This is a genomic window from Chromobacterium sp. ATCC 53434 (genome assembly GCF_002848345.1).
Classification (GTDB): domain Bacteria; phylum Pseudomonadota; class Gammaproteobacteria; order Burkholderiales; family Chromobacteriaceae; genus Chromobacterium.
Window position 1 is genome coordinate 277617 of record NZ_CP025429.1, and the last position, 57298, is coordinate 334914.

At 66.3% G+C, this 57298-nt stretch carries 46 protein-coding genes and 1 tRNA gene (2 of these 47 only partly in view); 17 read left to right on the top strand and 30 right to left on the bottom strand.

Annotated elements, in window-relative coordinates; genetic code table 11:
- On the bottom strand, nucleotides 1–425 hold the beginning of the coding sequence (locus CXB49_RS01310; RefSeq protein ID WP_101706733.1) for an APC family permease. 1210 nt of this gene lie to the left of the window's left edge; the window shows 425 of its 1635 coding nt (coding positions 1–425); it begins with the start codon at nucleotides 423–425; its stop codon lies off the left edge, out of view.
- Between the two features lie 397 nt (nucleotides 426–822).
- Here CXB49_RS01310 and CXB49_RS23850 point away from each other — a divergent pair, with 397 nt between their 5' ends.
- A complete protein-coding gene (locus CXB49_RS23850) occupies nucleotides 823–2463 on the top strand; it encodes a methyl-accepting chemotaxis protein (protein WP_101706734.1) in 1641 nt (546 codons plus the stop codon).
- Here CXB49_RS23850 and CXB49_RS01320 read toward each other — a convergent pair.
- Nucleotides 2460–2954, bottom strand: a complete 495-nt coding sequence (locus tag CXB49_RS01320; protein ID WP_101706735.1) for an RDD family protein — start codon at nucleotides 2952–2954, stop codon at nucleotides 2460–2462. The genes CXB49_RS23850 and CXB49_RS01320 overlap by 4 nt on opposite strands.
- A 3-nt stretch (nucleotides 2955–2957) precedes the next feature.
- The gene (locus CXB49_RS01325) at nucleotides 2958–3503 is read right to left on the bottom strand and encodes a gamma carbonic anhydrase family protein (protein ID WP_101706736.1); all 546 of its coding nucleotides are present in this window, start codon (nucleotides 3501–3503) and stop codon (nucleotides 2958–2960) included.
- Between the two features lie 102 nt (nucleotides 3504–3605).
- On the opposite strand from CXB49_RS01325, the gene CXB49_RS01330 reads away from it, so the two are divergent.
- From CXB49_RS01330 to CXB49_RS01345, 4 genes are all read left to right on the top strand, one after another.
- Nucleotides 3606–5645: a M3 family metallopeptidase gene (locus CXB49_RS01330; RefSeq protein ID WP_101706737.1), complete on the top strand. Its 2040-nt coding sequence runs from the start codon at nucleotides 3606–3608 to the stop codon at nucleotides 5643–5645.
- 227 nt (nucleotides 5646–5872) lie between these two features.
- Nucleotides 5873–6646: an exodeoxyribonuclease III gene (xth, locus tag CXB49_RS01335; RefSeq protein WP_101706738.1), complete on the top strand. Its 774-nt coding sequence runs from the start codon at nucleotides 5873–5875 to the stop codon at nucleotides 6644–6646.
- Nucleotides 6647–6794: 148 nt separating this feature from the next.
- Nucleotides 6795–7502 (top strand): rhodoquinone biosynthesis methyltransferase RquA, encoded by a 708-nt coding sequence (gene rquA, locus CXB49_RS01340; RefSeq protein WP_101706739.1) that lies wholly within the window; start codon nucleotides 6795–6797, stop codon nucleotides 7500–7502.
- Nucleotides 7503–8078: 576 nt separating this feature from the next.
- Nucleotides 8079–8879, top strand: a complete 801-nt coding sequence (locus CXB49_RS01345) for a hypothetical protein (RefSeq protein ID WP_101706740.1) — start codon at nucleotides 8079–8081, stop codon at nucleotides 8877–8879.
- A gap of 138 nt (nucleotides 8880–9017) precedes the next feature.
- Here CXB49_RS01345 and CXB49_RS01350 read toward each other — a convergent pair whose 3' ends face one another.
- The 8 genes from CXB49_RS01350 to CXB49_RS01385 all read right to left on the bottom strand — a co-directional run bounded on the left by CXB49_RS01350 (nucleotide 9018) and on the right by CXB49_RS01385 (nucleotide 17649).
- Entirely contained in the window at nucleotides 9018–9800 is a 783-nt protein-coding gene (locus CXB49_RS01350; RefSeq protein ID WP_101706741.1) for a ferredoxin--NADP reductase, read from the bottom strand.
- Between the two features lie 813 nt (nucleotides 9801–10613).
- Nucleotides 10614–11648 (bottom strand): glycosyltransferase family 1 protein, encoded by a 1035-nt coding sequence (locus CXB49_RS01355; RefSeq protein WP_101706742.1) that lies wholly within the window; start codon nucleotides 11646–11648, stop codon nucleotides 10614–10616.
- Complete coding sequence (locus CXB49_RS01360) at nucleotides 11636–12469, bottom strand: UDP-2,3-diacylglucosamine diphosphatase (RefSeq protein ID WP_101706743.1); 834 nt, start codon at nucleotides 12467–12469, stop codon at nucleotides 11636–11638. Before CXB49_RS01360 ends, CXB49_RS01355 begins: the two co-directional genes overlap by 13 nt.
- 241 nt (nucleotides 12470–12710) lie before the next feature.
- Complete coding sequence (locus CXB49_RS01365) at nucleotides 12711–13067, bottom strand: 5-carboxymethyl-2-hydroxymuconate Delta-isomerase (RefSeq protein ID WP_101706744.1); 357 nt, start codon at nucleotides 13065–13067, stop codon at nucleotides 12711–12713.
- A gap of 10 nt (nucleotides 13068–13077) precedes the next feature.
- The gene (locus tag CXB49_RS01370; RefSeq protein ID WP_101706745.1) at nucleotides 13078–13485 is read right to left on the bottom strand and encodes a hypothetical protein; all 408 of its coding nucleotides are present in this window, start codon (nucleotides 13483–13485) and stop codon (nucleotides 13078–13080) included.
- Between the two features lie 54 nt (nucleotides 13486–13539).
- A complete protein-coding gene (locus tag CXB49_RS01375; RefSeq protein ID WP_101706746.1) occupies nucleotides 13540–14664 on the bottom strand; it encodes a methanobactin export MATE transporter MbnM in 1125 nt (374 codons plus the stop codon).
- A complete protein-coding gene (locus tag CXB49_RS01380; RefSeq protein WP_101706747.1) occupies nucleotides 14661–15683 on the bottom strand; it encodes an MbnP family copper-binding protein in 1023 nt (340 codons plus the stop codon). The genes CXB49_RS01375 and CXB49_RS01380 overlap by 4 nt, the downstream gene beginning before the upstream one ends.
- 19 nt (nucleotides 15684–15702) lie before the next feature.
- Nucleotides 15703–17649, bottom strand: a complete 1947-nt coding sequence (locus CXB49_RS01385) for a TonB-dependent copper receptor (protein WP_101706748.1) — start codon at nucleotides 17647–17649, stop codon at nucleotides 15703–15705.
- Between the two features lie 116 nt (nucleotides 17650–17765).
- On the opposite strand from CXB49_RS01385, the gene CXB49_RS01390 reads away from it, so the two are divergent.
- The 5 genes from CXB49_RS01390 (at nucleotide 17766) to CXB49_RS01410 (ending at nucleotide 25710) form a co-directional block, all read left to right on the top strand.
- On the top strand, nucleotides 17766–19028 hold the full coding sequence (locus tag CXB49_RS01390) for an ATP-binding protein (RefSeq protein ID WP_233492907.1): 1263 nt from the start codon (nucleotides 17766–17768) through the stop codon (nucleotides 19026–19028).
- A complete protein-coding gene (locus tag CXB49_RS01395; RefSeq protein ID WP_101706749.1) occupies nucleotides 19025–19549 on the top strand; it encodes a response regulator transcription factor in 525 nt (174 codons plus the stop codon). The genes CXB49_RS01390 and CXB49_RS01395 overlap by 4 nt, the downstream gene beginning before the upstream one ends.
- Nucleotides 19550–19670: 121 nt before the next feature.
- A complete protein-coding gene (locus tag CXB49_RS01400; protein ID WP_101706750.1) occupies nucleotides 19671–21302 on the top strand; it encodes a 3-(methylthio)propionyl-CoA ligase in 1632 nt (543 codons plus the stop codon).
- Between the two features lie 439 nt (nucleotides 21303–21741).
- Nucleotides 21742–23619: a methyl-accepting chemotaxis protein gene (locus CXB49_RS01405; protein ID WP_101706751.1), complete on the top strand. Its 1878-nt coding sequence runs from the start codon at nucleotides 21742–21744 to the stop codon at nucleotides 23617–23619.
- Nucleotides 23620–23874: 255 nt separating this feature from the next.
- Complete coding sequence (locus CXB49_RS01410) at nucleotides 23875–25710, top strand: lipopolysaccharide assembly protein LapB (protein ID WP_158300576.1); 1836 nt, start codon at nucleotides 23875–23877, stop codon at nucleotides 25708–25710.
- A 242-nt stretch (nucleotides 25711–25952) separates the two neighbouring features.
- Here CXB49_RS01410 and CXB49_RS01415 read toward each other — a convergent pair whose 3' ends face one another.
- Genes CXB49_RS01415 through CXB49_RS01445 form a run of 7 tightly spaced genes read right to left on the bottom strand, consistent with a single transcriptional unit; the run spans nucleotide 25953 to nucleotide 30960 of the window.
- Nucleotides 25953–27335, bottom strand: a complete 1383-nt coding sequence (locus CXB49_RS01415; protein WP_101706753.1) for an FAD-binding oxidoreductase — start codon at nucleotides 27333–27335, stop codon at nucleotides 25953–25955.
- Nucleotide 27336: 1 nt separating this feature from the next.
- Nucleotides 27337–27849, bottom strand: coding sequence for a cupin domain-containing protein (locus CXB49_RS01420; protein WP_101706754.1), 513 nt, complete (start codon nucleotides 27847–27849; stop codon nucleotides 27337–27339).
- Nucleotides 27846–28166, bottom strand: coding sequence for a hypothetical protein (locus CXB49_RS01425; protein ID WP_101706755.1), 321 nt, complete (start codon nucleotides 28164–28166; stop codon nucleotides 27846–27848). Before CXB49_RS01425 ends, CXB49_RS01420 begins: the two co-directional genes overlap by 4 nt.
- 10 nt (nucleotides 28167–28176) lie before the next feature.
- Entirely contained in the window at nucleotides 28177–28800 is a 624-nt protein-coding gene (locus CXB49_RS01430; RefSeq protein WP_101706756.1) for a glutathione S-transferase family protein, read from the bottom strand.
- Nucleotides 28797–30290, bottom strand: a complete 1494-nt coding sequence (locus tag CXB49_RS01435; RefSeq protein ID WP_101706757.1) for a cation/acetate symporter ActP — start codon at nucleotides 30288–30290, stop codon at nucleotides 28797–28799. The genes CXB49_RS01430 and CXB49_RS01435 overlap by 4 nt, the downstream gene beginning before the upstream one ends.
- The gene (locus tag CXB49_RS01440) at nucleotides 30287–30481 is read right to left on the bottom strand and encodes a hypothetical protein (protein WP_101706758.1); all 195 of its coding nucleotides are present in this window, start codon (nucleotides 30479–30481) and stop codon (nucleotides 30287–30289) included. The genes CXB49_RS01435 and CXB49_RS01440 overlap by 4 nt, the downstream gene beginning before the upstream one ends.
- A gap of 38 nt (nucleotides 30482–30519) precedes the next feature.
- Nucleotides 30520–30960 carry a GNAT family N-acetyltransferase gene (locus CXB49_RS01445; RefSeq protein ID WP_101706759.1) on the bottom strand — a complete coding sequence of 147 codons (441 nt, stop codon included), beginning with the start codon at nucleotides 30958–30960 and terminating at the stop codon, nucleotides 30520–30522.
- A gap of 219 nt (nucleotides 30961–31179) precedes the next feature.
- Between CXB49_RS01445 and CXB49_RS01450 the strand changes: the two genes are divergently transcribed.
- Nucleotides 31180–33153, top strand: coding sequence for a phosphocholine-specific phospholipase C (locus CXB49_RS01450; RefSeq protein ID WP_101706760.1), 1974 nt, complete (start codon nucleotides 31180–31182; stop codon nucleotides 33151–33153).
- Between the two features lie 33 nt (nucleotides 33154–33186).
- On the opposite strand, the gene CXB49_RS01455 is transcribed toward CXB49_RS01450, so the two are convergent.
- Together CXB49_RS01455 and dnaE are read right to left on the bottom strand one after the other, a co-directional pair.
- A complete protein-coding gene (locus CXB49_RS01455) occupies nucleotides 33187–33690 on the bottom strand; it encodes a 2TM domain-containing protein (protein WP_101706761.1) in 504 nt (167 codons plus the stop codon).
- Between the two features lie 249 nt (nucleotides 33691–33939).
- Entirely contained in the window at nucleotides 33940–37374 is a 3435-nt protein-coding gene (gene dnaE / locus CXB49_RS01460; RefSeq protein WP_101706762.1) for a DNA polymerase III subunit alpha, read from the bottom strand.
- 116 nt (nucleotides 37375–37490) lie between these two features.
- Here dnaE and CXB49_RS01465 point away from each other — a divergent pair, with 116 nt between their 5' ends.
- Nucleotides 37491–38093, top strand: a complete 603-nt coding sequence (locus CXB49_RS01465) for a flavin reductase family protein (RefSeq protein WP_101706763.1) — start codon at nucleotides 37491–37493, stop codon at nucleotides 38091–38093.
- Between the two features lie 325 nt (nucleotides 38094–38418).
- Here CXB49_RS01465 and CXB49_RS01470 read toward each other — a convergent pair whose 3' ends face one another.
- The 7 genes from CXB49_RS01470 to CXB49_RS01500 form a co-directional block, all read right to left on the bottom strand.
- Nucleotides 38419–39321 (bottom strand): VirK/YbjX family protein, encoded by a 903-nt coding sequence (locus tag CXB49_RS01470; RefSeq protein WP_158300577.1) that lies wholly within the window; start codon nucleotides 39319–39321, stop codon nucleotides 38419–38421.
- Between the two features lie 171 nt (nucleotides 39322–39492).
- Nucleotides 39493–41151 (bottom strand): glycosyltransferase family 39 protein, encoded by a 1659-nt coding sequence (locus CXB49_RS01475; protein WP_101706765.1) that lies wholly within the window; start codon nucleotides 41149–41151, stop codon nucleotides 39493–39495.
- Nucleotides 41152–41154: 3 nt separating this feature from the next.
- Entirely contained in the window at nucleotides 41155–41406 is a 252-nt protein-coding gene (locus tag CXB49_RS01480) for a PhaM family polyhydroxyalkanoate granule multifunctional regulatory protein (RefSeq protein ID WP_101706766.1), read from the bottom strand.
- A 73-nt stretch (nucleotides 41407–41479) separates the two neighbouring features.
- A complete protein-coding gene (locus CXB49_RS01485) occupies nucleotides 41480–43762 on the bottom strand; it encodes an NADP-dependent malic enzyme (RefSeq protein ID WP_101706767.1) in 2283 nt (760 codons plus the stop codon).
- 155 nt (nucleotides 43763–43917) lie between these two features.
- Nucleotides 43918–45246 carry a TRAP transporter large permease gene (locus CXB49_RS01490; RefSeq protein WP_101706768.1) on the bottom strand — a complete coding sequence of 443 codons (1329 nt, stop codon included), beginning with the start codon at nucleotides 45244–45246 and terminating at the stop codon, nucleotides 43918–43920.
- The gene (locus CXB49_RS01495; protein ID WP_101706769.1) at nucleotides 45243–45833 is read right to left on the bottom strand and encodes a TRAP transporter small permease; all 591 of its coding nucleotides are present in this window, start codon (nucleotides 45831–45833) and stop codon (nucleotides 45243–45245) included. The genes CXB49_RS01490 and CXB49_RS01495 overlap by 4 nt, the downstream gene beginning before the upstream one ends.
- A 61-nt stretch (nucleotides 45834–45894) precedes the next feature.
- Complete coding sequence (locus tag CXB49_RS01500) at nucleotides 45895–46899, bottom strand: TRAP transporter substrate-binding protein (protein ID WP_101706770.1); 1005 nt, start codon at nucleotides 46897–46899, stop codon at nucleotides 45895–45897.
- A 193-nt stretch (nucleotides 46900–47092) separates the two neighbouring features.
- Between CXB49_RS01500 and CXB49_RS01505 the strand changes: the two genes are divergently transcribed.
- Both CXB49_RS01505 and CXB49_RS01510 read left to right on the top strand, forming a co-directional pair.
- Nucleotides 47093–49387 (top strand): PAS domain S-box protein, encoded by a 2295-nt coding sequence (locus CXB49_RS01505; RefSeq protein WP_101706771.1) that lies wholly within the window; start codon nucleotides 47093–47095, stop codon nucleotides 49385–49387.
- Nucleotides 49388–49436: 49 nt separating this feature from the next.
- Nucleotides 49437–49512: transfer RNA gene (locus CXB49_RS01510), tRNA-Ala, on the top strand.
- 80 nt (nucleotides 49513–49592) lie between these two features.
- Here the strand turns inward: CXB49_RS01510 and CXB49_RS01515 are convergent.
- Together CXB49_RS01515 and CXB49_RS01520 are read right to left on the bottom strand one after the other, a co-directional pair.
- Nucleotides 49593–51299, bottom strand: coding sequence for an amidase (locus CXB49_RS01515; protein WP_101706772.1), 1707 nt, complete (start codon nucleotides 51297–51299; stop codon nucleotides 49593–49595).
- Between the two features lie 172 nt (nucleotides 51300–51471).
- On the bottom strand, nucleotides 51472–52491 hold the full coding sequence (locus CXB49_RS01520) for a LysR family transcriptional regulator (protein WP_199406760.1): 1020 nt from the start codon (nucleotides 52489–52491) through the stop codon (nucleotides 51472–51474).
- Between the two features lie 165 nt (nucleotides 52492–52656).
- Here CXB49_RS01520 and aguA point away from each other — a divergent pair, with 165 nt between their 5' ends.
- Nucleotides 52657–53793 carry an agmatine deiminase gene (gene aguA, locus CXB49_RS01525; RefSeq protein WP_233492908.1) on the top strand — a complete coding sequence of 379 codons (1137 nt, stop codon included), beginning with the start codon at nucleotides 52657–52659 and terminating at the stop codon, nucleotides 53791–53793.
- Between the two features lie 229 nt (nucleotides 53794–54022).
- Here the strand turns inward: aguA and gntB are convergent, their stop codons facing one another.
- Entirely contained in the window at nucleotides 54023–55057 is a 1035-nt protein-coding gene (gene gntB / locus CXB49_RS01530; protein ID WP_101710562.1) for a guanitoxin biosynthesis L-arginine gamma (S) hydroxylase, read from the bottom strand.
- 272 nt (nucleotides 55058–55329) lie between these two features.
- On the opposite strand from gntB, the gene CXB49_RS01535 reads away from it, so the two are divergent.
- The gene (locus CXB49_RS01535) at nucleotides 55330–56376 is read left to right on the top strand and encodes an IS630 family transposase (RefSeq protein WP_101706528.1); all 1047 of its coding nucleotides are present in this window, start codon (nucleotides 55330–55332) and stop codon (nucleotides 56374–56376) included.
- 68 nt (nucleotides 56377–56444) lie between these two features.
- A protein-coding gene (locus CXB49_RS01540; RefSeq protein ID WP_255409585.1) for an amino acid adenylation domain-containing protein crosses the window boundary here: on the top strand, nucleotides 56445–57298 show its 5' portion. The gene runs 3049 nt beyond the window's last position; 854 of the gene's 3903 nt are visible here — the first part of the coding sequence; its start codon is at nucleotides 56445–56447; its stop codon lies off the right edge, out of view.

Genomic DNA, 57298 nt, shown 5'->3' on the forward strand with positions numbered 1-57298 from the left:
ATCACCAGCACGGCGGCGAAGGACAGGCCGACGGTGCTCAATTCGCCGTTGTGATACAGGTTTTGCGCCCACGGGTAGGGCCAGGTGCTCATGTACTGCACCGAGGCCTCGGCCTCGATCGGAATCACCGACACGATGGCGATCCAGTTGGCCCAGGCGGCGATGAAGCCGAGCAGCGAGCCGTGCGAGTAGCGGGCGTAGCGCACCATGCCGCCCGATTCCGGGAACATGGCGCCCAGCTCGGCGTAGCTCAGCGCGATCGAGAGAATGATCACCATGCCGACGATCCAGGCGACGATGGCGGCCGGGCCGGCGATCTGCGCGGCGTGGGCGGCGCCGAACAGCCAGCCGGAACCGATGATGGAACCAAGACCGGTCAGCATCAGCGCGATAGGGCCGATGTGGCGGGAATGTTGTTGTTGCAAGGGCGAATCTCCTGTCATTTGAACGATGATGGGCAACGGCGCTCCCGGGGAGGCGCGCACGCGCCGAATGGTCCGGGGGAGGTTGCCCACATAGCCGGGTGGGCCCGGTCTTATGTAAATCGCGCCTGCTGGGCAGGCGGACCGCGTCGGCGTGGACGGCGAGGCGGTCTAGGGGATGTCGAAGCGGCCGGTTTCGGCCCGGCGCGTCGGCGAAAATCTGATGTTGCCCCCGGATGGGGATGCAACGTCGAATTTTGTCAGACACGCCGACCCGAATTTCGGCTGCGCGGATTGTAACGTAGTGTGAACAAATTTTGTTACTTACTTATATGTCTTGAAATTTTCGTGTCATAAATAGCGGCTACGATGAGGGCCCCGAAGTCTCACGCAGCACGCCATGTCCCTGATCAAACGCTTGTGGCTGACCATCGCCTTCACTCTCGCCAGCCTGGCGCTGGCGATGGCGCTGACCGGCCAGCAGCTGTATTCCTTCACCCGCCACGTCGACAACTACAACCGCCTGCAGCAACTGGCGGCCAATCTGCAACAACTGAAGGCCGTCTCGCTGTCATTCTCCCGCGCCGATCCCCTGCTGCCGGAAACCGCCGAACGGCTGAAGCAGGCCGGACGGCAGGTGGCCGGCCTCAGGCGCGATATCCACGACGCGCTGCCGGCGGCCGACGCCGGCGCGTTCGACGGCGCGCTGCGAGCCCGCTGGCAGGCTTACGCCGCGAATCTGGGCAGCGCGATCCGCATCGCCGAGACCGCGCCGCAGGACGCGCTGTCGATTCCGGAGCAGGCTTATCAGAACGATCTGGCGCCGCTGGTCGCGCAGATCGACGCCCAATTGAAGACCCGCGACGGCGAACTGGCGGCGGAAAAAGCCGGGCTGGCCGCGGCGCTGTCGCGACTGGCGCCGCTGATCCTGGGGCCGCTGGCCTTGGCCAGCGCGCTGGTGGTGCTGATCCAGCTGACGCTGGCGCGCCGCCTGAGCCGCCAGCTGGCGGCGATGGCCCGGGCCGCCGACGCGCTGGGCGAGGGCAATCTGGCCGTGCGCCTGCCCGACAGTGGCGGCGACGAGCTGGCGCACGCGGCGTCGCGGATCAACCGTTTCCTGGATCACCTGGCGGGGCTGTTGGACGAGGTGCGCCGCCACGCAGGGGCCAATCAGGACGACAGCCGTCGGCTGCAGCTGCTGACGCGGCAGAGCGCCGACGCCAGCCGGCTGCAGACGCAGAAGAGCCAGCTCAGCAACGAGGCGGCGGCCGAGATCGCCGGCCACGCGGAACGGGTGGGGCTGCACATCGAGGCGGCGCTGGACTGCTCGCGCGGCGCGGCGGTGGCGACCGCCCAGGCGCGCCGCCAGGGCGAGCACAACGCGGCGACGATGGGCCTGCTGGCCGAGCGCATCGGCACCGCCAATCAGGAAATGCAGACCTTGGGCCAGGCGCTGTCGGCGATCGGCCAGATCAGCACGCTGATCCGCGACGTGGCCGAGCAGACCAATCTGCTGGCGCTGAACGCGGCGATAGAGGCGGCGCGGGCCGGCGAGGCCGGGCGCGGCTTCGCGGTGGTGGCCGACGAGGTGAGGAAGCTGTCCGAGCGCACCGCCTCGGCCACCAGCGGCATCTTCGACAGCCTGCGGCAGATGGAGCAAGCCAAGGGCGCGCTGGGCGACGCCATCGTCGCCGCCGGCAAGGCGGGGCGGGACGGGCAGGACGCCCAGCTGGCGCTGGACGGGGCGCTGTCGGCGGTGGACGGCGCGCTGTCGGGCCTGGGCGCGCTGATGGCGGACATCGGTGCCGCGCGCGAGCGGCAGACCCGCGCCGGCGGCAATATCCGCCAGCACGGCCACGAGCTGGCCAGCCTGGCCCAGCACATCGAGCAGCAGATGCGCGAGGCCGAGCCGTTGATGGAACAGCTGGCGGAGTCCGCCGGCGGACTGAACCAGGCGCTGGCCTGGTTCCGGCTGGACGCGCCGGCGGCCGGCGCGCCGCGGCGGGCGGAAATCCCGCGCGGACGGCTGGCGACGGCCTAGCGGCGGCCGGGGAAGGCGGCCGGCTGCGGCTTGCGGCGCACCACCACGGTGCGCGCCAGCTTGTCGTGCCAGCCCTGCTTGCGGGGGTCTATGCCCACCCATAGCAGGCCCAGGCAGAACGGGATGATGGAGACGAAATAGCCGAGGTAGCGCAGCGCCGCCTGGCCCGGCGTCAGCGGCGCGCCGGTGTCGGCGTCGACCACCCGCGCGCCCAGCATCATCTTGCCCGGCGTCGCGCTCTTGTAGATCCAGAACAGTATCACCGCCGCCGCCGGCAGCAGGTAGTTGATCAGGAATTCGCCCAGCGAGCCGACGCCGCCGAGCTCGGCCAGACCGGGCATGCCGTCGGCGCTCGCCGCCTCGCGGCCGACCAGCAGCCACAGCAGCGGCGCCGACACGATCAGCAGCAGCACGGTGTCGACCAGGCTGGCCAGCACCCGCGCCCAGAAGCCGACGTATTCCAGTTCCTCGTCATGATCGGGTTGCTCCATCGCTCAATCCTCCAGATTGACCTTGTGCTTGTCGGCCACGCGCAGATAGTGCTCGGCCGAGTACTTGAAGTAGGCCAGCTCCTTGTCGGTCAGCGGCCGCGCCTGCTTCACCGGATTGCCGAGGTAGAGATAGCCGGATTCCAGCCGCTTGCCCGGCGGCACCAGGCTGCCGGCGCCGACCAGCACCCGGTCCTCTATCACCGCGCGGTCCAGCACGATGCTGCCTATGCCTATCAGCACCTCGTCGCCTATCGTACAGCCGTGCAGCGTCACGTGATGGCCTATGGTGACGTGGCGGCCTATGATCAGCGGCGCGCCTTCCGGATCGGCGGCGCTCTTGTGGCTGACGTGCAGCATCGCGAAGTCCTGCACATTGCTGTTCTCGCCGACATGGATGCGGTTGACGTCGCCGCGCAGCACCGCGAACGGCCACACCGAGGCGCCGGCCTCCAGCGTCACCTCGCCGACGACGACGGCGGCCGGGTCGACGTAGCAGCCGTCGGCGATGTCCGGATGATGACCGTCGTACTGGCGGATATTGCTTTTCATCGTTTCGTCCTTATCTCTGCAATGATGCATTGTGCCGGCCGCGCGCGCCGGCGCGCAAATTCCCTTATCATAATCGACCCGCCCCGACAGGATGTTGAAGCCATGAGCCAGAACCCCTTACTTGATTTCTCCGACCTGCCGCGCTTCGACGCCATCCAGCCGGAGCACATCACGCCCGCCCTCGACGCGCTGCTGGCCGACGCCCGCGCCGCGATAGCCGCCGTCGTCGCCGCCGGCGGGGACAGCTGGGACGCCGTGGTGGAGCCGTTGACCGACGCCACCGAGAAACTGGGCCGCGCCTGGGGCGTGGTCGGCCATCTGAACGGCGTGGTGGGCAATACCGAGGGCCTGCGCGAGGCGTACAACGCCGAAATCCCGCGCATCTCCGCCTTCTTCACCGAACTGGGGCAGAACCTGGACCTGTTCGCCCGCTTCAAGGCGGTGGCGGCCAATCCGGCGTTCGCCGCCGCCAGCGCCGCGCAGAAGAAGGTGATAGAGAACGACCTGCGCGACTTCCGCCTGGCCGGCGCCGAGCTGCCGGACGCCGAGAAGGCGCGTTTCGCCGAGCTGTCCAGCCGCCTGGCCGAGCTGTCCAACCAGTTCTCGCAGCACGTGATGGACGCCACCGACGGCTTCAGCCTGTACATCGACGACGCGGCCGAGCTGGCCGGCATTCCCGAGGACACGCTGGCCATGTACGCCGCGATGGCCGAAGCCGACGGCCAGCCGGGCAAATACAAGCTGGGCCTGCAGTTCCCGCTGCTGTTCCCGGTGCTGCAGTACGCCGACGACCGCGCCTTGCGCGAAAAACTGTACGAGGCCAACGCCAAGCGCGCGTCGGAATTCGGCCCGGCCGAGCAGGACAACGGCCCGCTGATCCGCGAAAAGCTGAAGCTGGCCGCCGAAGAGGCGCAGCTGCTGGGTTTCGCCGACTACGCCGAACTGTCGCTGTACACCAAGATGGCGGAAAGTCCGGCGCAGGTGATCGACTTCCTGCGCGATCTGGCCCGCCGCGCCAAGCCTTACGCCGAGCAGGACCGCGCCGAGCTGGAAGCCTTCGCCCGCGACGAGCTGGGCCTGGACACGCTGCAGGCCTGGGACATCAGCTACGCCAGCGAGAAGCTGCGCGTCGCACGCTACGCCTTCTCCGAACACGAAGTGAAGCAGTACTTCCCCGAGCCCAAGGCGCTGCAAGGCCTGTTCGGCGTGGTCGGCACGCTGTACGGCGTGCGCTTCGCCGAGCGCCAGGTCGCCACCTGGCACCCTGACGTGCGCTATTTCGAAATCTTCCAGGGCGACGCGCTGCTGGGCGGTTTCTACCTCGACCTCTACGCCCGCGACGGCAAGCGCCCGGGCGCGTGGATGGACGATGTGCGCGGCCGCCGCCGCAAGGGCGGGGACGTGCAGACGCCGGTGGCCTACCTGGTGTGCAACTTCAGCCGCCCGGTCGGCGACAAGCCGGCCTACTTCACCCACGACGAGGTGATCACGCTGTTCCACGAGTGCGGCCACGGCCTGCACCATCTGTTGACCCGCGTCGAGGTGGCCGGCGTGGCCGGCATCAGCGGCGTCGAGTGGGACGCGGTCGAGCTGCCCAGCCAGTTCATGGAAAACTTCTGCTGGGAGTGGGACGTGCTGCAGGGAATGACCGCGCACAGCGAAAGCGGCCAGCCGCTGCCGCGCGAGCTGTACGACAAGATGATCGCCGCCAAGAACTTCCAGTCCGGCATGCAGATGGTGCGCCAGCTGGAGTTTTCCTTGTTCGACATGCAGCTGTACACCGCCGGCAATCCCGACAGCGTGGACTGGCTGGCCTTGCTCGACGAGGTGCGCCGCGAGGTGGCGGTCAACGTCCCGCCGGCCTACAACCGCTTCCCCAACAGCTTCAGCCATATTTTCGGCGGCGGCTACGCGGCCGGCTACTACAGCTACAAGTGGGCCGAGGTGCTGTCGGCCGACGCCTACGCCGCGTTCGAGGAGGCCGGCGGCGCCAACCCGCAGGTGGGCCGCCAGTTCTGGGACGAGATCCTGGCCGTCGGCGGCAGCCGTCCGGCGCTGGAATCGTTCCGCGCCTTCCGCGGCCGCGACCCGCAGATCGACGCGCTGCTGCGCCATTCCGGCATGGTGGCCGAATCGGCGTAAAAAAACTTTCCGGCTCCGGAACTCCCCCGAAGACGCCCGGCTCTAAACAAGTGCTCAGGGTTGTCTTCCGGAGCAGCAAGCGAGCCAGACGCGTATCAGGGGTAGTGATATAGTGTCTATTCCACGCCTCCGCCAACAGCGGGGGCGTTTTTTTATCCGGCCCCCTGCACAGCGGCGCGCGCGGCTGTTATGGTGTCGGCCTTTAGCCCGTCATGGAGAGAGCGCCGATGCGTTTCGCCACCTGGAACGTCAATTCGCTGAAAGTCCGCCTGCCGCAGGTGCTGCAATGGCTGGCCGACACCGGCGTCGAAGTGCTGTGCCTGCAGGAACTGAAGATGGACCAGGACGCCTTCCCGCTGGCCGAGATCGAGGCCGCCGGCTATCGCGCCGCCTGGTTCGGCCAGAAGACCTATAACGGCGTCGCCATCCTGGTCAAGGCGCCGCTGGAAATGACGGACGTCGTCGCCGGCATTCCCGGCTACGGCGACGAGCAGCGCCGGGTGATCACCGCCACCGTGAACGGCGTGCGGGTGATCTGCGCCTACTTCGTCAACGGCGAGGCGGTCGATTCGCCCAAATACCCGTACAAACTGGAATGGCTGTCCAAGCTGGAGGGCCATGTCGCCGCCGAGCTGGCCAAGCACCCGAACCTGCTGCTGCTGGGCGACTACAATATCGCGCCGGAAGACCGCGACGTCTACGATCCGGAGGGCTGGCACGAGCAAGTGCTGTGCAGCACGCCGGAGCGCGAGGCCTTCCGCCGGCTGATCGCGCTGGGCCTGTCCGACAGCTTCCGCCTGTTCAATCAGGAAGAGAAGCAGTACAGCTGGTGGGACTACCGCCAGATGATGTTCCGCCGCAACAAGGGCGTGCGCATCGACCACATCCTGGTCAGCGACGCGCTGAAGGCCCGCGCCGAGGCCTGCGAGATCGACAAGGCGCCGCGCAAGTGGGAGCGCCCGTCCGACCATACCCCGGTGGTGCTGACGCTGGCCGATTGACCGGTCCGTTTGCCCGCCCGACGGCCCGGCCTTGCGCCGGGCCGCTTCGTTTCCGGGCGGTCCGGGCAAGGTTTGGCCTGGCTCAAGCCGATGGAAGGAAGGGCTTGCTAAGCTCTTTCCATCCAATAACACCGAGCGGCAGCCCGCCATGACCACATTGCACACACGCACCCCCGCCGATCCCTATTACCGCGACGTCCCCGACTATATGGTCGAGGTCTACGACTGGGCCTACGTCAATCCGCGCAAGGCGCGGCTGCTGGACCGCAAGCTGGTGGTCAGCACGCTGCTGTTCGGCAACGACCGCCGGCTGATGCGAGCCTATCTGCAGCAGATCCGGCCCGGCGACAAGGTATGGCAGGTGGCCCATGTCTACGGCGACCTGGTGAGCCGCGCGGCGGCGCGGGTCGGCGCCGCCGGCCGCTTCACACTGACCGACGTCACGCCGATACAGGTCGAACTGGCCGCCGGCAAGCTCGCCGGCCTGCCGCAGGCCCGGCTGGAGCGCGCCGACGCCGCGACCTTCCGGCCGGCGCAGCCGCAGGATCTGGTATGCAGCTTCTTCCTGCTGCACGAGGTGCCGGAGGACAAGAAGTCCGCCATCGTCGCCAATATGCTGGCCCAGGTGGTGCCCGGCGGCCGGGCGCTGTTCGTCGACTACCACCGTCCCCGCCCGTGGCAGCCGATAGGCTGGCTGCTGAAGTGGGTGAACCGGAAGCTGGAGCCGTTCGCCGAGGCCTTGTGGAACACGGAGATTGCCGACTACGCCGCCGAAGCCGCCGGCCGTTTCGAATGGCGCAAGCGCACCGTGTTCGGCGGGGTCTACCAGATCGTCGTCGCGCAACGGCGCGATTGAGTTTCGATGAGGGATGGCGGGGCGGAGAGCCGCCAGGCAAGCCGCTGAGCCAAGGCGCGCCGACGCGGACAGTACAGATCGTACGGCAAGGAGGCGCAACGCGGGATGGGTTCTTTGCAATGGGTCGGAGAGCCGCCAGGCAAGCCGCTGAGCCAAGGCGCGCCGACGCGGGCAGTACAAATCGTACGGCAAGGAGGCGCAACGCGGGATGGGCTGTTTGATGGGGCGGAGAGCCGCCAGGCAAGCCGCTGAGCCAAGGCGCGCCGACGCGGACAGTACAGATCGTACGGCAAGGAGGCGCAACGCGGGATGGGCTCTTTGATGGGGCGGAGAGCCGCTAGGCACGCCACTGAGCCAAGGCGCGCCGACGCGGACAGTACAAATCGTACGGCAAGGAGGCGCAACGCAGGATCAGCGGCTTGCCTGGCGGCGAAAGGCTGTACGTCGCGTTACATGGGCTTACAAGGCGCTAACAGACGGGTGAAGGGGGGAGGGCTAGGATACGACTCAAGGAAACACCAAACACGGTGCCTTACGGCGAAACGAAAGCCGCCGTTACCGACCTGGAGATGAATCATGAAAAAGCTGACCGTTCTTGCCCTGTCCGCCGTCTTTGGCCTGAGTTCCGCCGCCGGCTTCGCCGCCCAAGCCACCACCGCCTCCGCTCCGGCGGCCAAGGTCGCTCCGGCCGCCAAGAAGGCCGACAAGAAAACCCCGACCAAGATCCACCACGCCAAGAAGGCCGAAAAAGTAACCGCCTCGGCCCAGAAGGCCCAGGCAGCGAAGGCCGATGCTTCCGCGCCGGCCGCCAAGAAGGCCCACAAGCACGTAGCGAAGAAGCACGCCGCCAAGAAGGAAGCTTCCGCTCAGAAGGCCCAGGCCGCCAAGTCCGACGCCTCCGCCCCGGCCAAGAAGGCCGCCAAGAAGAAAGTCGGCGTGAAGAAGCACGCGTCCGCTCCGGCCGCCCAGAAGGCTCAGGCAGCCAAGTCCGACGCGTCGGCTCCTAAGGCCAAGAAAGCCAAGAAGCACGCCGCCAAGAAAGAAGCTTCCGCTCAGAAAGCCCAAGCCGCCAAGGCCGACGCTTCCGCTCCGGTAGCCAAGAAGGCTCACAAGCACCACGCCAAGAAGCATCACGCCGCCAAGAAGGAAGCTTCCGCCGCCCAGAAGGCTCAAGCCGCCAAGGCCGACGCTTCCGCTCCGGTAGCCAAGAAGGCCCATAAGCACGCGGCCAAGAAGCACCACGCCGCCAAGAAGGAAGCTTCCGCCGCCCAGAAAGCCCAGGCAGCGAAGGCCGATGCTTCCGCCCCGGCAGCGAAGAAGGCTCACAAGCATCACGCCAAGAAGGCGCACAAGGCAGCCGCTTCGGCCGCCAAGTAATCAAGCAGACCACGGTCTGGCTCGCATAAAAACTGGGGAGGCTTCGGCCTCCCCCTTGTTTTGCCTGCGGGCGGGACATAAAGAAACAGCCCCGCGGCCTGGCCTGCGGGGCTGTGTGCGTTCCGTCGGAACGGAGGTTTACTTCTCGACGAAGGCGCGTTCGATCGCGTAGTCGGCCGGCTCGCCCATGCGCGGCGATTCCTTGAAGCCCATGCCGTTCAGGATCTCGCACAGATCGTGCAGCATGCTCGGGCTGCCGCAGATCAGCACGCGGTCGTGTTCCGGATTCAGCTGCGGCAGGCCGATGTCGGCGCACAGCTTGCCGTTGGTGATCAGATCGGTCAGGCGGCCCTGATTGCGGAACGGTTCGCGGGTGACGGTCGGATAGTAGATCAGCTTTTCACGCACCATCTCGCCGAAGAATTCGTTTTCCGGCAATTCCTTGGTGATGTAGTCGTGGTAGCCCAGCTCGCTGACCCAGCGCACGCCGTGGGTCAGGATCACCTTGTCGTAGCGCTCGTACACCTCCGGGTCCTTGATGATGGACATGAAGGGGGCGAGGCCGGTACCGGTCGACAGCAGGTACAGGTTCTTGCCCGGCAGCAGATTGTCCTGCACCAGCGTGCCGGTGGGCTTCTTGCTGATCATGACGGTGTCGCCGACCTGAAGGTGCTGCAGCTTGGAGGTCAGCGGGCCGTCCTGAACCTTGATGCTGTAGAACTCCAGATGCTCCTCGTAGTTGGAGCTGACCACGGAGTAGGCACGCATCAGCGGCTTGCCGTTGGCTTCCAGGCCTATCATGACGAACTGGCCGTTGATGAAGCGCAAACCCGCGTCGCGGGTGCAGGTGAAGCTGAAAAGGGTGTCGTTCCAATGGTGGACGGACAGGACTTTTTCAGCGGTCAGATTGGGAGAGGACATGTCTTGTGCGGCTCACTCAATAAAGATCGGAAAATGTTGCGTCGCAATGATTTTAACCCGTTTGCCAGCCCCTTGCTCGTGCGTGCGGCGTCGGGTGTTGTGCGGCCGCATGGCGCGCGCCATGCGGCGGATTGTCTTGGGATGGCGCCGGCCGGCGGCCGGACGCGATCGTGAGCGGCGCGGGCTTTGCCGCGCGGATAGCGCATGTTACCCGACTGCGGCGGCGCGCCGGAAGATTGTTTGACGATTTTTTTAGCGCTGGCCGTTATTTGCGGCGATGCCGACGTGATAGTTCAGCCATAAGCGAAAAGGGCGTCCCGGTGATGGGACGCCCTCTGGATGATTGCGGGGATGCGCGCAGCCGCGTCTGAGATCGATGCCGGACGCCGGTCTGGCTGTGCGCATCGGTCCTCGCCGCGATGGACGGGACCGTGTTGAAGCGGGGGGCGGCTGCCGGTACTGCCTATCCTGCATGCCGCCGGTACGTCATCGCTGGCCCTCGTATGGGCGCGTTTCCGGAAACGGGGTTTCCGTTTGATCCTGCAGTACGAAACTTTCATTCATCGTGCCGGTTGCGAATCGGCGAGTGGTGCCTGGCCGGCTGGCGGCTTTGAAAAGTCGACGCATCCGTCCTGGATGCTGGTTCGGGCATTGCGGACACCTCCGGTGCCGGCCGCCGCCGCTGTCTGGGCGCGGCCTCAATGCCATGTTAAGCGCAAGGTCGCCTGGCCGTGTTGCCTGACATATCCTTCACCCTCCCTGCCGCCTCAACTTTTCCAATATAGTACTTACAGCTGTTAAAGCAAGGATTGCTCAATCTGCCGTCGCGGCGACCGCGGCGGCGGTGGCGGCGTTCGGGCGTAGGTGCGATTCGAACTGGCGGCTGGCCGCCTGCCAGGAATAGCGTTCGGCCACTTGGCGTACCAGGCCGCGGTCGATTTCCATCGCCTTCAGGCAGGCGGCGCGCAGGTCCCAGTCCAGCGCGCCGGCGCCGCTGTCGCCGACCACGTCCAGCGGACCGGCGACCGGAAAGGCCGCCACCGGTGTGCCGCAGGCCATCGCCTCCAGCAGCACCAGGCCGAAGGTGTCGGTCAGGCTGGGAAAGACGAAGACGTCGGCGGCGCGGTAGAAGCGCGCCAGTTCCTGCTGCGGGAACACGCCGGCGAAATACACGTCCGGGTATTCCTGCTTCAGCCGGGCCAGCAGCGGGCCGTCGCCGACCACCCATTTGCTGCCGGGCAGGTCCAGCTTCAGGAAGGCCTCGATATTCTTTTCCACCGCCACCCGGCCGATGTAGACGAAGCGCGGCGGGGCGGACTCGTCCAGCCGCAGCCGCTCGCCGGGGGAGAACATTTCGGTGTCGACGCCGCGGCTCCACAGCTTGATGTTGTCGAAACCCCGCGCCGTCAGATCGTCGGCGATGGAGCGGGTCGGCACCATCACCGCCTGGGAGGCGTTGTGGAAGCGGCGCATCCAGGCGTAGCTGATGTCCAGCGGCAGCCGGCAGCGGGCGTGGATGTATTCGGGGAAGCGGGTGTGGTAGGCGCTGGTGAAGGCCAGGCCGCGGTTCAGGCAATAACGTCGGGCGGCCAGGCCCAGCGGCCCCTCGGTGGCGATGTGGACGGCGTCGGGCGCGAAGCCGGAGATGCGCTGCGCCACCTGGCGGTAGGGCAGCAGCGACAGCCGGATGTCCGGATAGGTGGGGCAGGGTATTGTGTGGAATTCCAGCGGCGTGATCATATTGACCTGGTGGCCGAAGCCGTCCAGCTCGCGGACGGTTTCGGTCAGCGAGCGGACCACGCCGTTGACCTGCGGCTTCCAGGCGTCGGTGACGATCATGATGCGCATGACGACTCCTCGGGAGAGGGAATGGGATCGGCCTCGACATCGGCGGCCGCGGCGGGCCGGAGCATCGCGGTCCAGTGCAGCACCTGCAGGCGCCCGTCGGGGTGTTCCACCAGCGCAGACAGGCTTTCCACCCAGTCGCCGCTGTTGCCGTACAGGATGCCGTCTATCATCCTCACCTCCGGCTTGTGGATGTGGCCGCAGATCACGCCGTCGAAGCCGCGCCGCCGCGCCTCGCCGGCCAGGATGGTTTCGAACTGGCTGATGAAGTTCACCGCGTTCTTCACCTTGTGCTTCAGGTATTGCGACAGCGACCAGTACGGCAGCCCCAGCCGGGTCCGCACCCAGTTGAAGCCGCGGTTCAGCTGCAGGATCAGCGTGTACAGATTGTCGCCGAGATAGGCCAGCCACTTGGCGTACTGGATCACGCCGTCGAATTCGTCGCCGTGCAGCACCAGGAGGCGCTTGCCGTCGGCGGTCAGGTGCTCGGCCTCGTGGCGTATCGCGACGCCGCCGAAGTCCAGTCCGCAGTATTGCCGCGCGGCCTCGTCGTGGTTGCCGGGGATGTAGATCACCTGGCAGCCCTTGCGCGCCTTTCTGAGCAACTTCTGCACCACGTCGTTGTGGCTTTGCTTCCAGTACCAGGACTTTCTCAGCTGCCAGCCGTCGACGATGTCGCCGACCAGATACAGGTAGTCCGATTCATGTTCGCGCAGGAAGTCGAGCAGATGGTCGGCGCGGCAGCCGGCGGTGCCGAGGTGGACGTCGGAGATCCAGATGCTGCGCAGTCGGCGGGGGGCGTCGGGAGCGGAGTCTGGCTGCATGGCGAAGTCCGTGAGACGTGATGACTATCTCATGCTGCAATGCCGAGGTGACAGACGCGTGAGGCTTTGTTGACGGCGAAATGAATAGTACGAGGCAGGAAGATGACGCCGCCGCGCGCGGGGCTGCGACAATTCGCCGCAGGGCCGGCGCGGCGCCTTGCGGTATGCTGCGAACGTTTGGGCGCTGACAGGCGTCCGGCAGACAACGGTTGCCAGCCCGCCCTTACCAGGCGGGCTTTTTTTAGCCCTGGGCCATGATCTGGCGGCGGTTGCTGTAGTGGGCGCGGACGATGTCGCGGACCTCGCAGCTGACCATGGCGACGTCCGGCAGCCAGGCGCAGACGGTGTGGACCAGGCTGTTGGCCAGCCGGCCTTTCTGCTCGTCGCTGCGTCCGGCCAGGATGTGGCAGACGATGTGGACGAAGTCCTGGTCCTTGCCGCCGACCAGATAGTCCTCGTAGGGCAGCAGCCTGACCTTGATGTCGTGGGTTTCGAACAGGCCGCTGGCGTCGGCGGCCTGATGGGCCGATTGCAGCAAGCGGTGGATGTCGGGCTGGGCGGCGATCTGGGCCGAGCATTCGATGACGCAGTGGGGCATGGGCTTCTCGCTATCGGTGGGACGGGTCGGCGGGCGCGCCGAAGCGCATCCGCCAGAACAGCGCGTTGCAGACGCCGCCGGCCATCGCGCCCAGGTACATCGTCATCCAGTCGTTGTACAGCAGCGGCTCGGCGACGCGGGCGTACAACAGCGTCACGACGCTGCCGCTGAAGGCGCCGGGGACGAAGGCGGCCAGCGCCAGCAGCCAGGCCGGCCACGATTCCCGCCAGCGGGCTATCGGACCGTCCATCGCGATGCGCAGCAGGCATAGCAGCAGGCCGAAGACCAGCGCCGGCACCGCGCCCATCAGATAGGCCATCATCGGCACCACGCCGCTGGCCAGCAGCGCCACCAGCGGACCCAGCAGGATGAACAGCGTCAGCCCGCAGGCCAGTATCTTCAGGTAGGGAGTCTTCATCCGGGTTCGGCAGGTGGCAAAAGGCTTCCAGCGTAGCAGACTGGCAGGCCGCCGTCATCGGCCGGCTTTGGGTTCGGCGGCGAACGGGTCGGCCAGCCGCGGATCGCCGGTCAGCGTCTCGTCGGTGAGCGTTTTCAGAAAGGCGACGATGTCGGCCTGCTCGGCGGGCGTCAGCCGGATGCGGTCCACCAGCGGGTCTTTCCAGCGGTTGCGGCGGCCGTCGCCGCGGCCGTGTTCGGCGTGGACGCGCACCGCCTGCTCCAGCGTCGCGACGCTGCCGTCGTGCATATACGGCGCGGTCAAGGCGACATTGCGCAGGCCGGGGCTGCGGAAGCGGCCCATGTCGGCCGGCCTGCCGCTCAATTCCAGCGTGCCGCGGTTGGGGAAGGGATAGCCGCCGTCGCCGTCGGTGTCGTACAGGCCGATGTTGCGGAACGGCAGGCCCCGGCCCTGTCCGGCCATCTGCTCGTCGAAATCGGCGCTGCCGTGGCAGCGGAAGCACTGGCCCCGCTCCGAGCGGAACAGCGCCAGCCCGCGAAGCTCGGCGGCCGACAGTCGGGCCGCGCCGGCCTGGTGGCGGTCGTAGCGCGAATCGAAGGACACGATGCCGCGCTCGAAGCTGGCGACGGCCTTGACGATATTGGCCAGCGTTAGCGGCCGCGCCTCGCCGGGAAACACGCGGGCGAATTCGCGCCGGTACAGCGGGTCGGCGGTCAGCCGCGCCAGCACCGCCTGCCGATTGCCGTCGTTGATGCCCATCTCGACCGGATCGGTGCGGAACAGCGGCCCGTCCATCTGCCGCTCCAGCGTCGTCAGCGAGTAATTGGCCCAGGTGTAGCTCCGGCGCCAGGCGACGTTGACCAGCGGCTGGGCGTTGCGCAGCGTGCGCTCGCCGGTGGCGCCGGCGGACAGCGCGACGCCGTCGCTGAAGGCCAGCCGCTGCTGGTGGCAGCTGGCGCAGCTGACGCCGCCGTTGCCGGACAGTCGCTTGTCGTAGAACAGCCGCCGGCCCAGCTCGAACTTGGCCAGGCTCATCGGATTGTCGGCCGGCACCGGCGGCGGCGCCACGCCGGCCGGCAGCTGCCAGTGCCAGTCGCCGACCGGCGCCGGCGACGCCAGCGGCTCCCGGCCGCCGGCGGCGAGCAGGACGGCCAGCGCCAGCGCGGCGAGCGGCCTCATCGGCCGGTCTTCTCCAGCCGGAACACGCGCGAATGGCGGCCGTCGTCCAGCGGCAGGCCGCCGTCGCCGGCGCCGGGGGCGCTGTCGTTCAGCCTCAGGCCCAGCCGCTCGAAGATCGGCCGGCATTCGGCGTCGGTGGCGTTGGACTTGCAGCCGAAGTCGGCGCTGTCGTCGCGGCCGATGTCGTTGCCGGCGAACAGCGACTGCAGGTCCAGCACCACCTGGTCGGACTTCGGATCGAAGCGGTCGAACGCCACCTTGAAGCGGTTGGGCTTGCCGCAGCGGTAGCCACCGACGGCGGCGGCGTCGGGCTGGCAGTCGGTGGAGCCGAGGTGGAAGGCCCAGCGGTCGCTGGTGCCGCCGCCGGCGCGCCTGACGCCGCCCTCGGGCGCCAGGTCGACGCGCATGAAGCGGTGGCCGGACTGCCATTCCCACATCAGCCAGTAGATGCCGAGTATCGGGTGCGGCGGGCTGTGCGCCGGCTGGTGGTTCAGCGCGACGTCCTCGCCTTTGGCGTTTTTGGCCGACACCGGCACGCCGACCCGGAAGCTGAGACCGGTGTAGCTGTCGGCCGGCACGCTGCCGACCACCTCGCTATTGCCGCCGGCCAGCGGCTGGTAGACCGGGGTGTCGCCGTCGTCGCGCGCCGGGTCCTTGCAGCTGCCGCCGGCGAAGTCCAGCAGCGCCAGGTTCAGGTACTGCCATTTGCTGCCCTGGTCCAGCCGCAGCGGCACTTCCTGGCCGCGGTTGTTGATCAGCGCCACGTCGTGGACGTAGAGCATGCCCTCGGCCAGCGTGGCCGTGGCCTGGCCGCTGCCGATGCCGGCGATCCGGGTATGGCAGGCTACCGGCTGGCCGCCGGCTTTCAAGGCGAAGCGGACGGTGGTGTCGCCGCCGCCGTAGCCGGGGTCCGGACGCGCGGCGTCCTGGCCCTGCTCGCCGCTGCTTTTGACGCCGCCGCCGAGGCAGGCGGCCAGACCCAGGCACAGGCCGGGCACGAGAATCCAGTTGCGCTTCATCTTGATCTCCCCTTGGGCATTACCAGTGCGCCTGCAGCTTCATCCACAGCGTGCGGCCCGGTTCGTTGACGCGCAGGGCGCGCTGGTAGCCGGCGACGTCGGCGCCGCTGCTGCTGACGTGCTCGGCGTAGCCGCGGTTCAGCAGGTTGTCTATGCCGGCCGTCAGCTTCAGCGCCTTGCTGACGCGCCAGCCGCCGTTCAGCGACAGCACGGCGAAGCCCGGCGTCGGACCCAGGTCCTGGCTGGCGATATTGCCCTGGCCGACGGCGTAGCGGTCCTGGCCGGCGGCCACGCGCCATACGGCGGCGGCGGCCCAGGTCTGGTTGTCCCAGGCCAGGCTCAGCGTGGCGCTCAGCGGCGGCGTCTGTGCCAGCGGCCTGTCGTCGGTGGTGTTGGCGCCCCAGCTGTAGGCGGCGCTGCCGGCCAGCCGCCACTCGGGCGCGAACTGCCAGGAGGCGTCGGCCTCCAGGCCGTAGCGGACGGCCTGGACGTTGCGGGTGGCCTGGGCGGCGGTCCGGTCGACCAGCAGGAAGTCGTCGATGCGGCCGAGATAGGCCGACAGCGAGCCGCTGACCTTGTCGCCGTGGTACAGCGCGCCGAAGTCGAGCTGGGTGTTGCGTTCCGGCTGCAGCACTGGCCGGCCGGCGGCGACATAGCTGCGCTCCCAGTAGTCCGGCGCGCGCTCGGCGACGCCGACGCCGGCGTACGGCGTCCAGTCGCCCAGCTTGTACTCGTAGCGGGCGAAGCCGCTGTACAGCCGGTAGTCCTGCAGCTGCTCGCCGCGGCCGGCGGCGGCGTCGTAATAGGCGCGCACGCGGTCGTGGCGCCAGCCGGCCACCAGCTTGCCGCCGTACAGCGGGGCGCTGCCCTCGGCGTACAGGCCGGCGCGCTGCAAGTGCTGGTCGGCCACCCGTGGCTGGGCGGCGTAGTCGAGCCCGCCGGCGCGGCTGGTGTGGCGGTCGTTCTGCCAGTCGACGCCGACGGTCAGGTCGATGTCGGAGAACGCCAGGTCCGCCTCCAGCTTGGCGGCGTCGGTGTTGCGGTCCGGATTGCTGGCGCGCGGCGGCCTGCCCGGCGCCAGCGGCCGCAGCGAGTAGTTGTCCATCACGTGGTCGGCGTAGCTGTGGTTGGCCGCCAGCCTGACCGCGTCCAGCCACGGCGCGAGATTGCGCTGCTCGGCCTTGAGGCCCCAGGCGCTGCGGTCGAACTGGCTGCCGTCCATCATCCGGTCGGCGTAGGCGGCGCGGCCGCGGCCGAAGTCGCCGGACAATTCCAGCGTGGTGTCGCGGCCAGGGGTGAAGCCGGCGACGACGCTCTGGCTGTCGCGGCGGTAAGCCGAATGGACCTTGCGGCCGTCGCCGTCGCGGTAGTCGCCGGCCTGGTTGTGCGAATCTATCAGCCGCAGATAGCCGAGCGGGCCGCCCAGCGTCAGGTCGGCGTAGCCGTCGTAGCGCTCGGCGGAGCCGGCCAGCACGCTGCCGTCGAAGCGCAGGCCGGCCGCGTCGAACGGCCGGGTCCGGCGTTCGAAGCTGACGGCGCCGGCGATCAGCGCGCCGCCGTATTTGACCGATTGCGGTCCCTTGATCACCACCAGCTTGTCGTAGGCGTCGGGAAACAGGTAGGCGGTGGGCGGGTCCATCCGGCCCGGGCAGCCGCCGTAGACGAAGCCGCCGTTGGCCAGGATGTTCAGGCGGGAGCCGCCGAGGCCGCGCAGCAGCGGATCGCCGGAGCTGCCGCCCTTGCGCACCACGTCGAAGCCGGGAATGGTTTTCAGCAGGTCGGCGCCGTCGCCGGCCGGCACCGGTTGGCGCGGCGCGCGCGGATCGGTCTCGACCCGCAGCGGCTGCTCGGTCCTGACGGCGGTGACGACGATGGTGTCGGCGTGGAATTCGGGCAGATCGGCGCCCATGGCGGAGCCGGCCGCCAGCGCCAGCGGCACGGGCAGCAACAGGGGATTCAGGTTCATCGCGGAATGTCTAGCTTATGGTTTTATGCCGTCGATGCTAGTGGAAACTGTTCGGACGCGGAATGCGGCATATTGTCGCAGCCGCGGCGGCGGCGGGCTTGGTGTACAGTGGCGGCATGAAATGGAATGCGATGTTGGAGGCCGAGCCGGCCGGGGACCCGCTGCAGGCCGGCCACCGCGTGCGCCGGCTGCGCTGGCTGATGCTGCTGCTCGCGCTGGCCATGCTGGCCGGCTGCGCGCTGGATGGTCTGGCGCTGCCGTGGCCGCTGGTCGGCCAGGCGCTGGCGACGCTGGCCCTGGTCAATCTCGCGCTGCCGCGGCTGCCCGGCTGGGGGCTGAAGGCCGAGTCGGCGCTGCGGCTCGGCCTGTTCTTCGACGTGCTGGTGTTGACCGAGCTGCTGGCCTTCAGCGGCGGCGCCGCCAATCCGCTGGCCTCGCTATACCTGCCGCCGGTGCTGTTCGCCGCGCTGTTGTCGCCGGGCTGGTTCGCCTGGCTGCTGGCGCTGCTCAGCGTGTCCGCCTACGGCCTGTTGTTCGAATGGCATCTGGACTGGCCGCTGAACGGCGGCAACGCCGCCTACGCCTTCAATCTGCATCTGTCGGGCATGTGGTTCAGCTTCGCCTTGTCGGCGCTGTTGATCGCCGGCTTCGTGTCGCGGCTGGCCCGCCAGCTGCGCCACCAGGGCGACGCGCTGGCCGAGGCGCGCGAGACCCAGCTGCGCGACGAGCAGCTGCTGGCCGTCGGCATGCAGGCGGCCGGCGCCGCCCACTCGTTGTCGACGCCGCTGAACACGCTGACGCTGCTGGTGGACGAGTTGCTCGGCGAGCGCCACGGCGACGAGGCGCTGCGGCAGGACCTGCTGTTGATGCGGGCGCAGCTGGGCAGTTGCCGCTCGGCGCTGGCCAGGCTCAAGCACGGCTCCGAGCCCAGCCCCGGCCCGCAGCCGCTGTTCGCCGCGTTGGCCGAGCGGCTGGAGGGCTGGCGCAGCCTGCGGCCGGACCTGAGGCTGGACTGGCGGGCGCCGGACGGCGACGATCCGCCGGTCAGGCTGGACGCGGCCTTCTGGCCGGCGTTGTTCAATCTGGTCAACAACGCGGCCGAGGCCGGCGGCGGCGCGGTGGAGGTGACCGCGCGGCTGGACGGGCGGACGCTGAGCCTGGACATCGTCAACCGCCAGGGCTGTCTGAGCGGGGCGCAGCTGGCCCGCGCCGGGCTGGCGCCGCTGGAGTCGGCCAAGCCGGCCGGCCTGGGCCTGGGCATGTTGCTCAGCCACGCGACGCTGGCGCGGTTGGGCGGCACGCTGAGCCTGGACAACCGCGCCGACGGCGGCGTGCGCGCCCGCATTGAGCTGCCGCTGGGACTGGAGGACGGCCAGTGAGCGCTTTTCTGCTGATAGACGACGACGAGGCTTTCGCGACGGTGCTGTCGCGCTCGCTGACGCGACGCGGCCATGCGGTCGCCTGGGCCAGGAACGCCGACGAGGCGCTGGCGCGGGTCGCCGAGCGGCCGGCGCGCATCCTGCTGGATCTGAACCTGGACGGCGACAGCGGCCTCAGCCTGTTGCCGGCGCTGCGGGCGCTCAGCCCCGACAGCGCCATCGTCGTGCTGACCGGCTACGCCAGCATCGCCACCGCCGTCGAGGCGACCAAGCTCGGCGCGGTGCAGTATCTGGCCAAGCCGGCCGGCGTCGACGAGATCCTGGCCGCCTTCGCCCAGCAGGCGGCCAATCCGGAACTGCCGGTGGCGCCGCAGCCGATGTCGCTGCGCCGCGTCACCTGGGAGCATCTGCAGCGGGTGCTGGCCGAGCACGACGGCAATATCTCCGCGACCGCGCGCGCCTTGAACATGCACCGCCGCACCCTGCAGCGGATGCTGGCCAAGCGGCCGGTGAAAAGCTGAGCCGGATCATGACAAATATATAAATCGGCCGGTGGCCGGTCATCGGAAAATATGATTGGAGCGCAGGCTTGGGCGCGGCGTAACGTGCGGATTCGATACCGATAAAACGAGGAGATCCGAGATGCTGCGTGGACAGATGATGGACCGGCCGTTGTTGATTTCCGACTTGCTGGCGCATGCCGAGCGCTTTCACGGCGACACCGAGATCGTGTCGCGCACCGTCGAGGGCCCGATACACCGTTATACCTATCGCGACGCCGCCGGCCGGGCCAGGCGGCTGGCCAAGGGTCTGGCGACGCTGGGCGTGGCGCCGGGCGACCGGGTGGGCACGCTGGCCTGGAACGGCTACCGCCATTTCGAGATCTATTTCGCGGTGTCCGGCAGCGGCGCCGTTTGCCACACCGTCAATCCGCGGCTGTTTCCCGAGCAGATCGCCTGGATCATCAACCACGCCGAAGACAAGGTGCTGATGTTCGACGCGTGCTTTCTGCCGCTGGTGGCGCAGCTGGCGGACAAGCTGACCACGGTCAAGCGCTTCGTGCTGCTGGCCGGGCGCGACCGCCTGCCGGCCGACAGCGGCATTCCCGGCCTGCAAAGCTACGAGGCGCTGCTGGACGGCCACGACGACGACTACGACTGGCCGCTGCTGGACGAGAACGCCGCCTCCAGCCTGTGCTACACCTCCGGCACCACCGGCAATCCGAAGGGCGTGCTGTACTCGCACCGCTCCACCGTGCTGCACGCCTTCGGCAGCGCGCTGCCGGACAGCTTCGACATCTCGGCGCGGGCGGTGGTGATGCCGGTGGTGCCGATGTTCCACGCCAACGCCTGGGGCCTGCCGTACAGCTGCGCGATGAACGGCAGCAAGCTGGTGCTGCCGGGGCAGAAGCTGGACGGCGCCAGTCTGCGGCAGCTGATCGTCGAAGAGGGCGTGACCACGTCGATAGGCGTGCCGACGGTCTGGCTGCAACTGCTGCAATACTGCCAGCGCGAGAAGCTGTCGCTGGCGCCGCTGAAACGGGTGATCGCTGGCGGCTCGGCGGTGCCGGAAAGCATGATAGACGAGCTGGCCGGACATGGCGTCGAGATGCGCCAGCTGTGGGGCATGACCGAGCTGTCGCCGTGCGGCACCACCTGCACGCCCAAGCTCAAGCACCAGGGCCTGGCCGGCGAAGAGGCGAGGATGCTGCTGGCCAAGCAGGGGCGGCCGATCTACGGCGTCGACATCCGCATCGTCGACGACGCCGGCCTGCCGCTGCCGCATGACGGCGTCACCTTCGGCAATCTGCAGGCGCGCGGGCCGTGGGTGCTGGCGCAGTACTTCAAGCGCGAGCTGGACGACAACCACAGCGCCGACGGCTGGTTCCACACCGGCGACGTGGTGACGATAGATCCGGACGGCTATATGCGCATCACCGACCGCACCAAGGACGTGATCAAGTCCGGCGGCGAGTGGATCAGCTCCATCGATCTGGAAAACATCCTGGTCGGCCACCCGGCGGTGGCGGAGGCGGCCGCGGTGGCGGTGCCGCACCCGAAGTGGGACGAGCGGCCGCTGATGGTGGTGGCGCTGAAGCCGGGCGCGAGCGCGACGCGCGGGGAGTTGCTGGCCTTCTTCGAAGGCAAGATCGCCAAGTGGTGGACGCCGGACGACGTCGCCTTCGTCGACGAGCTGCCGCACACCGCCACCGGCAAGCTGCTGAAGATGAAGCTGCGGGAGCAGTTCCGCGACCATCGCTGGCCGAATAAATGAAAAATGGATTATTTGCTCTATCTCTATGGATTTTTGTAGAGCAATTACGTTAGAATGCGCTCTGCACTGAGAACCGCAAGGTTTTGAGGTGTTAGCCCCTCGAAATATCGAGCTGGCCAAGGCCGGTCCGATGTTTCTTCCTCGTGTTGACCCCTGCAGCATTGCCGCAGGGGTGTTTTTTTTCCCACGCCTGTTTCCGCGTCTGTCCACCGCCTGCCGAGAGCGACGCCACCTAGCCGGAAGGCCGTCTTTACAATGCGGATGTGGTATTCACATCGACTGTTTCCCATGCGCCGCCTATCATATTTACAACGGCATGAGCTGGGTCAAGCTGTGCCCGGCCGAGCTGATTTAGCGTGTTTATGCCGTGTTCGAATAAAACACCATCGCGGCAACGGCAAGCCTCGCCTGGGCACGACAGCGTAAAAAAGGGAAACAGATGAAATCACTCCGCAGCCGCCTGATAGCGCTCAACGCCTTGTTGATGGCGCTGTTCGGCCTGGTCCTGGTGACCATAGTCTTCATGCAGATGCGATCGGAAATCCTGGAGGGCCTGGACAACGAATTTGCCGCCAGCCTGAAGGGCCAGAGCGCGGTGGTGACCACCTGGCTCGGCGAGAAGAAGCAGCAGATCGTCGCCCAGACCGGGGCCGCCAATGAGGCCGACGCGCTGCGCTTCCTCAAGGTCGGCACGAAGGCCGGCGGCTTCAACGTCAACTATGTCGGCTACGCCGACGGCCGCACGCTGTTTTCCGACGACTGGCAGGCGCCGGCCGACTACAAGGTGGCCGACCGCGAGTGGTACAAGCTGGCCCAGGCGGCCGGACAGCCCATCGTCACCGATCCCTATGTCGACGAGGCTACGAAGAAGCTGACCGTCACCATCGCCGCGCCGTTCAACCACAACGGCGCCTTCGGCGGCGTCGTGGCCGGCGACGTGATGGTGGATACGCTGGTGAAGTCGGTGCTGGCGCTGAAGGTGCGCGGCAACGGCTACGCCTTCATCGTCGACAAGAAGGGCACTATCATCGCCCACCCGCAGGCCGAGCTGACGCTGAAGCCGATCGCCGGCGTGGTGCCGTCGCTGACCGCCGACCGGCTGGGCCAGCTGGTGCAGAACGACAAGGCGTCCGATGTCGACATCGGCGGCAAGGGCATGCTGATCGCCGCCCAGGCCATCCCCGGCACCAACTGGATACTGGCGCTGGTGTCCGACCGCGAGGTCATCCTGGCGCCGCTGACCACGCTGCTGTACACGATAGGCGGGCTGACGCTGCTGGTGTTCGCGCTGATGATTCCGTTCTCCAGCCTGATCATAGGCCGGATGCTGGCCGGCCTGGTCAGGCTGAAGGCGGCGATGGAGGACATCGCCCGTGGTCAGGGCGACCTGACGCTGAGGCTGAAGGACGACGGCCAGGACGAGATCGCCGCCACCGCGCGGGCCTTCAACACCTTCGTCGCCCAGCTGGGCCATCTGTTTCGCGGCCTGAAGGGCGACGCGCGCGGCGTGGTCGGCGGCGTGCAGGACGCCAGCCAGCTGGTTGCCAGCGTCGCGCAGAGCTCGCGTCACATCTCCGACGTGTCCTCGTCCAATGCCGCGACGCTGGAGCAGATCACCGTCTCCATTTCCCACATCGCCGACAGCGCCCGCCAGGCCGACATGCTGGCCAGCTCCACCGGCAACAATCTGGCCGCCAGCGCCGACAATATGCAGCGGCTGTCGTCCGGCATGGAAAACACCGTGCAATCGGTGCGCGGGCTGGAAGAGATGCTGTCCTCGCTGGACAAGCGCTCGCAGGAAATCTCCGGCATCACCAATGTGATCCGCGACATCGCCGACCAGACCAATCTGTTGGCCTTGAACGCGGCGATCGAGGCGGCGCGGGCCGGCGAGCAGGGCCGCGGCTTCGCCGTGGTGGCCGACGAAGTGCGCAAGCTGGCCGAGCGCACCGCGCAGGCGACGCTGGAAATCTCCAATATGGTCGGCGCGATCCGCGAGGAGACCGGCCGCGCCGTCGGCGACGTCAACAGCACGGTGCAGGCGGTGGACGAGGGCGTCGGCCTGACCCGCGAGGCGGTCGACAATATCGCCGCCATCCGCGAATCGATGCTGGACGTGGTGGCCAAGATGAGCGAGATCTCCAGCTCCACCCAGGAGCAGCACAAGGCCACCACGCTGATCGCGCAGAGCTCGGAGGCGATCAACGGCCATGTGCTGGAGAACGACGACGTGCTGCAGAACGTCAGCAGCACCTTGAGCGGGCTGGCCGGCAACGCCGGCAAGATGGACGCCGAGTTCAACAAGTTCCGGCTGTAGACGCCGCCTCGCCGCCCCGAACGCCGCCTTGCCAGGCGGCGTTTTTGCGTTGATGATCCCAAGAGCCTGTTTACGATCTTTTTACGAGCGTCCCGGGGCCGTTTTCTGCCGGCGCATGGCTTTGTCAAACGTCCCTTGCAGTGAACGACACTGCGGCGGGCCGCTTTGGGCGCCCTGCATCCGGCAGAAAACCGCCGATGCCGCAAAATGATCGTAAACAGGTTCTCAGCAACTTTCCGATTTGGCCAAGGCGCGATGAACCCGCTCTCTCCCGATACTTTGCTCGCCGCCCGCTTGCTGGCCGAAGGCGAGCTCGCCGGCGCGCTGCGAGCGGCGCAGGACGGCCTGGTGGCCGATCCCGGCAACGCGCCGCTGTGGAATCTGCTCGGCGTCTGCGCCGCGCGCCTCGGCCAGCCGGCCTTGGCGGCGCAGTGCTGGACGCAGGCGCTGGCGCTCGATCCGGCGACGCCGGACGCGCATTACAACCTGGGTTGCCTGGCGATGGAGCGGGACGACGCGGCGCAGGCCGAGGCCTGTTACCGCGCCGAGTTGAAGCGCGACGCCGGCCACCCGTCCAGCCTAGGCAATCTCGGCAATCTATTGCAGGACGCCGGCCGCCTGGACGAGGCCGAGGATTGTTTCCGCCGGCGGCTATCCTCCCAGCCCGGCGCGACCGCGCATTACCAGCTGGGCCGCCTGCTGGCCGAGCAGGGCCGGTCCGGCGAGGCCGAGGCGCATCTGCGGGTCTGCCTGGACAGCCAGCCGGACGATGCTGAGGCGCTGCAGCTGCTGGGCCGGCTGCTGGAGGAGCGGGGCGAGGCCGGCGAGGCCGAAGCCATGTTGCGGCGCGCACTGGAGTCGGCACCGGGCCATGTCGTCGCCGGCAACAATCTGGGTTTGTTGCTGATGGCCCAGCGGCGCTGGGACGAGGCGGAGCGACATTTGCGCGCCGCCCACGCGGCAGCGCCTGGCGCGGCGCTGGCCAATCTGGCCAATCTGGCCTCGCTGCTGCTCGCCACCGGCCGCGCGGTGGAGGCGGAAGCCCTGGCGAAGCAGGCGCTGGCGGCAGAGCCTGGCCGCGCCGACTGGCTGAACCTGCTGGGCCTGGCCTTGCGCGAGCAAGGGCGGGACGACGAGGCTGGGCAGGCCTGGGAGCAAGGCCTGGCATCGGCGCCGGACCACCGCCGGCTGCGGCAGAATCTCGGCTATCTGCAACTAGCGCGCGGCGATTGGGCGGCCGGCTGGGCCAATCACGAGGCGAGGCTGGAGGCGGCCGCCTATCCCGTCTTGCCGTCGCCGCGCTGGCAAGGCGAGAGCCTGGCGGGCCGACGGCTGCTGGTGTTGTTCGAGCAGGGCTATGGCGATGCGATACAGTTCAGCCGTTATCTGGCCGCATTGTCCGCGCGGGGCGCGACACGCGTCGTCGCGCTGTGCCGTCGGCCCTTACTGCCGCTGTTCGTCCGGCAATGGCCGCAGCTGGAGTGGCTGGCGATGGACGGCGGCTACCCGGCCGAGTTTCCGCCGCACGACTGCCATGTGTTTTCGATGAGCTTGCCATCGGTCTTGCGCGCTTTTGAGCCGCCAGCGGGCGAGTCCTATCTTCAGGCCGATCCGGCGCTGCGCCAAGCCTGGCGCGCGCGCCTGCCGGCCGGCCGCAATATCGGCCTGGTCTGGCGCGGCCGCGCCGAGCATCCGTTCGACCATTGCCGCTCGCTGCCGGGGCCGGAGGCCTTGCGGCCGCTGCTGGCTGATCACGGCGTCAACTGGATCTCGCTGCAGTCGGAGCCGGACGAGGCGGAGCGGACATGGCTGGCGGAAAACGGCGTGGCGGAGCTGGGCTCCGGCTTGATCGATTTCGCCGCCAGCGCGGCGCTGCTGGCGGCGCTGGACTGCCTGGTGGCGGTGGACACCGCGATGGCGCACCTGGCCGGCGCGCTGGGCCTGCCCTGCCATCTGTTGCTGTCCGCCGATCAGGTGGACTGGCGCTGGGGACTGGTCGGCGCGGCGACGCCGTGGTACCGCTCGCTGACGCTGGAGAGACGGCGGCGCGGGGAGTCGTGGGAGGCGCTCGCCGGGCGGATGACGGTTTGATCCGCCCCCTCTCCCCCAGGGGGAGAGGGGCTAGAGGCCGCGGCACGAGGCGGCCTCGCGTGCCGCGTTTCCCGTTTCGGGATGGAGGAACAGCAACGACGGGTTTCCCTTTTTCCTTGAGGAAGAGCGGTCTGCTCGCGTGCCGCGCGGTACTCGGTTTCCCATTTTGGGGATGGAGGAACGAAAACGACGGGTCACCCCTCTCCCCTCGCGGGAGAGGGGTCGGGGGAGAGGGGGAAGTTTTACAACCACTTCCCCGGATTCATCAGCCCGTCCGGGTCCAGCGCCCGCTTGATCGTCCGCATCAATTCCAGCGCCAGCGGGTCCTTGTAGCGGACCAGCCAGTCCTTCTTCAATTGGCCGACGCCATGTTCGGCCGCCAGCGTGCCGCCCAGCCGGTAGACATGGTCGTAGACGATGGCGTTGACCGCAGCCTCGTCGTCGAACAGCTCGGCGTTGCCGGGCCGGGTATAGCTGACGTTGTAGTGCAGATTGCCGTCGCCGGCGTGGCCGAAGGCGACGATGCGCACGCCGGGGAAGGCCTTGTCCAGATCGGCCGCGCAGTCGCGGACCAGCCGCGGCAGCGCCGAGGTCGGCACCGCGATGTCGTGCTTGATGCTGGGCCCGTCCTTGCGCTGGCTTTCCGATATCTCCTCGCGCAGCGTCCACAGCTTGCGGCGCTCGGTCTCGTTCCGCGCCACCACGCCGTCGGCCATCGTCCGCGTCGCCAGCCACTCCACCAGCGCGTCGTTCAGCGCGGCCGCGTCGCCGCCGTCGGACAGCTCGATCAGGATCAGCCACGGCGCGGTGAACGGCATCAGCGCGGGATGATGGCGTTGCAACACCTGCTGGCAGTTGGCGTCTATCACCTCGAAGGCGGTCAGGCGGTCGCCGAAACGGTGGCGCAGCCGGTTCAGCCAGTCTATCGCCGTCTCGATGTCGTCTACGCCGACCATCGCCGTGGCGTGGGCGCTGGGCAGCGGGAACAGTTTCAGCGTGGCGGCGGTGATCAGGCCCAGCTGGCCTTCGGCGCCGATGAACAGCTGCTTCAGGTCCAGACCGGTGGTGTCCTTGCGCAGGCCCTGCAGCTGGTCCAGCACCCGGCCATCCGGCAGCACCGCCTCCAGCCCCAGCGTCAGATCGCGCATCGTGCCGTAGCGCAACACCGCGACGCCGCCGGCGTTGGTCGACAGATTGCCGCCGATCTGGCAGGTCCCCTGCGAGGCCAGCGACAGCGGAAACAGCCGGCCGGCCGCTTCGGCCACCTGCTGCGCCTCGAGCAGCGTGACGCCGGCGTCGACGGTCAGCGCGTTGTTGTCGGCGTCGACGCGGCGGACGCGGTTCAGCCGGCGCAGCGCGACCACCAGCTGGCGGCCGCTGCCGTCCGGCGTCGCCGCGCCGCAGGTCGAAGTATTGCCGCCCTGCGGCACGATGGCCACCTGGTGCGCGCGGCACAGCTTGACCACCTCGGAGACTTCCGCGGTAGAACCCGGCCGCGCCACGGCCAGCGGCGCGCCCTGGTAGCGGCGGCGCCAGTCCAGCGTGAACGGCGCGGTGTCGGTGTCGTCGGTCAGCACGTGTTGCGGACCGACGACGGCGGCCAGCCGGCTCAGAAAGTCGTTCATGTCAGAAAGGCCCGCCGTTGTCGCGCAGCTTGTCCGGCAGGCCGTCGTGGCCGCCGAGTTCTCGCTCCGGCGCGTCGTTCCAGTGCAGCGGGCCCAAGAATTGATTGCGCTCGGGATGCACGGCGTAGTGGATGCGGTTGTCTTCTCGGTCGGTGTCGCCGACGCAGAGCAGGCGGACCGGGTGTTCGGTATTGTTGATGAAGGTGTGGGCCAGGCCGTCTCCGGCCTTGAAGCCTACCGAGTCGCCCGGTTGCAGCCGGTGGAGGATGCCGTCCAGCCAGACGTCGGGCGTGCCTTCCAGCACATGGATGAACTCGTCCTCGGTTTTTTCGGCATGGGGCCAGCTGGTGCGACAGCCGGGTTCCAGCAGTTCGTGGTGGATGCCCAGCCGGGCGAAGCCGTAGTGTTTGCCCAGCGAGCTGCCGCGCGACAGCGGCTCCTGGCTGCCGGAGTAATAGCGCGGCCTGTCGCTTTGCAACTCGCTCCAGTGCTTGATGCAGTCGGGTCGGTTCATCGGTCTTCCTCTGTGGTGGCCAGGCTGTCGCAGCCGTGGTCGATGGCGAGATAGCGGCGCGCCAGCCGGCGGAAGCCCGGCTCGGCCCAGCGCGGCAGCCGGGGCAGGTGGCGGCGCGGCGATTGCAGCAGGCCGCAGCGGTAGCGCGGCGCCTCCCATTCCAGCGCCGGGCACGGGCCGGCGCGGTGTTTCAGCAGCAGCCGCGACAGCGGACAGGGGACGGCGGCGCAACACACGCCGCAGCCGTTGCACGGCAGGCCGGGCGCCGGTTTGGCCGGCGCCTCCGCCTTCAACCATACCACCTGCCGCTGGGCCATGGCAGCGCGCTTATTCCGGGATGTCGGCCGCCATCAGCTCGTCCGGGTGTTGCCAGCCCGGCTGGGCGGCGATGCGGGCGAGCCAGGCCCGGACATTGGGCCAGCCGGCGATGTCCAGGCCGGCGTCGGACAGCCACCACAGATAGCCGCATAGCGAGATGTCGGCGATGCTGACCTGGTCGCCGGCCAGGTAGCGGTGTTCGGCCAGCTCCGCCTCCAGCACCGCCAGATCGGCGCGCAGCCGCGTCTCCAGCCAGGCTTCCACCGCCGGCTCATAGTGGGCGATCAGGCGCGAGTAGCGCAGATTGGGCAGCGACAGTCCCAGCCGGTTGGTTTCCCAGCTCAGCCATTCGCGCACGCGCTGGCGCTCGCCCTGCGCGCCGGCCAGCGCGCCGTAGTTGTCGGCCAGCCACTGCAATATCGTGTTGGACTGGCTCAGCGGCACGCCGTCGGCGACCAGCACCGGCACCTCGCCGAAGCGGCTGGCGGCGCGGAAGTCGTCGGGGCGCTGGTCGCGCGGCAGCGAGATGTCGATGTGGGCGTAGTCGTGCGATATGTCGGCCAGCATCAGCGCCAGCCTCACTTTGTAGCTGTGGCCGGAATAGCGGTTGCCGTACAGGGTCAGTGTGTTCATTGCGATTGCTTTCGGGAAGGTGTCGAGTCCAGGCTTCGGCGCGAGCCCAGCCAGGCCGCGGCGAAGGCCAGCGGCAGCGAGAACAGCGTCGGATTGGCATAGGGGAATAGCGGCTTGGCGTGGCCCAGCGCGGCCACCCACACCGCCGGGCCGCAGACGATCAGCGCCAGCGACGAAGCGATGCCGGCGGCGCCGCCCCAGATCACGCCGCGGGCGCTCAGGCCGCGCCAGTTCAGCGCCAGCACCAGCAGCGGGAAGTTGGCCGAGGCGGCGATGGCGAAGGCCAGGCCCATCATCAGCGCGATGTTCAGTTGCTGGAACACGGTGGACAGCAGCATCGCCGCCAGGCCCAGGCCCAGTGCGGCCAGTCGCGACACCGCCAGCTCGCGGCGCGGCTCGGCCCGGCCGCGTTTCAGCCAGCCGGCGTACAGATCGTGGCTGACGGCGCTGGCGCCGGCCAGCGTCAGGCCGGCCACCACCGCCAGTATGGTGGCGAAGGCCACCGCGGCCACCAGCGCGCGGGCGAGGTCGCCGCCCAATAGTTCGGCCAGGTGCAGCGCCGCCATATTGCCGCCGCCCAGCAGCTTGCCGTCGGCGCCGTGGAATTGCGGATCGGGGCCGACCAGCGCCAGCGCGCCGTAGCCTATGACGATGTTCAGCGCGAAAAAGGCCGCCACCAGCCAGGTGGCGAGGCCGACCGAACGGCGCGCGGCGTCCTCGTCGGCGACGGTGAAGAAGCGCATCAGCACATGGGGCAGGCCCAACAGGCCCAGGCTCAGTCCCAGGCCCAGCGACAGCATCTCCACCGGGTTGGACAGCGCCTGGCTCGGCAGGAAGGCGGCCGCGCCGCGCAGCCGCTCGACGGCGTCGAACAGCGACGCCGGGCTGCCGCCGAAGCGGGCGAGCGTGCCGCCGGCCAACAACAGCGCGCAAACGAAGAGCAGGCTGGCCTTGCTGATCTGCACCCAGGTGGTGGCCAGCATGCCGCCCAGCGCCACATAGGCCATCATCAGCGTGCCGACCAGGCCGACGGCGGCCAGATAGGGCAGGCCGAACAGCAATTCGATCAATTTGCCGGCGCCGACCAGCTGCACCACCAGATAGCACAGCGTCACCGTCAGCGAGCAGGCGATGCCGATCAGCCGGACGCCGGCGTGGTCGAAGCGCCGGCTGAGCACGCCGGCGACGGTGTAGCGGCCCTGGCGCCGCAATGGTCCGGCCAGCAGCAGCAGCAGCAGCGGCCAGCCGGCCAGCGTGCCGACCGCGTAGGCCAGCGAGTCGTAGCCCTGGCCCAGATACATGCCGGCGGCGCCGAGGAAGGCGGCGGCCGACAGATAGTCGCCGGCCAGCGCCAGCGCGTTCTGCCAGACCGGCACGCGGCCGCCGGCGGTGTAGAAGTCGTCGAGCGAGGCAGTGCGGCGGCGCGCCGCGGCGGTCAGGCCCAGCGTCAGCAGGATCAGCGCCAGGAACAGCAGTTGGGCGTGGCTCATCGCGGCGCTCCGCCGCGCCGGCGGGCGTGCCGCGCGGCGATCAGGCAGAACAGCAGCATCGCCGCCAGCGCCAGCGCGATCGAGGCCGGCACGCCGGCCAGACGCGCGGCCAGCCAGGCCGGACGCAGCGCCAGTATCAGGTAGTAGCCGAGGCAGGCGGCCGCGGCGGTCAGGACCGGCAGGAATGTCATGCGAACATCACTTGGCAAAAGACCGAGTGTAGCGCATGTCAGCCGGGCTGCCACCGCATCAGCAGCCGCGGCTCGCCGGGACCGAAGTAGCCGTCGTCGCGGCCGGCCTCGACGAAGCCCAGCCGGCGGTATAGCGCCGCCGCCGGATTGGCCGGGTCCACGGTCAGCTGGACGCTGCGCGCGCGCGGCCGCATCGCGTCCAGCACCGCCTGCGCCAGCGCGCGGCCGACGCCCTGGCCGCGGCAGGCCGGCAGCAGGGCCAGCGACAGCAGCCACAATTCGTCCGGCCGCTGCGACGGCGCGCCCAACGCGTAGCCGACGATGTCGCCGTCGCCGTTTTCGGCCAGCCAGAACCAGTCCGGCCATAGCTCCAGCGCTTGGCGGAAGAAGAAGTCGGGATAGACGTGGCCGCCGAATACCGCCTGCTCGATGGCGAAGACGGCGGGGAGGTCGGCGAGCCGGACCGGGCGCAAGGTCATCGGATGTCCTGGTGTACGAAAGAGGGGGACAGCGTAAACGATGCGGCGGGTCGGCGGAAGATCGCCTTTAATCAAAAAATCATATTCCTTCCGCACACTGCGCGCTGACCAGAATTGACGCGGTCATTGATCCTGGAGCTTGTCTCTCGATTTTCATCACGGCGGAAGGCCGCGGGGAAACGATCGCGGACAGGCTCTCAACCTTTCCGGAGCGTTGTCATGAGCGAGTTGTCACGTCGTGAGTTTCTGAAGCTGTCGGCCGCCGGCATGGCCGCCGGCGCGTTGCCCCCGGGTCTGGCCGCCGCGATGGCGATCCGGCCGGCCGGCCGCAGCCTGTCCGCGGTCAAGCATGTGGTGGTGTTCATGCAGGAGAACCGGTCTTTCGACCATTACTTCGGCACGCTCAGGGGCGTGCGCGGTTTCGGCGACCGCAGCGCCCTGCAATTGCGCAGCGGCAGCAGCGTGTTCCGCCAGCCCAATCTGGGCGCCGGCGAGTACCCGTTCCATCTCGATACCAGCCGCACCAACGCGCAATACCTGACCGATCTGGACCACTCGTGGACCGGCACCCACGCCGCGTGGAACCAGGGCAAGTACGATGGCTGGATCGCGGCCAAGGGCAGCCTGACCATGGGCTATTACGGCCGCGCCGACATCCCCTACCATTACGCGCTGGCCGACGCCTTCACCGTCTGCGACAACTATTTCTGTTCGGTGCAGGGACCGACCAATCCGAACCGCCTCTATCTGTGGAGCGGCATGGTGGACCCGGCCGGCAAGAACGGCGGTCCGGTCATCGACAACAGCGAGAAGGGCTACAGCTGGACCACCTATCCGGAGCGCCTGCAGTCGGCTGGCGTCAGCTGGAAGGTGTATCAGGTGCTCGGCGACAACTACGACGACAACGCGCTGGCCTGGTTCAACCAGTACCGCAACGCCAAGGCCGGCAATCCTCTGTTCGACCGCGGCATGAGTTCGGTGCCCAAGGTCAGCGGCAATTCGGTGCAGGACCTGGTGGCGGCCATCCGCAACGACGCGGTCAACGGCACGCTGCCGCAGGTGTCGTGGATCGTCGCGCCGGAGGCGTATTCTGAGCATCCGAGCGCGCCGCCGGCCGCCGGCGCCTATCTGCTGGACCGCGTGTTGCAGGCGCTGACCGCCAATCCGGATGTCTGGGCGTCCACCGTGCTGCTGCTGAACTACGACGAGAACGACGGCCTGTTCGACCACGTGCCGCCGCCGGTGCCGCCGGCCGGCACCGCCGCCGAGTTCATCGGCGGCAAGCCTATCGGCCTGGGGCCGCGCGTGCCGATGCTGGTGTTGTCGCCGTGGAGCCGCGGCGGCTACGTCTGTTCGCAGGTTTTCGACCACACCTCGGTGATCCGTTTCCTGGAGACCTGGACCGGCGTGCAGGAGCCGAACATCTCGGCCTGGCGCCGCCAGGTCTGCGGCGATCTGAGCACGGCGCTCGATTTCGGCAGCAGCAATGTCTCGGTGCCGGCCTTCCCGGACACCGCGGCCTTGCTGACCCAGGCGCAGCAGAGCAAGAGCTGGCCGGCGCCGACGGCGCCGGTGCCGGGACAGATGCCGCAGTCGGAGGCCGGCCGCCGCCCGGCGCGCGCGCTGCCTTACCAGTGCAACGGCTACGGCAGCACCGATGTCGCCGGCGGCATCTTCTGGGTGCATATGCAGAACGGCGGCGGCCAGGCCGTTCATTACTCGATCTACGCCAACCAGTTCCGCAGCGACGGACCGTGGCAGTACGACGTGGCGGCCGGCGGCGAGATCAAGGACTATTTCCACGCGCAGACCTATGGCGGCGGCTTCTACGACCTGACGGTCTATGGTCCCAACGGCTTCCTGCGCCGTTACGCCGGCAATCTGCGCAGCGCGATGGGCGTGCTCGAGGCTACCGGCACGGCGTCGTCCATGGCCTTGGGCGTGCCGCAGCTGACGCTGCAGCTGAGCAACGGCGGCGGCAAGCTGGCGACTTTCCAGATCACCGCCAACGGCTATGGCGGCGGCGCGGCGCAGCAGGTGGCGGTGGCCGCCGGCGGCGGCCAGCTGCTCAGCTGGAACCTCAGCTCCACCTCGGGCTGGTACGACTTCACCGTCACGTGCACCAACGACACCAACTTCGTCCGCCGCCTGGTCGGCCACGTCGAGACCGGCGCCGTCAGCATCAGCGGTTGAGGCTTTGCGGTCGTTCTGGCGGGCGTCAGCCCGTCAGGACGACAGCTTGCGGCCCAGCCGCTTTTCCACCTGGCGCCGCTCCCAGTCCGGGCCCAGGATGGGCAGCAGCTCGAATGTGCCGATCGCATGCGCCAGCAGGCCCATGCCCCAGCCCAGCGCCGGCCACATCACCCACAGGTGGTGCGGCGAGGTCGCCAGATTGATGACGGCGAGCGCGATCATCACCAGCACATACTGGATCAGGTGCCGGTAGAAGCGTTTCAAGCGATTGACGTGTTGCAGCGCGAGCGCTTCTTCCAGATCGCGGGCGGCGACGGGGGCGGCGACGGCGTCGGGGGTGGTCGGGTCCATCATGGCGAGCTCCTTGTGCAGTTCCGAGAAGTCGATCTCGAACACCGAGGCCAGAGACTTCAGCGACTCGACGCTGGCGCCCTGGCCGCGTTCGATGCGCTGCACGGTGCGCACGCTCAGACCGCTCAGGTCGGCCAGTTGTTGTTGCGACCAGCCGCGTTGCAGCCTCAGTTTCTGTATCAGCATAAAACCTCCGTTCGATCACTGGCCGCAGTGTGGTCCGGCCTGCCGCGATGGACAAGGACAGCGGGGCGACAGACAGGCGACAGCGACGCGACAGTGCCCGCCAGGCTTGGGTTTTCGACCGGCGCGGACTGCGGCCGGGGAGAGCCTGTTGGCATGATAGGGGCGCGGCGAGGCGGCTGGCAAGGCGATGAAAAACGCCGCCGTTCGATCGAACGGCGGCGCCGGGAGGGGCGGTTCAGCGCGGCGGCGTCACCACAGCACGCGGACCTTGCCTTCGCCCAGCCATTCGGACAGCGCCAGCAGCAGGCCGTCGTCGAGGCGCACGCCCCATTCCTGCGGCAGCATCAGCTCGCCGCGTGCCTGGCCGTTGTTGTAGGCCAGCCGCACCAGGCTGCCGGCGTCCTGGCTCTTGAACGGATGCAGCTCGGCCTTCAGGCGGGCGATGTCGGGCTTGGCCGGCAGTTGCAGCGCCAGGCCGCGGGCGTAGCGGCTGCGCGCCTCGCCCAGGCTCAGCAGCTTGTCGACGACGATGCGCAGGCCGCCGGAGAAGCTGTCCTCGCTGACCTTGCCCTCCACCACCAGCACCACGTCCTCCTTCAGCTTGTCGCGGTTCAATTCGAAGCTTTCGGCGAACAGGCTGACTTCCAGCTTGGCGGTGCCGTCGTCGAGTTGGACGAAGGCCATCTTGCCGCGGTTGCCCACCTTGACGCGGATGCCGGTGACGAAGCCGGCCAACAGCTGCGGCTCCTTGCGCGGGCTGAGGCGGGACAGCGTGGTCTTGATGAAGCCGCGCACCTCTTTCTCGTAAGAGGAGAACGGGTGGTCGGACAGGTAGAAGCCTATCGCCAGTTTTTCCTCGGCCAGCTTGACCGCGTCGTTCCACGGCCGGGTGGCCACCATCTCCACCGCCGGCGCGACGTCGTCGCCGAACATGTCGAACAGGCCGCCCTGGTTGGCGTTGGCGTGCTCCTGCTCGGCGGCCTCCATCGCCAGGCCGACATTGGCGAACAACAGCGCGCGGTTCGGCTCGATGGCGTCGAAGGCGCCGGCGCGGATCAGCGCCTCGATCACCCGCTTGTTGACCAGCTTCTTGTCGGTGCGTTTGCAGAAATCGAACAGGTCGGTGAACGGGCCGCCGGCCTCGCGCGCCTCGACGATGTGGTTGACCGCCGACTCGCCGGTGCCCTTGATCGCGCCCAGCGCGTAGCGGATTTCCTTGCGGTTGACCGGGACGAAGCGGTAGAAGCCGTGGTTGACGTCAGGCGGCAGGAAGGCGATGCCGTTCTTGCTGTCCTGGCAGTCGTCGTAGAACACCTTCAGCTGGTCGGTGTTGTCCAATTCGGTGGACATCGTCGCCGCCATATAGGCCGCGCAGTGGTGGGCCTTCAGCCAGGCGGTGTGGTAGGCCACCAGCGCGTAGGCGGCGGCGTGCGACTTGTTGAAGCCGTAGCCGGCGAACTTCTCCATATAGTCGAAGATCTCGTTGGCCTTGGCTTCGGGAATGGCCTGCTTGTCGGCGCCTTCCACGAACATCGCGCGCTGGGCCACCATCTCCTCGACCTTCTTCTTGCCCATCGCGCGGCGCAGCAGGTCGGCGCCGCCGAGCGAGTAGCCGCCGATCACCTGGGCCGACTGCATCACCTGCTCCTGGTACACCATGATGCCGTAGGTCGGCGCCAGCACCGGCTCCAGCAGCGGGTGCAGGTACTCGAACTTGGCGCCGTGCATACGCTGGATGAAGTCCGGGATCAGGTCCATCGGGCCCGGGCGGTACAGGGCCACGAAGGCGATAATTTCCTCGAACTTGCTGGGCTTGGCCTCCACCAGCATCTTTTTCATGCCGGTGGACTCGAACTGGAACACGGCGGTGGTGTTGGCGGTGGCGAACACCTTGTAGGCCGCCTTGTCGTCCAGCGGCAGGTGGGCGACGTCGACGTCCTCGCCGGTGGTGGCCTTGATGTATTTCTGCGCCAGCTCGATGATGGTCAGGTTACGCAGACCCAGGAAGTCGAACTTCACCAGGCCGATCTGCTCGACGTCGTCCTTGTCGAACTGCGACACCGGCGAGGCGCCGTCGCCGCTGGCGATGTACAGCGGGCAGAAGTCGGTCAGCCTGCCCGGCGCGATCAAGACGCCGCCGGCGTGCATGCCGATGCCGCGGGTCAGGTCCTCCAGCGTCATCGCCAGTTCGATCAGCTCATTGGCGCCCTCGCTCTCGATGATCTCGCCGATCTGCGCCTCCATCTCCATCGCCTTGGTCAGGCTCAACGGCTTGTTGGCCTCCAGCGGGATCAGCTTGGACAGGCGGTCGCACAGGCCGAACGGCAGGTCCAGCACCCGGCCGACGTCGCGTATCACCGACTTGGACGACATGGTGCCGAAGGTGGCGATCTGGCTGACCGCCTCCTCGCCGTATTTGCGGCGCGTGTATTCGATCACCCGCCAGCGGTTTTCCTGGCAGAAGTCCACGTCGAAGTCGGGCATCGACACCCGTTCCGGGTTCAGGAAGCGCTCGAACAGCAGCGCGTACTTCAGCGGGTCCAGGTCGGTGATGTACAGGCTGTACGCCACCAGCGAGCCGGCGCCGGAACCCCGGCCCGGGCCCACCGGGCAGCCGTTGGCCTTGCCCCACTGGATGAAGTCCGCCACGATCAGGAAGTAGCCGGGGAAGCCCATCTGGATGATGGTGTCGCACTCGAACTTCAGCCGCGCGTCGTACTCCGGGCGTCTTTGCTGGCGCTCAGCCTCGTCCGGGTACAGCTGCTTCAACCGGTCTTCCAGGCCGCGCTGGGCCTCGTGGACCAGGAAGTCGTCCAGCGACATGCCGTCCGGCGTCGGGAACAGCGGCAGGTAGTTCTTGCCCAGCACCACCGAGATATTGCAGCGCTTGGCGATCTCGACGGTATTGGCCAGCGCCTCCGGAATGTCGGCGAAGCGCTCGACCATCTCGTCGGCGCCGAGGAAGTACTGGCATTCGTTGAAGGCGCGCGGCCGGCGCTTGTCGCCCAGCGTATAGCCCTCGGCGATGCACACCCGCGCCTCGTGGGCCTTGAAATCGTCCTTGTCCATGAACTGGATCGGATGGGTGGCTGCCACCGGCAGCCCCAGCTCGCCGGCCAGCCACAGCGTCGCCTGCACCACGCTTTCCACCTGCGGGTTGTCCAGCCGCTGCAATTCCAGATAGAACGATCCCGGAAACAGCTTTTCCCAGTACTCGGCGCGGCGGCGCGCCTCGTCGCGCTGGCCCATCGCCAGCGCGAGGCCTACGTCGCCGAGGTGGGCGCCGGACAGGCACAGCAGATTGCCGTTGTCGCCGGCCTCAAGCCACTCGCGCTTGATCTCGGCGCGGCCGCGGTACTGGTTGTGGCTGAAAGCCTCGGTCAACAGCTCGCACAGCCGGCGATAACCCTCGCGGTTCTTCGCCGTCAGCATCAGCCGGTAAGGCTTGTCGCGGTCCTCCTCGTTCTCCAGCCAGATGTCGGTGGAGACGATGGGCTTGATGCCCTTGCTCCGGCAGCTCTTGTAGAACTTGACCATGCCGAACAGATTCATCAGGTCGGACATGCCCAGCGCCGGCATGCCGTCGCCGGCGGCGCGCTTGACGGCGTCGTCGAGGCGGACGATGCCGTCGGTGATGGAGAACTCCGAGTGGAGGCGAAGATGGACAAAGCGGGGTGCGTTCATCCCGACATTTTAACGGCAGGCGGCGCGGCAAACCAGTGAATCCCCGACTGGCAGAGCGGCACTCATGCGCATTAGAATGATGGCATGGCAATATTCACCGCAGGCGACCAGACGAGATGGAGTTCAATGTGCAGCAATTGGAGCGGACGAATCTGTATCAACTGCTGGTGGGCTGCATCCTGCCGCGGCCGATCGCCTGGGTCAGCACCCAGGATTTGAAGGGCGTGTGCAATCTCGCGCCGTTCTCCTTCTTCAACGTGATGAGCGTCAATCCGCCGCTGCTAGGCATCAGCATCCTGAAGCAGGCGTCGGAGCGGGACAAGGACACGCTGGCCAATATCCGGCTGACCGGGGAATTGGTCGTCAACATCGTCAGCCACGAACTGGCGGAGGCGATGAACGCCAGCTGCGGCAGCTATCCGGCCGAGGTCGACGAATTCCAGCTGGCCGGCGTCGGCAAGACCGCGAGCACGACGGTGAAGCCGCCGGGTGTGGCGGAGGCGCCGGTCAGGCTGGAGTGCACGCTGCACCAGTGCCTGACTTTCGGCCATGGCACCGGCGCCGGCAATCTGGTGCTGGCCGAGGTGAAGCTGATACATGTGGCCGACCATGTCTGGCGCGATGGCGCCATCGACGATGTCGCGTTGCAGGCGGTGGGCAAGCTGGGAGGGGATCGCTACAGCCTGGCGCAGCCGGCGTTCAGTCTGGCGCGCCCGTAGCCTGGCCCGGCATCCGGCAGAATGGCCGCTGCCGGAAAAGACCGTGAGCCGGCGCTTAGAGCCTGTTTACGATCTTTTTACGAGCATCGCAGCCCAGCCAGCAGGTCAGATGCAAGGCGGAGGGCGTAGGCCTTGGTAATTCCAAGGTCCAGCCCGACAACGCCGCAGATGGCCTGCTGGCTGGGCTGCCCTCCGGGGCGGTTTTCTGCCGGCGCATGGCTTTGTCAAACGTCCCTTGCAGTGAACGACACTGCGGCGGGCCGTTTTCCGCGCCCTGCATCCGGCAGAAAACCGCCGATGTCGCAAAAAGATCGTAAACAGGCTCTTAAAGCGCCGAGTCGGCCTGGGTGGCCAGCTCGTCCAACAGCGTGTAGCGGCGCTGGTATTCGGCGCGCTTCTTGCTGGCGATGTCGGCGAGGGCCTTGCGCGGCAGCGTCAGCGGAATGCGGAAGAAGCGCTTGTTGTCGACAGGCTCGGCTTCCAGCGTCAGCCAGAAGCTGTCGTAGTCGGCGAAGAAATGGCGGCGGTAGCGCCAGGAGCTGTAGATGTGCTCGCTATTGCCGACGGCCAGGATTTCGGCGGCGCCGATCCGGCGCGCCAGAGCGGTCAGCGCCTCGACGGCCAGCCGTTTCGGGAACAGGCCGTGGGCGGTCTTGGTCGCCTGCTGCACCTCTTCCGCGCCATGCGGCTTGCGCGGGCCCTGCAGACCGCCGACCATGATGACGACGGCGTCGTCGCGGCGGGTCAGCGTGAAGGTCAGCGTCGCCAGCGGCACGCGCTCGGCATTGCACACTTGTAGCGACATCTCGCCTTCCTTGTCGAAGCTGTGCTGCTGGGTCAACAGCAACAGCAGTTCGCCGTCGTTCTTGCCGCTGAGGCGGGCCAGCGGCAGCGTCTCGCTGGACAGCATCAGCCGGCGGGCGTGGGGGGCGAAGCACTGTTCCAGCAACTGGTAGTGCGCCTGCAGCGTCTGCAGCTTGCCCTTGATGCCCAGCGAGCGGTGCAGATAGGGGCGATGCAACTTGCATGCCAGCCGGGGATTGCGCCGCAAGTAGCTGTGCAGAGTCTGCGCGCGCAGCGTATCCAGCCAGCGCAGCGTCCACGGCAGCGTCAGCATGCCGCGCAATGCGAACTTGAAGCGGTTTTTGCCTTCATCGAAGCCGTCGCGGCGCGAAAACGCGCCGCTGGCCAGCGACCAGAACAAATCCACGGAGTTAATTACAGTCATGCCATACCTCATCCTATGAATCGTTAGGATAGGGTAAATACGTACAATAAGTTGTTAAAAGTTGTTTAGTAGAGTGTGACTGTGTGTGACGTTAGGTCCGCTTCTTATGATCGGATATGCCGCTTTATGCGCCGGTCCGCGGTCTCGCGGGGGGCGGGACGAGAGCGGCGGCTAGGGCTGGCGGTACAGCCGGAAGCGTTCCTTGTGGTCGCCGGCGCGCTGGACGATGTAGACCGGCTCCCGGCGGTCCCAAGGTTCCGGAATCTGGTCGTGCAGCGTCTGCAGCAGCAGCCAGCGGCATTGTCGCGCCGCCTGCGGCTGGGTTTCCAGCCGCTGTGTGCGGAAGGCGGCATAGTATTCCAGCAGCGCGCGCTGCGGCTCGCCCAGTCCCAGGCTGGCGACGCAGCCGCCGTCGCGGGCGGCGGCTTCCAGTCTCGGCTTCAAGGCGGTGAAGGCCTCGCGATAGCGCATGCCGTGATCGAGCGCCGGCAGCCACAGCGTGGCCAGACCGCACCACAGCAGCGTCATCGCCACGCTCCAGCGCCAGGCCAGGCGCGCGCCGGCGGGCAGCGGCAGGCGCCAGCACAGCGCCAGCGCCAGCGCCGTCAACGCGAACAGCAGCCAGCTGGCCAGGACGAAGTCCGGCGTCCAGCCGCTGAAGCGGCGACTCAGCAAGTGGCGGGTCCAGTCGGCGTCCAGCGGGAAACTCAACGCCGCGGCGACCAGCAGCAGATTGGCGGTCAGCAAGACCAGCAAGGTGTAGAGCGCGATGGACAGCCAGCGCGGCGCGCGGGCGTGGAAGGGCAGGCCGGCCAGCGCCAGCAGCGCCAGCGGCGGCAGCAGCGGCAGCGCGTACAGTTCGCGGGCATCGGCGGAAGCCACCAGCACCGCCAGCGTACAGGCGAACAGCGACAGCGGCGGCAGAATGGCCTCGGCTGCCAGCTTGCGGCGCTGGGCGCGCCAGATGGCGAGGCCGGCCAGCGGCCACAGCGGCAAGGCGTACCACGGCAGCGTGCGGCTGTAGAACCAGCGCGGCGCGGTCGGTCCCAGGTGGGAGCGGCCGCTGAAGCGGCCGAAGTTGTTGGCGTCCAGCCACAGATGGAATAGCTCGGGGCTGCGCTGGTACAGCTTGAACATCCACAGCGCCGGCAACGGCAGCGCGACCAGCAGCGCGATCGCCAGCGTCTGCAGATAGCCGCGCCGGCGATAGGCGGGGTGCAGCAGCAGCGCCAGCGCGGTGACGCCGAGACAGCCGGGCCCGAGCAGCCCCTTGCTGAGGAAGGCGATGGCGGCTCCGGCGCCCAGCATCAGTCCGGCGCGCAGCGGCTGGGCCGGCGCGTGGCACAGGCCGGCCAGGCCCCAGCAGAAGCCGGCCATCAGCGCGGTGTCGGTGATCAGCTGGTGCGCGCGCAGCGGCAGGCCGACGGCGCCGATCAGCAGCGCCGGGGCCCAGCGGCCGAAGCCGGGGCCCAGCAGCCGCCGCGCCGCCAGCGCCAGGCCCAGCAGGCCGAACAGTGTCCAGGCGCCGGCGGCCAGCCGGGCGGCGTCGGGCGCGCCCAGCCAGCCCTGCAGCAGGCGCATCGTCAGGCTGGCGCTGATGAAGAACAGCGGCGGTTTTTCCAGAAAGGGTTCGCCGGCCAGCGTCGGGACGATCCAGTCGCCGGTCTGCGCGATATGGCGCACCAGGCCGAAGGTGTAGGCTTCGTCGGGTTTCCACGGCTCGTGGCCGACGAGGCCGGGCAGCAGCCACAGCAGCAGCAGCGTCGCCAGCGCGGGCCACGGCAGGACGGGCGCGCCATCGGGCGTGCTGTCGGGGCGGGGGGGCGGCACGCGTCAGCCGGCCGGGGCGTCTTTGGGACGCATCGAATGCAGCGCGGCCCGCTGCATTTCCAGCGTTTTGATCTGCATAGACAGCACGCCGAGGTTCATCGTCAGCCAGCCTTCGACCACTTTCAGCTCGGCCAGCTTGCGGTCTATCTCTTCTTCGGACATCGGCGGCAGAAAGGCCTGCATGCCGGGCGGCGTGGCTTGCTGCCAGAACTGGCGGAACAAGGCGAACGGATCGTTGGAGTGGTCTTGGCTCATCGTGCGTATCCTGCGGGCATGAAAAAACGGGCAAGCGACGCTTGCCCGTTCAGTATAAGCCTTGGACGGCCGATCAGCCTTGCGCGGTCGCCTGGGCGTCCACCGAGGCCAGCGCCACCATGTTGACGATGCGGCGCACCGACGAGATCGGGGTCAGGATGTGCACCGGCTTGGCCATGCCCATCAGGATCGGGCCGATGGTCACGCCGTCGGACGCCGACACGCGCAGCAGGTTGTAGCTGATGTTGGCGGCCTCGACGTTCGGCATGATCAACAGATTGGCCGAGCCCTTCAGCGTCGAATCCGGCAGCGCCTGCTGGCGGATGCTTTCCACCAGCGCGGCGTCGCCCTGCATCTCGCCGTCGATTTCCAGTTCCGGCTGAGCCTCGCGGATCAGGTCGAAGGCGGCGCGCATCTTCTGCGCCGACGGCGTGCCCAGCGCGCCGAAGCTGGAGTTGGACAGCAGCGCGGCCTTCGGCTGGATGCCGAAGCGCTGGATGGACTCCGACGCCATCTTGGTGATGGCGGCCAGCTGCTCGGCGGTCGGCTCGGCGTTGACGTAGGTGTCGGTGATGAAGATGTTGCCGGTCGGCAGGATCAGCGCGTTCATCGCGCCGGCCACCTTGTCCTTGTTGGCGTAGCCGAGCACGTTCTCCAGGATGTCGAAGTGCTGGCGGTACGGGCCGTAGGTGCCGCAGATCAGCGCGTCGGCGTCGCCGCGGCGGACCATCATCGCGCCGATCAGCGTGGTGTTGCCGATCACGCGGCGGCGGGCCTGTTCCTGCGACACGCCCTTGCGCTTCATCAGCTGGTAGTAGTCCTGCCAGTAGGTGTTGAAGCGGGGGTCGGACTCGTTGTTGACCAGCTCGAAGTCGATGCCGGGGCGCAGCTTCAGGCCCAGCTTCTCGATGCGCTTCTCGATCACGCTGGGGCGGCCCACCAGGATGGGCTTGGCCAGGCCCTGGGTGACGATTTCCTGGGTGGCGTGCAGCACGCGCTCGTCCTCGCCCTCGGTCATCACCACGCGCTTCGGATCCAGCTTGGCCTGGGAGAACACCGGCTTCATGAACAGATTGGTCTTGTAGACGAACTGCGCCAGTTGGTCGGCGTAGGCGTCGAAGTCCTCGATCGGGCGGGTGGCGACGCCGGAGTCCATCGCGGCGCGGGCCACTGCCGGCGCGATCTTGACGATCAGGCGCGGGTCGAACGGCTTCGGAATCACGTATTCCGGACCGAAGGACAGCTCCTGGTTGCCGTAGGCGGTGGCGACCACGTCGTTCTGCTCGGCCATCGCCAGATCGGCGATCGCGCGGACGGTGGCCAGCTTCATCTCTTCATTGATAGTGGTCGCGCCGACATCCAGCGCGCCGCGGAAGATGAAGGGGAAGCACAGCACATTGTTGACCTGGTTCGGGAAGTCCGAGCGGCCGGTGCCGATGATGGCGTCCGGGCGCACTTCCTTGACCAGCGGCGGCAGGATTTCCGGTTCCGGGTTGGCCATCGCCAGGATCAGCGGATCGCGGGCCATGCTCTTCACCATGTCCTGGCTGACCAGGCGCGGGCCGGACAGGCCCATGAAGATGTCGGAGCCGGCCATCGCGTCGGCCAGCTTGCGCCAGCCGTTGTCGGCGATCGCGTAGCGCAGCTTGGACTCGTCCAGCTTCTCGTCGCGGCCGACGAAGACCACGCCCTTGGAGTCGCAGATGGTGATGTTCTCGCGCTTGACGCCCAGCGCCACCAGCAGGTCCAGGCAGGCGATGGCGGCGGCGCCGGCGCCGGAGGCCACCACGCGCACGTCGCCGATTTCCTTCTTCACCAGGCGCAGGCCGTTTAGCACCGCGGCGGCGGCCACGATGGCGGTGCCGTGCTGGTCGTCGTGGAAGACCGGGATGCCCATGCGCTCGCGGCACTTCTTCTCGATGTAGAAGCACTCCGGCGCCTTGATGTCTTCCAGGTTGATGCCGCCGAACGTCGGCTCCAGCGAACAGATGATGTCGACCAGCTTGTCAGGATCCAGCTCGTTGACTTCGATGTCGAACACGTCGATGCCGGCGAATTTCTTGAACAGTACGCCCTTGCCTTCCATCACCGGCTTGCTGGCCAGCGCGCCGATGTTGCCGAGGCCCAGCACCGCGGTGCCGTTGGAGATCACGGCCACCAAGTTGCCGCGCGCGGTGTACTTGTAGGCGTTCAGCGGATCTTCGACGATGGCGTCGCAGGGGGCGGCCACGCCGGGGGAGTAGGCCAGCGCCAGATCGCGCTGGGTGGTCAGCGGCTTGGTCGGGGAAACCTGAATCTTGCCCGGGGTCGGGAACTGGTGAAACTCCAGTGCGCTTTGACGCAATTGCTCGTCCATTCGCAGGCTCCTGATTGAGAGATGTTCTTTTATGTTGGTAAGGGAGAATCAGCCTCGCATTATAAGACTTATGCCAGGCCCGGGCTATGCCGTGTCGGACAAAAGCCGCGATGGACGGGGTCCATCGCGGTGGCATGGCGTTTGGCGCGGAAAGCTCAATTCATCATGCCGAGCAGCCGCGGCAGCCACAGCGAGATTTCCGGGATGAAGGTCACCGCCAGCAGGAAGCCCAGCATGGTCAACAGCCATGGCCACACCGCCACCGTCAACTCGGTGATCCCCATCTTGGTGATCCCCGACGCGACGTAGAGGTTCAACCCCACCGGCGGGTGGCACATGCCGACCTCCATGTTGACCGCGATCAGGATGCCGAAATGCACCGGATTGACGCCCAGCTTCACCGCCACCGGATACAGTATCGGCGCCATGATCAGCACGATGGCCGACGGGTCCATGAAGTTGCCGGCGGCCAGCAGCAGCACATTGGTCAGCAGCAGGAAGGCGACGATGCCGAAGCCCTGGCTGGTCATCCAGGCCGCCATGGTTTGCGGAATCTGCTCGGAGGCCATCAGGAAGGAGAACAGCACCGCGTTGGTGATGATGTACAACAGCATCGCGCTCATCGACGCGGCGTTGACCAGCACCTTGGGCACGTCCGGCAGCTTCATGTCCTTGTAGACGAAGACCGCGATCACGAAGGCGTACACCGCCGCCATCGCCGCCGCCTCGGTGGGGGTGAACACGCCGCTGTAGATGCCGCCTATCACCAGCACGATCAACAGCAGGCCCCACACGCAGTCGCGGAAGGCGCGCCAGCGCTCGCCCCAGCTGGCCTTCGGCAAGCGCGGGTAGTCGAACTTCTTCGCGCGGAACCAGGTGGTCATGCCCAACAGGAAGGACAGGCACAGGCCGGGCAGCACGCCGGCCATGAACAGCTGGCCGACCGAGGCGGTGGACACCGGATTGCCGTCCGGTCCGGTGACGTTCATGCCGGCGGTGGCGATGCTGAACATCACCAGATTGATCGACGGCGGGAACAGAATGCCCAGCGCGCCGGAGGTGGTGATGACGCCGGCGCCGAAGCGCGCCGGGTAGCCCTGTTTCAGCATCGCCGGCAGGATGATGGAGCCGACGGCGACGACGGTGGCGACCGAGGAGCCGGTGATCGCCGCGAACAGCGCGCAGGACACCACGCCGGCGAGGCCCAGGCCGCCATACCAGTGGCCGACCAGCGTCGTCGCGAAGCGTATCATCCGCCGCGCCACGCCGCCGTGCATCAGGAAGTTGCCGGCCAGGATGAAGAAGGGGATCGCCATGATCTCGAACTTCTCGATGCCGGTGAACAGCTTCAGCGCGACCGAGGTGACGGGGACCTCCGTCATCGTGAACAGATAGGTGAGGACGGTCAGGCCCAGCGAGATGGAGATCGGCATGCCGGTCAGCATCAGCGTCAGCAACAGGCCGAAGATGATCAGCGCGCTCATGGACGACCTCCGTGATTCATGTCGTGCGGATGGAGATTGTCCAGCGTCTCGTCGCCTTCGATGCCGTCGACGTGGCCGTGGTCATGCTTGGGCAGCGCGCCGGTTCTGATGAAGTTCCAGGCCACCTGCAGGAAGCGGAAGCACATCAGCGTGGAGCCGGCCGGGATGGCGAGATAGACCAGCCACATCGGCGCCTCCAGGTCGGGCGAGGTCTGGTCGGTGTGGCCGATGTCCCAGACGAAGTTGCCGCCCATCACCGCGACGATGCCGGTGAACAGCGCGCCGGCCAACAGGCCGAACACGATGAAGCGGCCGCGGGTCTTGTCCGGCAGCCGGTTGATCAAGACGTCGACGCCGACGTGGATGCCGGTGCGCACGCCGTAGGCGGCGCCGAACTTGGCCATCCAGACGAAGAGGTAGACGGTCAGCTCCTGCGCCCAGGACAGATTGATCTGGACGAGGTACGGTTGAAGAGCGGGAATGCCGGAGCCGTAGCGGTGCAGCACCGCGACGAAGGTGATCAGGGTGGCGGCACCCATCAGACAGGCAATCATCCACTCCTCGAGGTGGTCGAGGAATTTCAGCATGGCGGGATTTCCTATGCGCGTAGCGCAGCCGCGCGCCGGGGGACGCGCGGCCGTCGGCCTGTTACTTGCCGGGGTTGAAACCGGTTTCTTTATAAATCTGCTTTAGCAGATCGGGGCCGATGCGGGAAGCCATTTTCTGGTGCACCGGCAGCAGCGCCTTCTTGAACGCCTCGCGCTCCTGCGGCGTCGGCACGTAGACCTTGGTCTTGCCGGAAGCCTTGATCGCCGCCACGGCCTTGTCGTTTTCTTCCTTGGCGATCTTGTTGGCGTAGACGGTGGCGTCCTGCACCGCGCTGTCCAGCTGGGCGCGGACGTCGGCCGGCAGGCCGTCCCAGAACTTCTTGTTGACGATCAGCGCGTAGCCGAGGAAGCCGTGCTGGGTCAGCGTCAGGTTCTTCTGCACCTCGTAGGCCTTGCTGGTGTAGAGGTTGGACGCTTCCAGCTCGGTGCCGTCGACGACGCCGGTCTGCAGCGCCTGGTAGACTTCGGAGAAGGCCATCACCTGCGGCAGCGCGCCTAGCGTGCGCATTTCCTCCTCAAGCACCTTGGACGACTGGATGCGGATCTTCATGCCCTTGATGTCGGCCGGGGTGCGGATGGGCTTGTTGGCCGAGAAATTCTTGAAGCCGTTGTCCCAGTAAGCGAGGCCCTTGATGCCCTTGCTCTCCAGCTTGCCCAGCAGCTGCTTGCCGATCGGGCCGTGCATCACCTTGTTGACCTGGTCGTAGTTGTCGAACACATAGGGCAGGTCGAAGACCTCGAATTCCTTCACGCCCAGCGGGCCGAACTTGGCCAGGCTGGGAGCCAGCATCTGCACCGCGCCCAGCTGCAGCGCCTCCAGCTCTTCCTTGTCCTTGTACAGCTGGCTGTTCGGATAGACCTGAACCTTGACCTTGCCGTGGGTGCGCTGCTCGGCCAGCTTCTTGAAGTATTCGGCGGCCTTGCCCTTGGGGGTGTCGGGCGACACCACGTGGCTGAACTTGATGACGATCTCGCCGGCGGCCTGGGCGAAGCCGGACAGGGTGAGGCTGGCGCAGACGGCCAGCGCGGCATATTGCAGTTTCATCTTGGGTATCTCCATCCGTGTTTTTGTAGCGTTGCTTGATGCTTGCCGGCGGGTGCCAGCTTGTTTTTCTGCCATTAAAGTAGAAGCTCCACGGCCGTTTGGCCATTAGGGAATTCCAGAACAGCAGCATGGACCCCGCCGGCGGCCGGGCGCGGTATCATCGGGCGATCGCCACACCGTCTGCGCCGCCGCCATGTCCGCAATCGCCCCCCGTACCCGCCGCACGCCGCGCCTGCTGTGGCCCGGCGTCAGCCTGGCGCTGATCGCCCTGTTGCTGGCCCTGTGCAGCCTCAGCTACCTGGTGTTCCGCGATTGGCGCGACGAGCAGCGGGACAATCTGATTCAGGAAGTGCTGTGGCTGGAGCAGTCGCTGCGCATGCATCTGGAGGGGCACCAGGAATGGGCCGATGGCCTGGCGCGCGACATCGCCGCCGGCAAGGTGGACAGCCGGCGCTTCGCCCATCTGGCGGCGTTCTACATGCGGGAAAACCCGGAGCTGCTGACGATAGAGCTGGTGGACGCGCAGCGGACGGTGCGCTGGGACCCGCACGGCATCCGCCGCGACGGGCGCAAGCTGAATTCGTCCGACTACGACGCCCTGTGGCGCGCGTCCAGACTGTTGCGTCCAGGCTACGGCGCGCCGTATCAGGGGGCCGACGGCAAGTACCGCTTCGACCTGGCGGTGCCGGTGGTGCAGGACGGACGGCTGCAGGGCGGACTGAGGCTGTCCTATCAGCTGGACGCCTTGCTCTACCACCAGGTGCCGTGGTGGATAGCCTCCAAGAACTACATCAGCATCCTGGATCTGGGCGGCAAGACGCTGGCGCAGAAGTTCGACGCCGCCGAGCATCCGGGCAGCATCTCGCATCAGACCAGCTTCGATCCGCCCGGCTATGGCCTTTATCTGCGCGCGGTCAGCTACCGCAGCGGCCTGGGCCTGACGCTGCCGGTGCTGACCGGCGTCATCGTGCTGCTGCTGGCCACGCTGTGGTACGCGGTGTGGCGCATACGCCGCCATATGCGCGAGCGCTTGCTGGCCGAGCAGCGGCTGGCCAAGGAAGTGTCGCTGAGGCAGGCGATCGAGGACTCGATGAAGAGCGGCCTGGTGGCGATAGGCCTGGAGGGCGAGATCGTCCGCGTCAACCGCGCTTTCTGCGACATGCTGGGCTTCGCGCCGGAGGAACTGGTGGGCAGTCATCCGCCGCATCCGTTCTGGCCGGCAGACCAGCACGGCGTGCTGGCCGACGCGATGGACGCGGTGCGCGACAACCGCCAGCCGGAGCTGGGTTTCGATCTGACGCTGATGCGCAAGCGCGGCGACACGCTGGTGGTGCGGCTGTTCGCCACGCCGCTGGTGGAGGAGGACGGCAGCCAGCGCGGCTGGATCGCGTCCTTGTTCGACATCACCGAGCGCCAGCGCCAGCGCGTGGCGCTGGGGGCCGCCCACCGCCGCTTCCTGACCGTGCTCAACGGCCTGGCGGCCGGGGTGTGCGTGGTGGACGAGGACAGCGGCCAATTGCTGTACGCCAATCCCGGCTTCGCCGAACTGTGGCTGGACGGCGACGCCGACGCGCCGTGCTGCGTGCTGCTGCCGGGGCTGAGGGCGGGCGAGGGCGGCGAGATCGGCCAGGAATTCATCTTCACTGGCGATCAGCGCTGCCTGCTGATCCACCGCCGCCGCATCGAATGGGTGAACGGCGAGGCCGCCTGGCTGGCGATACTTAGCGATGTCACCGCCGACAGGCGGCGCGAAGAACGCGAGCAGGCGCAGCAGGAGCGTTTCCAGAACACCGCCAGGCTGATCGCGATGGGCGAGATGGCGTCGACGCTGGCGCACGAATTGAACCAGCCGCTGACGGCCATCCACACCTACGCCGCCGGCGTCAGCCGGCGGCTGCCGGAAGCGCTGGAACTGCCGGCCGGCGTGCGCGATGCGATACAGGCGATAGCCGAACAGTCGCGGCGCGCGGCGCAGATCGTCAGCAGCATCCGCGCCTTCGTCAAGAAGCACGAGCCGCAACTGGAACGGGTGGACCCGGCGCGGGCGGTGCTGCGCGCGATGAGCCTGGCCGAGCCGCTGGCCGCCAAGTACGGCGTCAGCCTGCAATTGGCGCCGGACCGCCAGGCCTGCCGGGTGGACATGGATCCGGTACTGATCGAGCAGGTCTTGCTGAACCTGATGAAGAACGCCGTCGAGGCGCTGGTGGACGCCGATACGCCGCGTCCCGGCGTCGAGCTGCACACCTGCGTCGGCGACAACAAGTGGCGGGTGGAAGTCGTCGACAACGGCCCCGGTCTCGCAGCCGGCATGCAGGACAATCTGTTCACGCCGTTCTATTCGACCAAGCCGGAAGGCATGGGCATAGGCCTGAACATCTGCCGCTCCATTGTTGAATTCCACCGCGGCGAATTCGGCGCCGTCAGCAGCCCGCAAGGCGGCTGCGTGTTCTGGTTCAGTCTGCCGCTGGCCGGCGCGGAAGAGGGCTGAACAAGGGGCTGGTCAAGAAAAATGCCGTTGTGTTAGGATGCTTGTCGATGGGCCGATAGCTCAGCTGGGAGAGCGCTGCGTTCGCAATGCAGAGGTCGAGGGTTCGATCCCCTTTCGGTCCACCACGGAATTCATCGACGACGGGAAGCATAAGTTGGCCGAACCGGCCAGCTCATACTTCCCGTTTCGCGTTTCTAGCTACTGCTCATTGACCTAGCGGCGGTGTGCGCGGCGGGATCATGCGCTTGTTGCCGGTGGCTTCAAATGCGCCGGCGAAGCGCAGCAGCGTGTTGTCATCATAGGCGCGTCCCGCAAAAGTCAGCCCCACCGGCATGCCGATATCAGCCATCACCCCCATCGGTACGGTAACAGTCGGGACGCCAAGGTGGCGGATGGCGAGGTTGCCATTGGCTACCCAGATGCCGTTGCTCCAGGCGATGTCGGCGGAGCGCGGATTGACGTCTGCATCAGCCGGGCCGACGTCGGCCACGGTGGGGAACAGCACGGCGTCCAGTTTTAGCCCATCCATCCAGTCTTCCAGATCCAGCTTGCGGGTCTTTTCCAGACCGCGCAGACCATCCGGCACGCTTTCAATCCGGTCATAGGACTTGAGGCCCCGCTTGGCCATGTTGACGTACTCGTCCATGCCGGCGGCCAGATCCCCTTCGCGGTTGGGCAGGGTGCCCGGATCGTGCGGGAAGATCTTAGGACCATCCACGTCAGCCAGTTTGTTGAGCTTGGGGTCGCCGTTGGCGCGCAGGAACTCATCGAAAGCCCAACCGGACAGCTCCCACAGCTCGTCATTGAGGAACTCAGGCGAGACGATGCCGCGGTTGAATACGGTGGGCGCACCGGGACGATCGCCTTCACAGTTGGAAACCAGCGGAAAATCCACTTCGATGACTTCTGCTCCGGCGGCTTCCAGCGCCTGACGCGCGGCTTCCCAGAGATCGATCACCGACGCGCGGGTAGCGATGCGCTGTCCGGTGGGGCCGCCGATGCCAGGCGTCTCGCTGGTGCCGGCCAGTTCGTCCTTGTTGATGTACATGCGTGGTATGCCAAAGCGCTTGCCTTTGAGCATGTCGGGCTGAGCCAGCAGGCCGGAATAGGAATCTGGCCGGACCTCCGAGGCTTTGGGAATCTCCACCCAGGGCTGCAGGCGCCATAGGTCGCCACGGCTGATCGGGTCGTCTGCGACGATGACGTCGAGCACTTCGAGCAAGTCTGCCATGGTGCGGGCGTACGGCACGACGACGTCCATGGTCGGTGTCAACGGCCAGTTGCCGCGTACCGAGATGACCCCGCGAGACGGCGTATAGGCGCACAGACCATTGTTCGAGGCCGGGCCGCGGCCACTCGACCAGGTCTCCTCAGCCATGCCGAAGGCGGCGAAGCTGGCGGCCGTCGCGGTGCCGGCGCCATTGGAAGAGCCGGAGGCGAACGGCGCCGTCAGATAGTCGGCGTTGTAGGGGCTTTCGGCACGACCGTAGCAGCCGCGCTGCATGCCGCCATTGGCCATGGGCGGCATATTGGTCTTGCCCAGGCAGATGGCGCCTGCTGCACGCAGGCGTGCGATGGTGAAGGCATCGTGTTGGGCTACCAGATTCTTGAACGCCGGGCTGCCTGAAGCGGCGGTCAGCCCCTGCACCAGATAGCTGTCCTTGGCGGTATAGGGGATGCCGTCCAGCGGGCTTAGCGTTTCGCCACGGGCGCGACGGGCATCGGATGCCTCGGCTTCCTTGATCGCATCCGGATTACGCACCACCACCGCATTGAGCCTAGTCTCCGTCGCGGGGCCATCGTAGGCCTCTATCCGCGCCAGATAGGCCTGGACCAGTTCAACCGCTGTCGAACGCCCGGATTCGAGCGCCGCGCGCAGCTCGGCAATGGATAGCTCGGTAACCTCGATCATGCTACTACCTCCACTAAGAAGACGGATTTCACGCCCATCGCGGCGACCGTTTCCTGCAGGCGCAGGCGGGTCATGCCGCACGGTAGCCGGCGCGCGCATGGGCTGTTCTGCAATATGGCGGCTAATCTACAAGAGATAGCGTCATGCGGGAAAATGATTCATTTTTATGCACTCATTCATGCGGCGAATACCGGGGCCGCATCATGCCGTGCGCCGCATCATCGGATTCGATGAGCTTGCGCATCAAGTCGCGCAGCCAGTGCAGCGCAGGATTGCTATCCTGTACTGGGTGCCAGATGCAGTTGAGATGGTAGCCCGGCAACTCTTCCGGCAACGCAACCATCTTCAACGGCCAGTAGCCCGCCATCATCGCCGCTACTTTCTTGGGCAGGATAAACAAATGATCGGTGTTGCTGACGATGGCGGCTGCGGCCATATAGCTTTGGCTGTGCACTGAAATCTTGCGCTGCAAGTTGCGCTCGGCAAGAAAATCATCCATTGGCGACCCCCGATTGCCCAGCGGCGCGTGGAAGACATGCGGCAAGGCGATCAGATCCGATAGTGTCAGGCTATCGCTCTGGAGCGGGTGGTCATGGCGCAAGATGCCGATCAGCGGCTCGTTCAACCAGGTTTCCCGGCACAGATAGCTGGGGATGGACATGTATTCGTCAAAACCCAGCAGGAAGTCGATTTCACCGTCGGCAAGCGCCAGTTCCGGAATGTCTTCCCGCAGGATGGTGATGTCGATATGAACGTTAGGCGCTTCCTGCGCCAGTTTTTTCACCAGAGGCGGAATCAGCACGCACTCTACATAATCCGTGGTGCACAGGGTGAAGCGGCGCACCGATGTCGCCGGGTCAAAGGCCTCCGGCTGGCTGAAATGGCTTTGCAGCAGACTAAGCGCCTGATGGACGCCCTGTTGCAGGTAGAGCGCTTTTTGCGTCGGCAGCATGCCATGCGGCGAGCGCACCAGTAGCGGGTCGTCGAAGAATGTCCGCAAGCGATTGAGCGAGTGGCTCATCGCAGGCTGGCTGACAAACAGTTTCTCTGCCGCCCGCGTGACGCTGCGCAAGCTGATCAAGGCATCCAGCGCCAGCAGCAGGTTCAGATCCAGTTGATGCAGTTTCACACCATTCACCGTATTTATGAAAGTATTCGTATTGTTCATTTGCTGAATAGTTTGGCTCTCCATAGACTGCGTCTGTCAATCACTTCGTCGTTCATCGCAGAGGAAATCTGCAGTTCGAGAAGGCTGATCCGCCCGGCGAATGTGCATTGGTCGAGCCTCCGCATCGCGCAAATCGGGAGACGCGCCGAGTCTGTCATCCGCAAATGCGCGATCTATTGAATACTTCTGATGGCATTTATCAAGTCGATGGTGATCAAAATGAACATTAAAACGCACAATAGCCTACCTGCCGCCGACGGTTTTCACATGCCGGCCGAGTGGGCTGAGCATCAGGCGGTATGGATGATCTGGCCGCAGCGCCCGGATAACTGGCGCCATGCCGGACGCGAGGCGCAACAGGCCTTTGCTGCCATCGCCAAAGCCATTTCGGCGACCACGCCTGTGTTCATGGCCGTGCCGGAACCGTTCATGTCGCAGGCGCGCGCAGTCATGCCGTCCGAAGTCACCCTGGTCGCAATGAATAGCGATGACTGCTGGATGCGCGACAGCGGCCCGACCATGGTGATCGATCAGGCGGGCCATCTGCGTGGCGTGGACTGGAAGTTCAATGCCTGGGGCGGCTTCAATGGCGGGCTGTACCATCCCTGGGATCAGGATAGTGAAGTGGCGAGCCAGGTGTTGGCCCGGCATGGCTTTGATCGCTACGCAGCCCCGCTGGTGCTGGAAGGCGGCTCGATTCATGTAGATGGTGAAGGTACGCTGCTAACCACCGCAGAATGTCTGCTCAATCCCAATCGCAATCCGGATTTGTCCAAAGCCCAGATCGAGGCCTTGCTTGCCGAGCATCTGGATGTGACACACTTCATCTGGCTGCCGGAAGGCGTGTTCATGGATGAAACCGACGGTCACATCGACAATATGTGCTGCTTTGCCCGTCCTGGCGAGGTTGTGCTGCACTGGGTCGATGATGAACAGGATCCGCAGTATCCACGTTCGCAGGCCGCCTACGAAGTGCTGTCCAAAGCGCGCGACGCCAAGGGTCGCCAGCTCAAGATCCACAAGATGCTGGCCCCGGGTCCCTTGTTCTATCAGCAGGATGAAACGGCTGGTGTGGTGGATAGCGGGCAGGCGGTGCCGCGTGAGGTTGGCGAGCGCATGGCCGCTTCTTATGTCAATTTCCTGATCAGCAACGGACAGATTATTTTCCCGCTGCTGGATGAGCGTACCGATGCCGCGGCAGCCAGCCGCTTGCAGGAGATCTTCCCGGAGTACCGGATTGTCGGCGTCCCGGCACGTGAGGTACTACTGGGTGGCGGCAATATTCACTGCATCACCCAGCAGATCCCGGCAGGAAAGGCTAGCTGAGGCGCTATCGTACACGGCGGGTGAATGCCCGCCGTTTCTGTCTGCCATGCGCCAAGCGGGTGCAGAATTTTGTGCGCGGCCAGCTTATGGTTCCGGTCCCAAGCGTCAGTCGGCCATTTGGCCGACTGACGCTTCCCGTTTCGCGTTTCTGTCCTTGCTTATCTCAAGGTCAGGTCTGCTTATCACTTTCTGGTTTTTTGGCCGGCCGCCAGGCAATTGGCGCGGGGCGTCACACGGGATCGGACCCTGCGCGACGCAACAAGGTCGATGACGTGGAATGCGTGGCGGCTGCCGGTGTCCGATACCCGTCAAGAATTTGCCCGATGACGGAGGACGGGTGCTGGCCGCGAGACAAAATACCGCCTGTGCGCGAGTTCGCCAGAGCATATTGCTCGTCTTGCATGAGAATCTTGTGCGCCGCATGCAGGTTCCAGTAGGGAATGGCGGCGAGCAGGTGATGCGTGAGGTGGAGATTGTCACCGTGCATGCCTATGAATAGGCGCTCCCACCAGGATGGAAAACGATTGCGTGTCATCCGCAGCTCGTTGGATTCCTTGCCAAACAGCCCAAAGTGCTCGGACACCTCCGACAGCCAGCCTATGATTTGAAACGACGTTAAATAAGGTAGCAACCAGAATAACAGGTAGCCGGTGGGGCCGGTCGCAGCATAGAGAATCATAAACAGGCATGCGTGTACGGTCAGCAGCTGGATGGCGCCGACGGGCGAGCGAAAAAGCGAAGCGATGCGATGGCGAATCAGATAGTTGAGGTATTCAAATACCTTCAACAGAGCCAGCGTTCTAAGGAAATGCCTGAAAAAGAATTCGAAGCGGTCCTCTGTGCCTTGTAAGCCCGATTCGATATAGTAGATGTAATCCGGATCGCGATTTGGGTCGCCGAGAAAGCGGTGATGCATCTGTACATGCGAATGGCGATACGAATCGAAATCTTGAAACACCGGCAGGCCGGTCAGATATTGGCCGATGAAACGGCTCAGGCGGTGATTCCGAGTAAGGGTCAGATGGGAGGCGTCGTGCAGCAGCGACGCAAGCGCGCGTTGGCGTGAGCCGATTAGCAAGATCGTCAGCGGGTATGCATAAGGAGTCAGTTGAGATAATCCAATCGCGGCGGCGATCACCGCGATGTCGCTACCCCAAGATAGTACCCAGCGCCAGTTGTTTCTCGTATATAGATGCGCGAGGTCGGCCTTGATCTCGTCACAGATTCGGAATTTGCTCAGCAGCCCCAACGATTGATCCCGCATCATAACTTCCTTGCCTATTTTGATGTGCGGAACAAGGTAGCGGAATCAGCACTCATTATCATCTGTAGGATTTGACAGTTAAATCCTACAGTCAAATTTCGCAGCTTGTTCCGGCATTCCCTCCATGTTCTTATTTCTTTGCAATTCGAAATTTTCCATGCACTTGCGCATTGAATACAGCTGGCGCGATTTCGTCAGCCACAGCGAAGAAAGGGATGTTTGTGAGCTATTAATCCGGCAGTAATAATCCGTACAGATTGTATACTTCCGGCATGGAAAAAATCGATGTGCGCAAGCTTGAACTGGCCGCCCGTGAGCAGCTGAGGCGTACCGCTATCCGGATGTACAAGCGAGGCCGGTCTCAAGCCAGTATTGCCGAAGAACTCGGGCTGCGCCGCCCCACCATTTCCGCCTGGGTGGTGCGTGAGGCAGCACTAGGTGCGCAGGGATTCAAAGAACAGAAGCGCGGTCGCGCCGAAGGCACCGGCCGTCGGCTGACCGAGGCGCAGGAAGCCCGGATCAAGCAGGACATCGTGGATCGCACGCCAGACCAGATGAAGCTGAGGTTTGCCCTGTGGAGTGCTCAGGCGGTCAAGGCTGTAATCAAGCAGATGTTTCTGATCGATCTGCCGATCCGTACTGTCCGTCTGTACTTGGCCCGCTGGGGCTTTACGCCGCAGCGCCCGCTCAAACGCGCTTATGAGCAGCGACCGGCAGCAGTCGAGAAATGGCTCAAGGAGGAATACCCGGCTATCGTCGCGCGTGCCAAAGCGGAAATGGCTGAAATCAGCTGGGGCGACGAATCGGCGGTGTCGAGTGTTGAGCACTTTCCGCGTGGCTACGCCCCAAAAGGCCAAACCCCAGTTCTGGTGTTATCCCAATCGAAAAGAGCGCGCATCAACTTGATTTCGGCCATTACCAACCAAGGCAAGATGCGCTTCATGCTGTACCGGGAGACCTTGACGGCCCGGGTGCTGATCAAGTTTCTGATGCGGCTGATCCGTGATGCTGGCGGCAAGAAGGTGTTCTTGATCCTCGACAACTTGCGCGTGCATCACAGCAAGCTGGTGCAAGCATGGTTGGAGGAGGAAGAGAACAAGAAGGCGATTGAGTTGTTCTTCCTGCCCAGCTACTCACCGGAACTGAACCCGGATGAATACTTGAACGGCGACCTGAAGGCCAGAATGAGCGCAGGTGAGCCGGTTCGATCAGACGGTCAACTTCAAGGGAAAGTGCTGTCCCATTTACGCTCATTGCAGAAGCAGCCGGCCAGAATCCGGTCGTACTTCCGGCATGAAAAAATCCGCTACGCGGCATGAGCTTTCTGTACGGTATTTGACTGCCGGATTAATATCTTGTTGATGAGGTTGCCGATGCTTTTGATCAATTGAGCGATGCCGCGGGGCGAATATACCCGATAGGCACGGAGGCGAGGCTGTCCATGTCGCAAGAGCAGGCATGGTTTTTGGAAATGCTTGTGCCGGATAGCATCGCATACAATTTTCAAGCGGTGTTGAATCTGCGCGGGGAGCTTGATGTCGGCGCGCTGGAGCGCGCGCTGGGGCAACTGGTGCAAAGGCATCAGAGCCTTTCAACCGTATTTTTCGAGCGCGATGGCGAGCCGGTGCAGCGGATCGAGGGCGCCTGGCCGGTGACGCTTCCGATTGTCGATCTGTCTCGAATGGCGGGCGCGACGCGCGATGCGTACATCGGTTCGCTGATCCAAATGGAAACCGCGCAGAAGATCGACGTCGGCGTGTTGCCCTTGCTTCGCTGGGTGCTGTTCAAGCGCGGCGAGCGCGATCATGCCTTGCTGCATATCGAGCATCATCTCATTCACGACGGCTGGTCATTCCGGCTGTTCTTGCGCGAGCTGAGCCACTTCTACAATGCCGAGCGCGGCCGCGCGGACCTCGCGCAGCTGGAGCCGGCGATCCAGTTTGTCGATTACTGCAATTTCGAGCACGAATGGCTTGATTCGACGGCCGGCCGGGATGGCCGCGCCTATTGGCGTCAACGTCTTGAAACGTGGCAGCCGTTCGGCCATTCGCCGTTCCCGCAAGTCCATGCGCGAGTGGAGGATCTCAACTTTGTCGGCAAATCGGTTTCGGTGCCGTTTCCGGGCGAGTTGGCCGCGCGCTTGATGAAGTACGCATCCCGGCAAAAGGCGACGCTGTTCGAGACGATGTTCTCGGTGTTCGCGTCGGTTGTCGCCGCGCGCTCGGGCAATACGCGTCAAAT

Bases quoted from the DNA above. Each gene is read 5' to 3' on its own strand.
- CXB49_RS23850 (WP_101706734.1), top strand. From the start codon at position 823: ATGTCCCTGATCAAACGCTTGTGGCTGACCATCGCCTTCACTCTCGCC.
- CXB49_RS01320 (WP_101706735.1), bottom strand. From the start codon at position 2,954: ATGGAGCAACCCGATCATGACGAGGAACTGGAATACGTCGGCTTCTGG.
- CXB49_RS01325 (WP_101706736.1), bottom strand. From the start codon at position 3,503: ATGAAAAGCAATATCCGCCAGTACGACGGTCATCATCCGGACATCGCC.
- CXB49_RS01330 (WP_101706737.1), top strand. From the start codon at position 3,606: ATGAGCCAGAACCCCTTACTTGATTTCTCCGACCTGCCGCGCTTCGAC.
- xth (WP_101706738.1), top strand. From the start codon at position 5,873: ATGCGTTTCGCCACCTGGAACGTCAATTCGCTGAAAGTCCGCCTGCCG.
- rquA (WP_101706739.1), top strand. From the start codon at position 6,795: ATGACCACATTGCACACACGCACCCCCGCCGATCCCTATTACCGCGAC.
- CXB49_RS01345 (WP_101706740.1), top strand. From the start codon at position 8,079: ATGAAAAAGCTGACCGTTCTTGCCCTGTCCGCCGTCTTTGGCCTGAGT.
- CXB49_RS01350 (WP_101706741.1), bottom strand. From the start codon at position 9,800: ATGTCCTCTCCCAATCTGACCGCTGAAAAAGTCCTGTCCGTCCACCAT.
- CXB49_RS01355 (WP_101706742.1), bottom strand. From the start codon at position 11,648: ATGCGCATCATGATCGTCACCGACGCCTGGAAGCCGCAGGTCAACGGC.
- CXB49_RS01360 (WP_101706743.1), bottom strand. From the start codon at position 12,469: ATGCAGCCAGACTCCGCTCCCGACGCCCCCCGCCGACTGCGCAGCATC.
- CXB49_RS01365 (WP_101706744.1), bottom strand. From the start codon at position 13,067: ATGCCCCACTGCGTCATCGAATGCTCGGCCCAGATCGCCGCCCAGCCC.
- CXB49_RS01370 (WP_101706745.1), bottom strand. From the start codon at position 13,485: ATGAAGACTCCCTACCTGAAGATACTGGCCTGCGGGCTGACGCTGTTC.
- CXB49_RS01375 (WP_101706746.1), bottom strand. From the start codon at position 14,664: ATGAGGCCGCTCGCCGCGCTGGCGCTGGCCGTCCTGCTCGCCGCCGGC.
- CXB49_RS01380 (WP_101706747.1), bottom strand. From the start codon at position 15,683: ATGAAGCGCAACTGGATTCTCGTGCCCGGCCTGTGCCTGGGTCTGGCC.
- CXB49_RS01385 (WP_101706748.1), bottom strand. From the start codon at position 17,649: ATGAACCTGAATCCCCTGTTGCTGCCCGTGCCGCTGGCGCTGGCGGCC.
- CXB49_RS01390 (WP_233492907.1), top strand. From the start codon at position 17,766: ATGAAATGGAATGCGATGTTGGAGGCCGAGCCGGCCGGGGACCCGCTG.
- CXB49_RS01400 (WP_101706750.1), top strand. From the start codon at position 19,671: ATGCTGCGTGGACAGATGATGGACCGGCCGTTGTTGATTTCCGACTTG.
- CXB49_RS01405 (WP_101706751.1), top strand. From the start codon at position 21,742: ATGAAATCACTCCGCAGCCGCCTGATAGCGCTCAACGCCTTGTTGATG.
- CXB49_RS01410 (WP_158300576.1), top strand. From the start codon at position 23,875: ATGAACCCGCTCTCTCCCGATACTTTGCTCGCCGCCCGCTTGCTGGCC.
- CXB49_RS01415 (WP_101706753.1), bottom strand. From the start codon at position 27,335: ATGAACGACTTTCTGAGCCGGCTGGCCGCCGTCGTCGGTCCGCAACAC.
- CXB49_RS01420 (WP_101706754.1), bottom strand. From the start codon at position 27,849: ATGAACCGACCCGACTGCATCAAGCACTGGAGCGAGTTGCAAAGCGAC.
- CXB49_RS01425 (WP_101706755.1), bottom strand. From the start codon at position 28,166: ATGGCCCAGCGGCAGGTGGTATGGTTGAAGGCGGAGGCGCCGGCCAAA.
- CXB49_RS01430 (WP_101706756.1), bottom strand. From the start codon at position 28,800: ATGAACACACTGACCCTGTACGGCAACCGCTATTCCGGCCACAGCTAC.
- CXB49_RS01435 (WP_101706757.1), bottom strand. From the start codon at position 30,290: ATGAGCCACGCCCAACTGCTGTTCCTGGCGCTGATCCTGCTGACGCTG.
- CXB49_RS01440 (WP_101706758.1), bottom strand. From the start codon at position 30,481: ATGACATTCCTGCCGGTCCTGACCGCCGCGGCCGCCTGCCTCGGCTAC.
- CXB49_RS01445 (WP_101706759.1), bottom strand. From the start codon at position 30,960: ATGACCTTGCGCCCGGTCCGGCTCGCCGACCTCCCCGCCGTCTTCGCC.
- CXB49_RS01450 (WP_101706760.1), top strand. From the start codon at position 31,180: ATGAGCGAGTTGTCACGTCGTGAGTTTCTGAAGCTGTCGGCCGCCGGC.
- CXB49_RS01455 (WP_101706761.1), bottom strand. From the start codon at position 33,690: ATGCTGATACAGAAACTGAGGCTGCAACGCGGCTGGTCGCAACAACAA.
- dnaE (WP_101706762.1), bottom strand. From the start codon at position 37,374: ATGAACGCACCCCGCTTTGTCCATCTTCGCCTCCACTCGGAGTTCTCC.
- CXB49_RS01465 (WP_101706763.1), top strand. From the start codon at position 37,491: ATGGAGTTCAATGTGCAGCAATTGGAGCGGACGAATCTGTATCAACTG.
- CXB49_RS01470 (WP_158300577.1), bottom strand. From the start codon at position 39,321: ATGACTGTAATTAACTCCGTGGATTTGTTCTGGTCGCTGGCCAGCGGC.
- CXB49_RS01480 (WP_101706766.1), bottom strand. From the start codon at position 41,406: ATGAGCCAAGACCACTCCAACGATCCGTTCGCCTTGTTCCGCCAGTTC.
- CXB49_RS01485 (WP_101706767.1), bottom strand. From the start codon at position 43,762: ATGGACGAGCAATTGCGTCAAAGCGCACTGGAGTTTCACCAGTTCCCG.
- CXB49_RS01490 (WP_101706768.1), bottom strand. From the start codon at position 45,246: ATGAGCGCGCTGATCATCTTCGGCCTGTTGCTGACGCTGATGCTGACC.
- CXB49_RS01495 (WP_101706769.1), bottom strand. From the start codon at position 45,833: ATGCTGAAATTCCTCGACCACCTCGAGGAGTGGATGATTGCCTGTCTG.
- CXB49_RS01500 (WP_101706770.1), bottom strand. From the start codon at position 46,899: ATGAAACTGCAATATGCCGCGCTGGCCGTCTGCGCCAGCCTCACCCTG.
- CXB49_RS01505 (WP_101706771.1), top strand. From the start codon at position 47,093: ATGTCCGCAATCGCCCCCCGTACCCGCCGCACGCCGCGCCTGCTGTGG.
- CXB49_RS01515 (WP_101706772.1), bottom strand. From the start codon at position 51,299: ATGATCGAGGTTACCGAGCTATCCATTGCCGAGCTGCGCGCGGCGCTC.
- CXB49_RS01520 (WP_199406760.1), bottom strand. From the start codon at position 52,491: ATGGAGAGCCAAACTATTCAGCAAATGAACAATACGAATACTTTCATA.
- aguA (WP_233492908.1), top strand. From the start codon at position 52,657: ATGGCATTTATCAAGTCGATGGTGATCAAAATGAACATTAAAACGCAC.
- gntB (WP_101710562.1), bottom strand. From the start codon at position 55,057: ATGCGGGATCAATCGTTGGGGCTGCTGAGCAAATTCCGAATCTGTGAC.
- CXB49_RS01535 (WP_101706528.1), top strand. From the start codon at position 55,330: ATGGAAAAAATCGATGTGCGCAAGCTTGAACTGGCCGCCCGTGAGCAG.